Annotated in this window: 55 protein-coding genes, 3 tRNA genes and 2 riboswitches (2 of these 60 only partly in view); of the genes, 22 read left to right on the forward strand and 36 right to left on the reverse strand. The window is 60.5% G+C overall.

The genetic code is table 11. The features are described from left to right. The 5 genes from nusB to rlmB all read right to left on the reverse strand — a co-directional run. On the reverse strand, window positions 1–285 hold the 5' portion of the coding sequence (nusB, locus tag ACG74X_RS09605; protein WP_411234383.1) for a transcription antitermination factor NusB. The gene continues 201 nt to the left of window position 1, outside the view; the window shows 285 of its 486 coding nt (coding positions 1–285); its start codon is at window positions 283–285; its stop codon lies beyond the left edge, outside the window. Then, entirely contained in the window at window positions 282–833 is a 552-nt protein-coding gene (locus ACG74X_RS09610) for a 6,7-dimethyl-8-ribityllumazine synthase (protein ID WP_411234384.1), read from the reverse strand. The genes nusB and ACG74X_RS09610 overlap by 4 nt, the downstream gene beginning before the upstream one ends. Beyond that, complete coding sequence (ribB, locus tag ACG74X_RS09615) at window positions 833–1,960, reverse strand: 3,4-dihydroxy-2-butanone-4-phosphate synthase (RefSeq protein WP_411234385.1); 1,128 nt, start codon at window positions 1,958–1,960, stop codon at window positions 833–835. The genes ACG74X_RS09610 and ribB overlap by 1 nt, the downstream gene beginning before the upstream one ends. A 109-nt stretch (window positions 1,961–2,069) precedes the next feature. Next, on the reverse strand, window positions 2,070–2,408 hold the full coding sequence (locus ACG74X_RS09620; RefSeq protein ID WP_411234387.1) for a hypothetical protein: 339 nt from the start codon (window positions 2,406–2,408) through the stop codon (window positions 2,070–2,072). 49 nt (window positions 2,409–2,457) lie between these two features. After that, window positions 2,458–3,237 (reverse strand): 23S rRNA (guanosine(2251)-2'-O)-methyltransferase RlmB, encoded by a 780-nt coding sequence (rlmB, locus tag ACG74X_RS09625; protein ID WP_411234389.1) that lies wholly within the window; start codon window positions 3,235–3,237, stop codon window positions 2,458–2,460. A 121-nt stretch (window positions 3,238–3,358) separates the two neighbouring features. Between rlmB and ACG74X_RS09630 the strand changes: the two genes are divergently transcribed. Together ACG74X_RS09630 and ACG74X_RS09635 are read left to right on the forward strand one after the other, a co-directional pair. Then, window positions 3,359–3,442 (forward strand) — tRNA-Tyr (locus ACG74X_RS09630). 71 nt (window positions 3,443–3,513) lie between these two features. Further along, window positions 3,514–4,779 (forward strand): glycerate kinase, encoded by a 1,266-nt coding sequence (locus ACG74X_RS09635; protein WP_411234391.1) that lies wholly within the window; start codon window positions 3,514–3,516, stop codon window positions 4,777–4,779. Here the strand turns inward: ACG74X_RS09635 and ACG74X_RS09640 are convergent. The 20 genes from ACG74X_RS09640 to mraZ form a co-directional block, all read right to left on the reverse strand. Beyond that, complete coding sequence (locus ACG74X_RS09640; RefSeq protein ID WP_411234393.1) at window positions 4,755–5,537, reverse strand: LamB/YcsF family protein; 783 nt, start codon at window positions 5,535–5,537, stop codon at window positions 4,755–4,757. The two genes, ACG74X_RS09635 and ACG74X_RS09640, sit on opposite strands and share 25 nt — an antisense overlap. 2 nt (window positions 5,538–5,539) lie before the next feature. Then, window positions 5,540–6,562: a biotin-dependent carboxyltransferase family protein gene (locus ACG74X_RS09645; RefSeq protein ID WP_411234394.1), complete on the reverse strand. Its 1,023-nt coding sequence runs from the start codon at window positions 6,560–6,562 to the stop codon at window positions 5,540–5,542. Continuing rightward, window positions 6,559–7,305: a 5-oxoprolinase subunit B family protein gene (locus ACG74X_RS09650; RefSeq protein ID WP_411234396.1), complete on the reverse strand. Its 747-nt coding sequence runs from the start codon at window positions 7,303–7,305 to the stop codon at window positions 6,559–6,561. The genes ACG74X_RS09645 and ACG74X_RS09650 overlap by 4 nt, the downstream gene beginning before the upstream one ends. 103 nt (window positions 7,306–7,408) lie before the next feature. Then, complete coding sequence (locus ACG74X_RS09655; protein ID WP_411234398.1) at window positions 7,409–7,600, reverse strand: DNA gyrase inhibitor YacG; 192 nt, start codon at window positions 7,598–7,600, stop codon at window positions 7,409–7,411. Then, the gene (locus tag ACG74X_RS09660) at window positions 7,597–8,637 is read right to left on the reverse strand and encodes a ribonuclease E/G (RefSeq protein WP_411234400.1); all 1,041 of its coding nucleotides are present in this window, start codon (window positions 8,635–8,637) and stop codon (window positions 7,597–7,599) included. The genes ACG74X_RS09655 and ACG74X_RS09660 overlap by 4 nt, the downstream gene beginning before the upstream one ends. Next, window positions 8,634–9,221, reverse strand: coding sequence for a Maf family protein (locus tag ACG74X_RS09665; RefSeq protein WP_411234402.1), 588 nt, complete (start codon window positions 9,219–9,221; stop codon window positions 8,634–8,636). The genes ACG74X_RS09660 and ACG74X_RS09665 overlap by 4 nt, the downstream gene beginning before the upstream one ends. Window positions 9,222–9,275: 54 nt before the next feature. After that, window positions 9,276–9,494, reverse strand: a complete 219-nt coding sequence (infA, locus tag ACG74X_RS09670; protein WP_005978431.1) for a translation initiation factor IF-1 — start codon at window positions 9,492–9,494, stop codon at window positions 9,276–9,278. A gap of 82 nt (window positions 9,495–9,576) precedes the next feature. After that, window positions 9,577–10,461, reverse strand: coding sequence for a carbon-nitrogen hydrolase family protein (locus ACG74X_RS09675; protein WP_411234406.1), 885 nt, complete (start codon window positions 10,459–10,461; stop codon window positions 9,577–9,579). Beyond that, on the reverse strand, window positions 10,458–11,054 hold the full coding sequence (locus ACG74X_RS09680; protein ID WP_411234989.1) for a GNAT family N-acetyltransferase: 597 nt from the start codon (window positions 11,052–11,054) through the stop codon (window positions 10,458–10,460). The genes ACG74X_RS09675 and ACG74X_RS09680 overlap by 4 nt, the downstream gene beginning before the upstream one ends. Further along, the gene (locus tag ACG74X_RS09685) at window positions 11,054–11,449 is read right to left on the reverse strand and encodes a ketosteroid isomerase-related protein (RefSeq protein WP_411234407.1); all 396 of its coding nucleotides are present in this window, start codon (window positions 11,447–11,449) and stop codon (window positions 11,054–11,056) included. Before ACG74X_RS09685 ends, ACG74X_RS09680 begins: the two co-directional genes overlap by 1 nt. Next, the gene (locus ACG74X_RS09690) at window positions 11,446–11,895 is read right to left on the reverse strand and encodes a low molecular weight phosphatase family protein (protein ID WP_411234408.1); all 450 of its coding nucleotides are present in this window, start codon (window positions 11,893–11,895) and stop codon (window positions 11,446–11,448) included. Before ACG74X_RS09690 ends, ACG74X_RS09685 begins: the two co-directional genes overlap by 4 nt. Before the next feature lie 2 nt (window positions 11,896–11,897). Next, window positions 11,898–12,377 (reverse strand): UPF0262 family protein, encoded by a 480-nt coding sequence (locus ACG74X_RS09695; protein ID WP_411234409.1) that lies wholly within the window; start codon window positions 12,375–12,377, stop codon window positions 11,898–11,900. 62 nt (window positions 12,378–12,439) lie between these two features. Then, window positions 12,440–13,666 carry a Coenzyme F420 hydrogenase/dehydrogenase, beta subunit C-terminal domain gene (locus tag ACG74X_RS09700; protein ID WP_411234410.1) on the reverse strand — a complete coding sequence of 409 codons (1,227 nt, stop codon included), beginning with the start codon at window positions 13,664–13,666 and terminating at the stop codon, window positions 12,440–12,442. Between the two features lie 134 nt (window positions 13,667–13,800). After that, window positions 13,801–14,883 carry a phospho-N-acetylmuramoyl-pentapeptide-transferase gene (mraY, locus tag ACG74X_RS09705; protein WP_411234412.1) on the reverse strand — a complete coding sequence of 361 codons (1,083 nt, stop codon included), beginning with the start codon at window positions 14,881–14,883 and terminating at the stop codon, window positions 13,801–13,803. Window positions 14,884–14,887: 4 nt separating this feature from the next. Beyond that, on the reverse strand, window positions 14,888–16,333 hold the full coding sequence (locus tag ACG74X_RS09710; RefSeq protein ID WP_411234413.1) for a UDP-N-acetylmuramoyl-tripeptide--D-alanyl-D-alanine ligase: 1,446 nt from the start codon (window positions 16,331–16,333) through the stop codon (window positions 14,888–14,890). After that, window positions 16,330–17,814, reverse strand: a complete 1,485-nt coding sequence (locus ACG74X_RS09715; protein ID WP_411234414.1) for a UDP-N-acetylmuramoyl-L-alanyl-D-glutamate--2,6-diaminopimelate ligase — start codon at window positions 17,812–17,814, stop codon at window positions 16,330–16,332. The genes ACG74X_RS09710 and ACG74X_RS09715 overlap by 4 nt, the downstream gene beginning before the upstream one ends. A 44-nt stretch (window positions 17,815–17,858) precedes the next feature. Beyond that, window positions 17,859–19,646, reverse strand: coding sequence for a peptidoglycan D,D-transpeptidase FtsI family protein (locus ACG74X_RS09720; RefSeq protein ID WP_411234416.1), 1,788 nt, complete (start codon window positions 19,644–19,646; stop codon window positions 17,859–17,861). Next, window positions 19,643–19,987 carry a cell division protein FtsL gene (locus ACG74X_RS09725; protein WP_411234417.1) on the reverse strand — a complete coding sequence of 115 codons (345 nt, stop codon included), beginning with the start codon at window positions 19,985–19,987 and terminating at the stop codon, window positions 19,643–19,645. Before ACG74X_RS09725 ends, ACG74X_RS09720 begins: the two co-directional genes overlap by 4 nt. Next, complete coding sequence (gene rsmH / locus ACG74X_RS09730) at window positions 19,987–20,979, reverse strand: 16S rRNA (cytosine(1402)-N(4))-methyltransferase RsmH (RefSeq protein WP_411234418.1); 993 nt, start codon at window positions 20,977–20,979, stop codon at window positions 19,987–19,989. The genes ACG74X_RS09725 and rsmH overlap by 1 nt, the downstream gene beginning before the upstream one ends. 3 nt (window positions 20,980–20,982) lie before the next feature. Continuing rightward, window positions 20,983–21,492 carry a division/cell wall cluster transcriptional repressor MraZ gene (gene mraZ, locus ACG74X_RS09735; protein WP_411234419.1) on the reverse strand — a complete coding sequence of 170 codons (510 nt, stop codon included), beginning with the start codon at window positions 21,490–21,492 and terminating at the stop codon, window positions 20,983–20,985. Window positions 21,493–22,167: 675 nt separating this feature from the next. Then, window positions 22,168–22,352: riboswitch (cobalamin riboswitch) on the forward strand. A gap of 139 nt (window positions 22,353–22,491) precedes the next feature. On the opposite strand from mraZ, the gene ACG74X_RS09740 reads away from it, so the two are divergent. The 9 genes from ACG74X_RS09740 to ACG74X_RS09780 all read left to right on the forward strand — a co-directional run bounded on the left by ACG74X_RS09740 (window position 22,492) and on the right by ACG74X_RS09780 (window position 31,320). Next, window positions 22,492–23,433, forward strand: a complete 942-nt coding sequence (locus tag ACG74X_RS09740) for a FecCD family ABC transporter permease (protein WP_411234991.1) — start codon at window positions 22,492–22,494, stop codon at window positions 23,431–23,433. Beyond that, complete coding sequence (locus ACG74X_RS09745) at window positions 23,430–24,188, forward strand: ABC transporter ATP-binding protein (RefSeq protein WP_411234420.1); 759 nt, start codon at window positions 23,430–23,432, stop codon at window positions 24,186–24,188. The genes ACG74X_RS09740 and ACG74X_RS09745 overlap by 4 nt, the downstream gene beginning before the upstream one ends. After that, entirely contained in the window at window positions 24,185–24,970 is a 786-nt protein-coding gene (locus tag ACG74X_RS09750) for a cobalamin-binding protein (protein ID WP_411234421.1), read from the forward strand. The genes ACG74X_RS09745 and ACG74X_RS09750 overlap by 4 nt, the downstream gene beginning before the upstream one ends. After that, on the forward strand, window positions 24,970–25,596 hold the full coding sequence (locus tag ACG74X_RS09755) for a MotA/TolQ/ExbB proton channel family protein (protein WP_411234422.1): 627 nt from the start codon (window positions 24,970–24,972) through the stop codon (window positions 25,594–25,596). The genes ACG74X_RS09750 and ACG74X_RS09755 overlap by 1 nt, the downstream gene beginning before the upstream one ends. Continuing rightward, the gene (locus ACG74X_RS09760) at window positions 25,586–25,963 is read left to right on the forward strand and encodes an ExbD/TolR family protein (protein WP_411234423.1); all 378 of its coding nucleotides are present in this window, start codon (window positions 25,586–25,588) and stop codon (window positions 25,961–25,963) included. The genes ACG74X_RS09755 and ACG74X_RS09760 overlap by 11 nt, the downstream gene beginning before the upstream one ends. Continuing rightward, window positions 25,960–26,349 (forward strand): ExbD/TolR family protein, encoded by a 390-nt coding sequence (locus ACG74X_RS09765; protein ID WP_411234425.1) that lies wholly within the window; start codon window positions 25,960–25,962, stop codon window positions 26,347–26,349. Before ACG74X_RS09760 ends, ACG74X_RS09765 begins: the two co-directional genes overlap by 4 nt. Beyond that, a complete protein-coding gene (locus ACG74X_RS09770; protein WP_411234426.1) occupies window positions 26,349–27,338 on the forward strand; it encodes a TonB family protein in 990 nt (329 codons plus the stop codon). Before ACG74X_RS09765 ends, ACG74X_RS09770 begins: the two co-directional genes overlap by 1 nt. Window positions 27,339–27,608: 270 nt before the next feature. Beyond that, on the forward strand, window positions 27,609–27,827 hold the full coding sequence (locus ACG74X_RS09775; RefSeq protein ID WP_411234428.1) for a DUF1127 domain-containing protein: 219 nt from the start codon (window positions 27,609–27,611) through the stop codon (window positions 27,825–27,827). Between the two features lie 355 nt (window positions 27,828–28,182). Then, window positions 28,183–31,320, forward strand: coding sequence for a valine--tRNA ligase (locus ACG74X_RS09780; RefSeq protein ID WP_411234429.1), 3,138 nt, complete (start codon window positions 28,183–28,185; stop codon window positions 31,318–31,320). Between the two features lie 206 nt (window positions 31,321–31,526). Here the strand turns inward: ACG74X_RS09780 and ACG74X_RS09785 are convergent, their stop codons facing one another. The 7 genes from ACG74X_RS09785 to ACG74X_RS09815 all read right to left on the reverse strand — a co-directional run bounded on the left by ACG74X_RS09785 (window position 31,527) and on the right by ACG74X_RS09815 (window position 42,578). Continuing rightward, the gene (locus ACG74X_RS09785) at window positions 31,527–32,714 is read right to left on the reverse strand and encodes an LLM class flavin-dependent oxidoreductase (protein ID WP_411234431.1); all 1,188 of its coding nucleotides are present in this window, start codon (window positions 32,712–32,714) and stop codon (window positions 31,527–31,529) included. A 451-nt stretch (window positions 32,715–33,165) separates the two neighbouring features. Continuing rightward, on the reverse strand, window positions 33,166–34,761 hold the full coding sequence (locus ACG74X_RS09790) for a 5-guanidino-2-oxopentanoate decarboxylase (protein WP_411234433.1): 1,596 nt from the start codon (window positions 34,759–34,761) through the stop codon (window positions 33,166–33,168). Then, window positions 34,761–36,212 carry a TrkH family potassium uptake protein gene (locus ACG74X_RS09795; protein WP_411234434.1) on the reverse strand — a complete coding sequence of 484 codons (1,452 nt, stop codon included), beginning with the start codon at window positions 36,210–36,212 and terminating at the stop codon, window positions 34,761–34,763. The genes ACG74X_RS09790 and ACG74X_RS09795 overlap by 1 nt, the downstream gene beginning before the upstream one ends. A 58-nt stretch (window positions 36,213–36,270) precedes the next feature. Beyond that, entirely contained in the window at window positions 36,271–37,440 is a 1,170-nt protein-coding gene (locus ACG74X_RS09800) for a benzoate/H(+) symporter BenE family transporter (protein WP_411234436.1), read from the reverse strand. A gap of 101 nt (window positions 37,441–37,541) precedes the next feature. Beyond that, a complete protein-coding gene (gene folE2 / locus ACG74X_RS09805; protein ID WP_411234437.1) occupies window positions 37,542–38,639 on the reverse strand; it encodes a GTP cyclohydrolase FolE2 in 1,098 nt (365 codons plus the stop codon). Between the two features lie 121 nt (window positions 38,640–38,760). Then, a complete protein-coding gene (gene metZ / locus ACG74X_RS09810) occupies window positions 38,761–39,942 on the reverse strand; it encodes an O-succinylhomoserine sulfhydrylase (RefSeq protein WP_411234438.1) in 1,182 nt (393 codons plus the stop codon). Window positions 39,943–39,998: 56 nt separating this feature from the next. Next, window positions 39,999–40,075, reverse strand: a riboswitch (SAM riboswitch). Window positions 40,076–40,208: 133 nt separating this feature from the next. Next, a complete protein-coding gene (locus ACG74X_RS09815) occupies window positions 40,209–42,578 on the reverse strand; it encodes an ATP-dependent helicase (RefSeq protein WP_411234440.1) in 2,370 nt (789 codons plus the stop codon). Window positions 42,579–42,730: 152 nt separating this feature from the next. Here ACG74X_RS09815 and ACG74X_RS09820 point away from each other — a divergent pair, with 152 nt between their 5' ends. Then, window positions 42,731–43,903 (forward strand): alpha-hydroxy acid oxidase, encoded by a 1,173-nt coding sequence (locus tag ACG74X_RS09820; RefSeq protein WP_411234442.1) that lies wholly within the window; start codon window positions 42,731–42,733, stop codon window positions 43,901–43,903. A 56-nt stretch (window positions 43,904–43,959) separates the two neighbouring features. Continuing rightward, window positions 43,960–47,403 (forward strand): pyruvate carboxylase, encoded by a 3,444-nt coding sequence (locus tag ACG74X_RS09825; protein WP_411234443.1) that lies wholly within the window; start codon window positions 43,960–43,962, stop codon window positions 47,401–47,403. Window positions 47,404–47,492: 89 nt separating this feature from the next. Here ACG74X_RS09825 and ACG74X_RS09830 read toward each other — a convergent pair whose 3' ends face one another. Next, window positions 47,493–48,815 carry an acetamidase/formamidase family protein gene (locus tag ACG74X_RS09830; protein WP_411234444.1) on the reverse strand — a complete coding sequence of 441 codons (1,323 nt, stop codon included), beginning with the start codon at window positions 48,813–48,815 and terminating at the stop codon, window positions 47,493–47,495. Window positions 48,816–49,026: 211 nt separating this feature from the next. Here ACG74X_RS09830 and ACG74X_RS09835 point away from each other — a divergent pair. The 4 genes from ACG74X_RS09835 to hisH all read left to right on the forward strand — a co-directional run bounded on the left by ACG74X_RS09835 (window position 49,027) and on the right by hisH (window position 50,528). Then, window positions 49,027–49,101: transfer RNA gene (locus ACG74X_RS09835), tRNA-Gly, on the forward strand. Between the two features lie 22 nt (window positions 49,102–49,123). Continuing rightward, window positions 49,124–49,198, forward strand: a tRNA-Gly gene (locus ACG74X_RS09840). 103 nt (window positions 49,199–49,301) lie between these two features. Further along, window positions 49,302–49,889 carry an imidazoleglycerol-phosphate dehydratase HisB gene (hisB, locus tag ACG74X_RS09845; protein ID WP_411234446.1) on the forward strand — a complete coding sequence of 196 codons (588 nt, stop codon included), beginning with the start codon at window positions 49,302–49,304 and terminating at the stop codon, window positions 49,887–49,889. Window positions 49,890–49,892: 3 nt separating this feature from the next. Beyond that, window positions 49,893–50,528 carry an imidazole glycerol phosphate synthase subunit HisH gene (hisH, locus tag ACG74X_RS09850; RefSeq protein WP_411234448.1) on the forward strand — a complete coding sequence of 212 codons (636 nt, stop codon included), beginning with the start codon at window positions 49,893–49,895 and terminating at the stop codon, window positions 50,526–50,528. 111 nt (window positions 50,529–50,639) lie between these two features. On the opposite strand, the gene ACG74X_RS09855 is transcribed toward hisH, so the two are convergent. Continuing rightward, entirely contained in the window at window positions 50,640–51,026 is a 387-nt protein-coding gene (locus ACG74X_RS09855) for a DUF2147 domain-containing protein (RefSeq protein WP_411234449.1), read from the reverse strand. Between the two features lie 136 nt (window positions 51,027–51,162). Between ACG74X_RS09855 and hisA the strand changes: the two genes are divergently transcribed. The 5 genes from hisA (at window position 51,163) to ACG74X_RS09880 (ending at window position 55,083) form a co-directional block, all read left to right on the forward strand. Continuing rightward, window positions 51,163–51,885, forward strand: coding sequence for a 1-(5-phosphoribosyl)-5-[(5-phosphoribosylamino)methylideneamino]imidazole-4-carboxamide isomerase (gene hisA, locus ACG74X_RS09860; RefSeq protein ID WP_411234992.1), 723 nt, complete (start codon window positions 51,163–51,165; stop codon window positions 51,883–51,885). Between the two features lie 68 nt (window positions 51,886–51,953). Then, complete coding sequence (gene hisF / locus ACG74X_RS09865; RefSeq protein ID WP_411234450.1) at window positions 51,954–52,715, forward strand: imidazole glycerol phosphate synthase subunit HisF; 762 nt, start codon at window positions 51,954–51,956, stop codon at window positions 52,713–52,715. Next, complete coding sequence (locus tag ACG74X_RS09870) at window positions 52,712–53,020, forward strand: phosphoribosyl-ATP diphosphatase (RefSeq protein ID WP_411234452.1); 309 nt, start codon at window positions 52,712–52,714, stop codon at window positions 53,018–53,020. Before hisF ends, ACG74X_RS09870 begins: the two co-directional genes overlap by 4 nt. A 199-nt stretch (window positions 53,021–53,219) precedes the next feature. Continuing rightward, complete coding sequence (locus ACG74X_RS09875; RefSeq protein ID WP_411234453.1) at window positions 53,220–53,642, forward strand: hypothetical protein; 423 nt, start codon at window positions 53,220–53,222, stop codon at window positions 53,640–53,642. Between the two features lie 10 nt (window positions 53,643–53,652). Continuing rightward, window positions 53,653–55,083, forward strand: a complete 1,431-nt coding sequence (locus ACG74X_RS09880; protein ID WP_411234454.1) for a DUF692 family multinuclear iron-containing protein — start codon at window positions 53,653–53,655, stop codon at window positions 55,081–55,083. 18 nt (window positions 55,084–55,101) lie between these two features. Here the strand turns inward: ACG74X_RS09880 and ACG74X_RS09885 are convergent, their stop codons facing one another. Both ACG74X_RS09885 and ACG74X_RS09890 read right to left on the reverse strand, forming a co-directional pair. Beyond that, on the reverse strand, window positions 55,102–55,569 hold the full coding sequence (locus tag ACG74X_RS09885; RefSeq protein WP_411234456.1) for a CoA-binding protein: 468 nt from the start codon (window positions 55,567–55,569) through the stop codon (window positions 55,102–55,104). Between the two features lie 206 nt (window positions 55,570–55,775). Next, window positions 55,776–55,834, reverse strand: the final stretch of a protein-coding gene (locus ACG74X_RS09890) for a DUF2235 domain-containing protein (RefSeq protein WP_411234457.1). 1,006 nt of this gene lie beyond the right edge of the window; 59 of the gene's 1,065 nt are visible here — the last part of the coding sequence; its start codon lies beyond the right edge, outside the window; the stop codon is at window positions 55,776–55,778.

Below are 55,834 nucleotides of genomic sequence, written 5' to 3' on the forward strand. Positions count from 1 at the left end.
CGGCCATTTGGCAACCAAACCGCGATCGGTCATCTGGTCAATTTTGGCTTGATAATTCACCGCTTCATCGGTGATCCGACGAAACAGGTCCACGTCCCCTTCGACCAAATCACCGCTATCGCCCTGCGCCACGCCAAAACGGTGATCCAGAAATTCAACTGCAACCTTATCGACGGATTGACCGGATTGCTCCATCTGGAACAGCGCCTGCACCGCATAAAGACGCGATGCGGATCGCATTTGGCGTTTTTGATCAACCTTGGTTTTCTTGCGAGCAGAGGTCATGCGGTGTCCGGTGTCCTTGGGCCGCCGGCGACTTTGTAGTCGTCGCTATGGGGAACAAACCCCACACCTTTGCGCGCGCCACCCCATTTACGGCCAAGCGCAATAAGGTGCAACGCGGCGGCCGCCGCTCCGCCGCCTTTGTTTTGCCCATCGACATCCGCACGGGCCTGCGCCTGATCCATGGTTTCGACTGTCAGAATCCCGTTGCCAATGCACAGCCCCTGCAAGCCCAGCAGGGTGATCCCCCGCGAACTGTCATTGCACACGGTTTCGTAATGCGTTGTTTCCCCACGGATCACACAGCCCAGCGCGACATAGCCGTCAAAATTCGACATCCGCTCGGCAATGCCAATCGCGGTGGGCACTTCCAGCGCCCCTGGCACCTCCACCAGCTCATGGATCGCCCCGCACGCCTCGATCTCGGCCTTGGCACCGGCAATCATCTGATCTGCGATATCCTTGTAATAGGGGGCCACGACGATCAAAATCTTGACTGGCTTGTCAAAGCTCGGCCTGTCCAGTGTGTAATGCTCAACCGCTGCCGCCATCAGCCCAACTCCGAAATCTTACGTGTGCCAACAATTTCAAGCCCATAGGCATCCAACCCGACCACTTTGGGGGTCGGCGAATTGGTCAACAGGATCAATTTCGACAATCCAAGCGAGGACAGGATCTGGGCACCAAGCCCATATTGCCGAAGCGTTTTGGGCGAGACATCATCCCCCACGTCAAGCTTCATCGACGTGTCGCGCAGCAACACAACCACGCCGCGCCCTTCTTTGCCCACAACCTCCATCGCATGCTGAAATTCGCTCGCCCGCCCGTGCGGGCCGGTTCCAACCACATCCAGCATCGGGTCCAGCGCGTGCATACGGACAAGCACCGGATCATCCCCGGACAGGTCGCCTTTGGTCAGCACGATATGTTCGTCGCCATGGGTTTCATCAGTATAGATCCGCATGTCCCATTCGCCGCCATATTCAGACGCGATGGTTTCCTGTTTGCACACCCGCACAAGGTTGTCGTTCCGACGCCGATAGGCAATCAGATCACTGATCGTGCCAATCTTCAGCCCGTGCAATTGCGCAAAGGCAACCAGCTCAGGCAGGCGCGACATCGACCCGTCTTCATTCATGATTTCGCAGATCACGCCCGCAGGGTTAAGCCCGGCAAGACGGCTGATATCCACCGCCGCCTCGGTGTGCCCGGCCCGCACCAGAACGCCACCCGCTTTGGCGCGCAATGGAAACACATGCCCCGGCGTCGCAATATCCTGAGACCCTTTGGTGCCATCAATCGCAACCGCCACCGTCCGAGCCCGGTCCGCTGCAGAAATCCCGGTGGTCACACCTTCGCGTGCCTCGATGGAAATCGTGAACGCGGTTTCATGGCGCGATGAATTGTTGGTCGACATCAATTCCAGCCCAAGCTCTTCGATACGCTGCGTTGTCATGGCAAGACAGATCAATCCCCGGCCATGCTTGGCCATAAAGTTGATCGCATCCGGCGTCGCCCATTGTGCCGGGATCACCAGATCGCCCTCGTTTTCACGATCCTCGTGATCGACAAGGACGAACATCTTGCCATTGCGCGCGTCTTCGATGATTTCCTCCACCGAAGAAATCGCATCTTTCCAGTTTTCTTCAACCGGACCGGGGTTTTCAAATGTCGTCACGCTGGTCTCCATCTTTGTAAAACGGCACTTAAATCACCCTGCCCCGCTTGACCAGCGCAACGTCGCAGTTTGCGGTGCAACACCGCATCCCGGCACCGGTTCGGGCACGCTAGTCGAAAATATCCTCAAGAACGTCAAACGCTTCTTCAAAGAACCGTTTGGCCAGCGTTTTGCGCTTTTTCTTTTTCTTCTTTTTGTAGCCATAGCTCCGATCCCGCACAGGCACCGGCATTGCGCCGGTTTTTTTCTGTTTTTTCTTGGGCCGGTTCGGATTGAACGATTGCGTTGACACCGGCCTGTCCACCACATCGGCGCGCAGCATTTTCATATCATGCAAAGGCGCGCCGCAGGCCGCACAGCTCAGTTCGTGACGGTCCCTGCCCCGCAAGACCAGCGCGGCGCGGGTTCCGCAATAACAGCAGGTTGCAATTTTTGTGCCTTGGGGCATAGCGTCTCCTTTGGTCCGGATATTGGCACGCACGCGCCCAATCGCAAGTTCAGCCGCGTGTGGCGTAAAGCGCAACCGCAGCCGCGTTTGAAACGTTCAACGATCCAAACGCCCGCGCATAAGGGATTTTCACCAACGCATCGCACGTGTCCTTGGTCTTGGGCCGCAGCCCCGGCCCTTCGGCCCCCAGCACCAATGCGATGGGGCGGTCACGGACATCGGCAATGGTGTCCTCAAGCGTCCGCTCTGCCTCCCCATCAAGCCCGTAAATCAGATACCCCATCGCCCGCAGCCGCTCCACCGCGTCTGCCAGATTGCGTTCCCGCAGATAAGGCTGTCGCTCCAGCGCGCCTGACGCAGTTTTGGCCAACGCCCCGGTTTCAGGGGCCGAATGGTGCAAGGTGCCAACAACAGCCGACGCCCCAAACACCTCGGCAGATCGCAAAATCGCGCCCACATTATGCGGGTCGGTCACACGGTCGAGCAAGATCACCCGCGGCGGGCCCTCGCCTTCGCCCAATGCGACATCCTCCAGACGCCCCCAGTTCAGCGGCTTGACCTCCATCGCGGCCCCTTGATGCACCGATTGCGGATCAATCGGCGCTGCAAATTTGCGCGGGTCACTCATCTCGGGCGCGATCCCGGCCTCGGCAATGGCATCCGCCAGCTTGTCCATAGCGTTTCGCGTCACGACAAGGCGCAGGCGTTCACGCCTTGGGTTCATCAGCGCATCGCGCACCGCATGCAAACCAAACAGCCAGACGGTCTCTGCCGCAGCCGCCTTCTTTGATTGCTCCTTGGCCACCACCCATTTCGGTTTTTTGACCATGTCAGCCCTCTCAATTCATGCGCGAATTGCGCTGCCTGCTTGATGGGATTTTCCGGTTGACGCCGCAAGGGGGCAATTGTAATCACCCGCCAACGCCAAGGGCCTGTCCTTTGACGTCAGTGGGCGACAGGCCGCAAGGTGTGGCAGGGGACTGTAACTCCCTCGCGGAGACGCACGCTAGGTTCGATTCCTAGGTCGCCCACCACTTTCTTGTCCGGACAGAATTTTGGCACGACCTGTTTGACTTCGGGGCAAGCGGGGTCTCTTTATGACGCCATGACAGAGACCGCCCTTCTGCGCACCTATGCGCGCCAGCTTTTTGATGCCGCCGTCAAAGCCGCAGATCCCGCCCGTGCCGTGCAGCGCGGGTTTGCCCAGGCACCGGTGCCGCCACCCGGGCCGAATGGCCGCACATTCGTGATCGCAATCGGCAAGGCCGCCCCGGCAATGCTGCGCGAAGCGCTTGTTCAAATTCCCGACGCGCATGGCGCTTTTGCAGTGACGCACCACGAAAACACCGACACAGTGCCCAAGGCGCAAGTGTTGCGCGCCGGGCATCCCGTCCCTGACGAAGCCGGCCGACGCGCCGCCCAGACGGTGATCAGCACATTGTCGGAGACAACCGAACACGACCGGGTGATCGCATTGATCTCGGGCGGTGGATCGGCGCTTTTGCCTGCGCCACCCGCCCCGGTCAGCCTGTCTGACAAAGCACGCCTGAACGATCTGCTGCTGTCTGCCGGGCTGGACATTGTCCAGATGAACATGATTCGCCAGCAAGTCAGCCTGCTCAAAGGCGGTGGCCTCTTGCGGCTGGCGGCCCCGGCACCGGTGCATGCCTATCTGCTGTCGGATGTCATCGGTGACGATCTTCGCGCAATTGCCTCTGGCCCAACGGTCAGCCCGATTGGAACCGCAGAAGACGCCATCTCAGTGCTGATGTCCGCCGGTCTATGGGATGCGCTGCCCGCATCAATCCGGGCGCATTTGCAACAGAAATCCACCCGCCCGGCGGACCCCGCCCCCGTGGCACAGAACACCTTGATAGGCTCCAATCGCCAGTCCCTGGACGCAATGGCCGAAAAGGCCCAAGCGCTTGGTCTGGAACCCAAAATTGTCAACGCCGCCTTAGTGGGCGATGTCGCAGACGCCGCCAAAGAAGTGCTGGCGTGCCTGCACCCAACATCCAGAAAAACGGCGTTTTTGTTTGGCGGGGAAACCACGGTCAAACTGACCGGTGACGGGCGCGGCGGTCGCAATCAAGAACTGGCATTGCGGGTGGCCAGGGGCGCACCCGGCACCGATGCCACTTGGGTGTTTTTGTCCGGCGGCACCGATGGGAGGGACGGCCCGACCGATGCCGCGGGCGGCGTTGTCGATGCCGGAACCCGAAGCCGCGCGGCAGCCGCAGGTGTCGATCTGGACGCTTTGCTGGCCAATAATGACAGCTTTGCCGCACTGGCGGCGGCGGGTGATCTGTTGATCACCGATGCGACCGGGACCAATGTTGCGGATGTTCAGGCGCTGCTGATCGCGCCCTGACGGCCCTCGAACCGTCTCAGCGACACGCCCGCCTCTGCCAGAGTTGTACGAACGGTACGGGCGATCTGTACGGCCGTTGCGCCATCGCCATGCAGACAGATCGTGTCCACCGCTGCGGGAATGTGTTTGCCGCTTTCGGTGATGATCGCCCCGGCTTTCACCATCTCAAGCATCCGTTGCCCGGCCATGTCCGCGTCATGGATCACCGCGCCGGGCTGGCTTCGATCAACCAAAGTGGCATCGTCATTATAGGCCCGGTCGGCGAAAATCTCGCCCGCCCATGTGCAGCCCAACGCCTCGACCGCCGTTTGCTGCGCCGTGGCCGCCAGCACCATGATCACGATGTCCGGATCAACCGACAGCGCGGCGTCGTAACATGCCATCGCCATATCCGGGTCTTCAGAGGCCATATTGGACAAGGCACCGTGCAATTTCAGATGCCGCACCTTGCCACCCACAGCACCGGCCATCGCTTGCGCCGCACCCAACTGATAGCGCACCAGATTGCGCAAACTGTCATGGCTCAACTGCATCCGGCGCCGGCCAAAACCCTGAAGGTCGGAAAAGCCGGGATGCGCGCCGATGCCCACATCATTCTGGACCGCCAACGCCATCGTTGCCGACATCACGTCCCAGTCGCCTGCATGAAACCCGCAAGCCACATTGGCCGAGGTGATGATCTTCAACAGATCCGCATCCGACCCCATGGGCCAGGGCCCAAAGCTTTCGCCCATATCGGCGTTCAGATCGACATGCATGCTTATGGCTCCTTTAATTCCAACTGGCCCGATGTCGCCCCACTGATCAACTGGTGACGCAACAAATCGCGCATCTGTGCCGGATCACGGATCAGCGGCCTGACCCGGTTGGGCAATTGCGTCAGATAAGTTTGCATCCGGTCCTGGGCGCGCAGCGCCTCATCGCGGGTCACAAATTCAAACGTCATCCGGCCGCCCAGCGGCGTTTGCGCGGCCTGCGGCAGATCGGCGGGAATGACGGTGCCGATGCGGGGATATCCGCCTGTCGTCTGGCTTTCGGCAAACAGAAGATAGGGCGCGCCGTCACCGGTGATCTGGATGTCGCCCGGAACGATGGTTTCGGACAGGATGTTCAGCCCGCCTTTGGCAAAAAACCCGTCTCCCTGTGATGTCAGCCGCATCCCCATGCGATTGGCTCGCGCATCCCGCTGAAATCGGGTCCGGGTGAACCGCGCACGGGTGTCGGCATCGAACAGGCCGGACTGAAAACTGTCCACAAGCCGCAATGCCCCGCCGTCAAAACGCGGCTCTGTCGGCAGGGTCAACCCCACGTCTGACGCGCGGTCCATGCCAACCGCAAGATGATCCCCTGCGGTGATCACGCGCCCCACCCCTGCGGCAAGATGCGCGGATTGCGCGCCCAGCACATGCTGCGTGGCAAAGCCGCCTCCGACATGCAGATAACCATAGCTGCCCGATCTGGCCGCGCCGATCTCAAGCTGTGCCCCCTGCGCCAGCAGATAAGACGCGTTCCAGACAATCGGACGCCCCTCAAGCCGCGCCTGCATCGGTGCTCCGGTCAGTGCAATGCGCAGGGGTTCCGTGGCTTCAAACACCCCCCCGGCCCCCGGAAGCTCCAACGCGGCGCAGGACGTGGATTGGCCCAAAAGCGCGGCCCCTTCGGCCAGCGCCAATAAATCGGCCGCGCCGCCCCGGGACAGGCCAAACGCCAGAAACCCGGTGCGCCCCCTATCCTGAAGCGTGGCCCCCGGCACAATGCGGCGCACGATCAACGCGCGGATCATCGGATCACCTGAATGTCAGCGCCGCCATTGGGATCAGATCGCACATGATCCAGCACCTCTGGACCCACTGGAACAAACTGAACCTCGTCGCCCGGCCTCAGGAAAAACGGCTCTGTGCTGTCCGGGCGAAAAAGCTTTAACGCGGTTTGGCCCACATGACGCCAGCCAGTCGGATTGGAGACCGAAAACAGAACCAACTGCCGCAACGCCACAACCAAGGCCCCTTCCGGCACCGCCTGGGTCAGATTGGTCTGGCGCGGGAGATTCCAAGGCGCAGGCAGAAGCCCAAGATAGGGCTGGCCCGGCGCAAAGCCGATGGTCTGCACCCGCAAACGCGCCTCTGACAGATCTTGGCGCGCCTCTTGGACGGTGCGCCCGGCCACCATTGCCGCCTCATCCAACTGCGGGGCAAGCGTGCCGCCAAACACCGTGGGCACCCGGATGAACCTGCGCCCCTCTGGCAAGGCTGCGGCGTGCCAGTCCTGCTGGGCCAGCAGCGTGGACAGCTGGCCGATGATGACATCCAGAGGCACCGCCAAGGGATCAAACCTGATAAAAACCGACACCAGCGACGGCGCGCATTCCTCGATTCCGGCGATACCTGCCCGTTCCACCGCAGCGGCATAAGCCAGCGCTGCGCGATTGGCCGGTTCGGTCAACCCGTCGCCAAAGCTCACCAACACACCGCACAGCCCCGCTGGCCGGATCACCGGTTGAAACACTGTGGAATGCTGCGCGTCCATGTCCATGCCCTAACACGCATATCGACCAAGGCAAGACAGCCGCGCGTGACGCCGCCCTTGGACACAGGGGCCATGCAACGCGCACAGCATCGCCACACGGGCGTCAGTGCAGTTTGTCATCCGGACGCGGCCTGGATTGGGCCGCCTCCAGCGCCGCTTCGATATCGTCGGGATCGTCTGAGGGAACGGCATAATGCCCGGTCAACCACCGCCCCAGATCGACATCTGAACAGCGTTTGGAACAAAAGGGCCGAACCTCGGCGCGTGTGTCTTTTCCACAGATTGGACAGCTCATTTCAACACCTCCGTCAGGGGAAGCCGGTCGCGTTTGCGTTGAAGTTCAATATGGCCCAGCGGTGTCCAACCGACAAACACCGTTTCGACCGTGTCGCGCTTTAACGCGGCGCGCAACGTGCTTTCGATCTGGCGGCGGTCTTTCTTTGCGGTGGGCGCGGGGTCGATCACAATCTGCCCGCCCAGCCCCCGCAGGCGCAATTGGCGCGGCAGATCCTTGACCGCGGCCAGGTTCGCCTTCAGACCCGCCGCAGGGCTGGTATCGCCGCCGGTGTTGACATCCACGGCCACCAGCGCGCGGGTGGGTTCAATGGCCATCGACGCCTTGCCGTCCAGCGCCACATCCCGCCGCGTCAACTGGTCAATAGCATCCAGCACACCGTGACGGGCAAAACTGCCACCGGCGTTGTCGATATCAGCTTGATCCGTCCATTCGCGCCACGCCATCAGATGGGGTCCGTCGCCTTCGATCAGGGTTTCGGCATCGCCGGTCCGGTCAGACATGACCTGCACCGCCAGATCGGCCATCGCGGCGATATCCTCTGAAATCTCGGCCGGGTCAGCCCCGTGGCAGGACGAGCGCAGAATCAGGCCGAACCCGTCAACATCCCCAAAATCGCCTGCATCCATCGTGTCATGCGCAATCGACAACAGCGATTCGCGTGCGTCGTCATCCTTGATCCGGCGCGATACGTTGATGCCCGGCGCATCGGGTGTGACAATCGCATATCGGCTTTTGAACAACACCTTGGTGGTGACGGGAATCGCCTTGCCGGGTTCGGCATAGCCCGTGACCTGAACCAGCAGCGTCTGTCCCGGCGACAACCCCTTGACCTGACGCACAAAGGCAGAGCCATCCGGCGTGCGCAGGAACATGCCCCCCTGCCCTTTCATCGGACGTTCGACACTGGCGCGGTAAATCGTGCCGGGGGTCGGCAGATCAGCCGCGAGAAAAAAATCCTCAAGCCGCCCATCGACAATCAGCGCCGCCGCCTCGCGGGTGTCGATATGGTCCAAGGCAATGGTCCGGCCCTTCATGATGCATCCTTATACAGAGGATATCCCGCAGCCATCAAAAGCTGCGCGGTTTCCGCCAATGGCAGGCCGACCACAGCGCTGAAGCTGCCGTTGATCCAGGGCACAAACGCACCGGCGGGGCCCTGAATCGCATAGCCGCCCGCTTTGCCCTGCCAATCATTGCTCGACAGATAGGCGTTCACTTCCACATCGCTGAGCGATTTCATCTTGACCTGCGTGACAACATCCCGTTCCCAAAGCCGTTCCCCGCGCCGCACTGCAATTGCCGTGACCACGCGGTGCCGTCTACCAGACAAAGCGTAAAGAAACCGTGCAGCTTCGGCCGCGGTCTCTGGCTTGCCCAGAATACGGCGGCCCAGTGCAACGGTGGTATCGGCAGACAGCACAATGTCATCCGCCTCTGCCGGTATCGCCAGCGCCTTTTCGCGCGCCAGACGGATACAATAGGGGCGCGGCTGTTCCTGCGGATGGGGATCTTCGTTGATGTCAGGCGGGCGGATATCGTCCGCCTCAATCCCGATCTGCGCCAACAATTCGCGCCTGCGCGGGCTGCCAGAGCCGAGAATCAGGCGCGGTTTGGTCATATCTGTCCGAATCGTATTCGAAAGCCGGCACCCCGTTAGCGGGATACGCGCCTGTTACTTAAAGCGGTAATTGATCCGACCCTTGGTCAGATCATACGGCGTCATCTCGACCTGCACTTTGTCTCCGGCAAGAACGCGGATGCGGTTCTTACGCATTTTTCCTGCCGTGTGCGCGATGATCTCATGGCCGTTTTCAAGCTCGACCCGAAACGTCGCGTTAGGCAGGAGTTCCTTAACGACACCGGGAAATTCGAGCGTATCTTCCTTGGCCATGGTCTCTCCTTTGTTCATCGTCTCGTAAAACATCGAGACGCGACCCTAAATGGGGGCAAACGCCCAATTTATCAAGGGCAATTCAGCCCAGTTGTCGTGTTGCGACAATACCGTCACGTCCATTTTGGTCGGCCCAGTGCTGGCGGTTCAACACAACCCCGTCCCGCCGGACATGGGCCAGCTTGGCAATATCCACATCCGCATAGGTCCAGCCGGGCTCGTTCAAGCTGCCTTCGGCAAGCACACCGGTCGCCGGGAATCCGGTATCGGGCGGGCCAAAGACCCCGCCCCGTCCGGTGTTTTCATCAACCGCCTGTGACCAGTCACACGCCCCAACGGTCGAGGCCATGACGGTCACACACTGGTTTTCCAGCGCCCGCGCCATTGCCCCGATTCGAACGCGGGAATAGCCCGCCATCGCTTCTGTGCAGGACGGAACCAGAATCAGCTCAGCCTCGGACATCGCGCGCGCCAAAAGCGGGAATTCGCTGTCATAACAGATCAGGATGCCGATCTTGCCAAGCGCCGTCTCGAATAGACGCAACGGACCACCGGCCTGCACGCCCCAGTCTTCACGTTCAAACCGGGTCATGATCTGTTTGTCCTGATACCCCACACTGCCATCCGGGGCAAAGAACCGCGCCCGGTTCACCGGCCGATCCCCGAACGCCGGATCAAACACCGGGGCCGACGCGGCAAGGATATGGACACCGAACTCCCGCGCCAGATGCGCATGGGCCGCATCAGCCTGGGGAATGCGCTGTGACACGGCGTGCAATGACTGCTCAAGATCATGCGCCACATCGCGCCCTTCCAGCGTGGCCAGCTCCATCGCACCATATTCGGGAAACACCAAAAGCTGCGCACCATTGCCGGCAGCCTCTTTCACCCAATGCCGCAACTTTTCTTCATAGGCACCGAAGGACGGTAGAAACGCCATCGGATACGCAGCTGTTGCAATCTTCATGCGGGCTCCTTTTGCAGATGTCGTGTCCAGACCTGCAGGGGTTTAACCGTCTCTTCGGACTGGTCCACGTCCTTCCAGCTGAACTCTGCGATGGCACCGGGCAAAGGCCTGTATCCCCGTTTGCGCCAAAACCCATCCAGCGGGCGGTAATCAGGCGGTTTTAGCGGATGATCGTCAGGACGGATCACCCGACAGAACGCTGATATCTCCGCCCCCAGCGCGCTGGCATGCGCCTCTCGCAGATCAAAGAACCGGTTTCCGATCCCCTGACCGCGATACGCGGGCAGCAACACGGATTCGGCACAGTAAAAAATCTTCTCCAGACACAGATCGGTGCCGGAAAAGGCGGCCGCGAAATCATCGGCATGGTCGGTCATCGGCGTGCCCGTCGCCGCCCCGACAAGCCGCGCGCCGTCAAACGCCCCGACCAGAATCGCCCCGGAACTGTTGCGATAGGTGTCCAGATACCGGCGTTCATAGGCCAAATCGCCATCATACAGATACGGCCAGTCCCGAAACACCGCGATGCGCAGCCGGGCGACGTCATCAAGAACCGCATCCAGATCTGCGCCCGTCAGCGCCGCAACCCGCATCACGACACCTGTTTCATCCAGTCCCCAAGATTGTAATAGGTCACAACCCGGCTGATTTTGTCAGCTGACAACGAAAAAAATGACCCGGCAGGAAGACGATAGCCCTGCCCGGTCGCTTCAGGCAAACCGGCATCCGTTTCCAGATAGGTGCCGTTCACCATGTATTCGGCCGCCGCCCGCGCGCCGTCTTCGGCGGTAAACACCACCAACTCTGTCAGCGTTTCATCGTAACAGCGCGCCATATGATCACAAAAGCTCGCAAACGCCTCTTTGCCGACCCGGACCTCGCCTTCATTAACGTGATGGGCCACGTCGTCTGACAGACAATCCAGCATCCCGGCGATGTCCTTGCGGTTGAAGGCATCAAAATACCGCTCGATGGTTGCTTTGGTCATTGGGGCTGTCTCCATTTGGTGCTCAGGCGATCCATCAGCTGGTCGCGGGTTTGGCGGTAGGCATTCAATTTCTGTTCCCGGGTCTCGCCCAACCCGGTGGGGTCCATGATGGGCCAGTATTCAACCGTCAGGTGGTACAATCGCGTGAGATCCAGCGCGCGCCGCTGCGACGCCGGCGACAGCGCGACAATCAGATCAAATCCCGACAACGCTTCGCCGGTCTGCTCCATTTCGTCAAAACTGCGCGACCGATGCCGACTGAGCGCAACGCCGATCTCGTTACAGACCGCAATCGCAAAGCCGTCGATTTCAAGATCATTCACCACGCCAACAGATTGCACATAGGTTTCAAAGCCATACAGCTTTTTCATAATACCTTCGGCCATCGGAGAGCGCACGGCGTTGTGATCACAGCAAAACAGAATCGATTGCGGCAAAGCCCCCACGCTTAGGCTCCGAAATGCAGCACGCAGATCAACGTGAACAGGCGGCGCGCGGTGTCATCGTCAACCGCAACCTTGCCGTCCAGACGGTCCTGCAAAATGCGCGCCCCTTCGTTGTGAATGCCGCGCCGCGCCATGTCGATTGTCTCGATCTGGCTGGGCGGCAGGGTTTTGACCGCATCGAAATAAGATTTGCAGATCTGAAAGTAATCTTTGACCACCTGTCGAAATGGCGTCAGCGACAAATGGAATTCCGCCGCCTTTTCGTGTTTTTCCGTTGTGACATCAAACACCAGCCGTTTGTCCCGGATCGAAAGACCCACAACATAGGGACCAGGCGGCACCGGTCGCCCGTCGCGGTCAGGCAGTTCAAAGGTGTTGTGCTCCATAAGATCAAACATCGCGACACGGCGTTCCTGTTCGATCTCGGGGGTCGGCGGCGGCAGGTTGCCGTCATCCAGTTCAATATGGGCAATGCGGGTCATGGATCGTCGTCCTCAGGCTGCGCACCTCCCTAACGCGCGGTTTCAAATCACGCAATCAAAGCCTATCCCTCGTCGCGTGTCTCGGTGGTGGTTTGTGTCAAACCATATCTTTCGGCAATAGCCCAGACATGACGCGGCACCATGTTCTTGATCTTTGCCGGATGGGCGCGTCTGAGGTGCAGAATTGTCTCGATTGCCTTCATTTCAACCCGCGCGCGGGCAAATTCCAGCCCCCTCGGCCCAGTGCGCGGTTGAAGCCAGGCCACAATCGGGCGCACCCAATTCGGCATCCTGCGCAAAGGCAGCCCACCCGCCGCGCGTTCGGTATTGGCCAAAAACCCCTTGACTGCCGCCGTGCGCTTGCCCCGGTCGGTCAGCGGCGTGGTCACGACGCGGTCTGCCAGGCGATCCAGAACCGCAGCCCCCCGCGCATTGCGCACGATCAGCCACTGATCCCCGTCGCCGCCCATATACCCCACCGTGATATCCGCCAGCCGGTTGGTGTAATCCACACATGTCTTGCAGGTCATCGGGAAAAAATCCGCCGGCAAATCCGACAAGGGCAGCTTCAAAAACGGCACAAACCGGGGTTTGCGGCCATCGTCATAGCGCAGCTCGACCCGGTAATCGGCGCGGAATTCCAGATAGGACACAGTCTCGGGCCGGTCCTCCAGCAAGCCCAGAAAGCGATGAAAATTCTCGGTGGTCGTGTTGTCCGAACAGGGTGTGCCAATGACCGTGATCTCGTCAAAACCCAGCTCTGCCTCCAGCGCGCGCAGGGCATAGACCTGACAGGGCACTCCGATCACGGCAATCCGCCGCAAACCCATGTCCCGCGCCGGCTCCAGCAGCGCCAGAAGCGGGCCATACCCCATCCGCATGCCCCGGCACTGCGCCATATCCGCCGGATCGGTCACGATCACCGGCATCGGCTTCCACCGGTCGTTGGGATCAGGTGCCGTCGCAAGCACCCCGTCCACCGCCCCTGCGCGCAACAGCTCGGCGGCAAGCCCAGTGGTCAACCCGGTCCACTGCGCGCCTTCGGCCGCAGGCTGCAAACGGGCGCGGTACATCGCTTGGGTCACACCGAAAAACACCTCGTCGGCGGCCCCTGCGATGCGTCCGTGAACGGTCTGTTCCAGACTGTCGTAATCGGGCTGGATGAACTGACAGGCTTTGCCGCAGGCGCGTCCGTCACCGATCCGCGAAACGCCGCAATCGGTACACAGCCCGGCACGCGGCGCGCCTCCGACCTTGGGTATGACCAAACCGATGCGCTCGCCATCCATGCGCGACTCTCCAAACAGACCAATGTGTCAACTTAACCTGACACGTCAGACCGCAGACAGTCCAGCATTTCTTCTTTTTGCAAATATGCAAATCCGCCAATGCCACAAGCAAACCGCCAGGCAAACAGCGTGCGTCAGCGCACCTTGAGCGTGGCCAGACCGATCAGCGCCAGAATGAGCGAAATGATCCAGAACCGGATCACGATCTGCGGCTCGGCCCAGCCCTTCTTTTCGTAATGGTGATGGATCGGGGCCATCAGGAACACGCGTTTGCCCGTGCGCTTGAAATACAACACCTGAATGATCACCGACAACGCCTCAAGCACAAAAAGCCCGCCCACAATCGCCAGCACGATCTCGTGTTTGGTGGCCACGGCGATGGCCCCCAAAGCGCCCCCCAGCGCCAAAGACCCGGTGTCGCCCATAAACACCGCTGCGGGCGGGGCGTTGTACCACAAAAAGCCAAGGCCACCGCCAAAGATGCCAGCGGTAAAGATCAGGATTTCGCCGGTGCCGGGCACATAATGCACATCCAGATAGTCGGTAAAATCAACCCGGCCCACCGCATAGGCAATCACCCCCAGCGTGCCTGCCGCGATCATCACCGGCATAATCGCCAGACCATCAAGCCCATCCGTCAGGTTCACCGCATTGGCCGCGCCAACGATGACGATCACGGCAAAGGGCACAAACAGATAGCCAAGGTTCAACAGCGTGTCCTTGAACACCGGAAAGGCCAGTTTGTTGGTCAGCGCCTCGGGATGGTATTGCGCGGCCCAGTATCCGGCAATTGCAGCAATCACAAACCCCAGCAAAAGCCGCACCTTGCCGGACACACCAGCGGTGTTTTGTTTTTTAACCTTTGCGTAATCATCCGCAAATCCGATCAGCGCGAAACTGATGGTGACAAACAGCACCATCCAGACAAAGGGATTGTCCAGTCGCGCCCATAGCAGGGTTGAGGTCAGCAACGCGCCCACAATCAGCAAGCCCCCCATCGTCGGGGTGCCCGCCTTTGAGACATGGCCTTCGGGCCCATCTTCGCGGATCGGTTGGCCCTTGCCCTGACGTTTGCGCAGCACGTTGATCAAGGGCTTGCCAAACAGGAACCCGAACAACAATGCGGTGAGAAAAGCCCCACCTGCGCGAAAGGTAATATAGCGAAACAGGTTAAAGACATCGCCACCATCCGACAGGGCGGTCAACCAAAACAACATATTCTCAGGATCCTTCCACGGGCGCGTGCGGGCCGCCTTCGCCCATATTCTGAATGGCGTCAACCACACGGGCCAACCCCATGGACAAAGATCCCTTGACCATCACAACATCCCCGGCATCCAGATGCCGGGGCAGCTGTGCGGCCATGTCCTGCGCGGTTTCGGTCCAGAGACCGCGTCGCTCTTTCGGCAGGGCCGCATGCAAACTGCGCATCAAGGGGCCCACGCAATGCACTTTATCCAGCCGCGATGTCGCCGCGAGATCCGCAAGCGCTGCGTGCAGTTCCGGGCCTGTCGGGCCAAGTTCTTTCATATCGCCCAATACCGCAATCCGCCGGCCCCGACTGACGCGCCCGATGTCGTTCTGAACCGGGGCGTCCGCCAGCACGGTCAGGGATGCCGCCATCGAAGCGGGATTCGCGTTATAGGCATCGTCAAACAGCGCAAGCGTCGCGGCGGGGTCTGCACCGTCCAGCATCACCGTTACATGCGCGCCGCGCCCCGCACCGGGATGCCAACGCCCGATGGCGGCAAGCGATAGCGCACGATCCAATCCCAGAACCTCGCAGGTGGCCAGCACAGCGGCCCCGTTCAGCGCAAAGTGACGTCCCGGCGCGTCAATCTTGTAAAGCATCTCCGCCCCGGCATACCGGGCCTGCGCGACACTGACCCCGTTTTCGTCGCGGATCGAAACGACCCGCATGTCACAGCTGTCCGACAGTCCGAAAGACAGATGCATGGCCGCGCGTTTTTCGGCGTTTGCCTGCAAGATCCCGCATGTCGGCACATCGCCATTCCAGATCGCCGTGCCACCTGTTTCCAGCCCGTCAAAGATCGACGCCTTTTCATGGGCAATGCCGTCGATGCTCTCGAACGCCTCCAGATGTGCCGGGGCCACGATGGTCACAAGGGCCACATGGGGCCGGGCCATTTTGCTGAGCGGTGCGATTTCACCGGGCTGGTTCATACCGATTTCAATCACCGCGAACTCGGTTTCCCTGGGCATTCGCGCCAGGGTCAGCGGCACCCCCCAGTGATTGTTGTAGCTGGCCTCTGCCGCATGCACTGCCCCATGCGCCGCAAGCACGGTGCGCATCATTTCCTTGGTCGAGGTTTTGCCGACCGAGCCGGTGATCCCGATGACTTTGGCGCTGGTGCGCGCCCGCGCCGCACGGCCCAACGCCTCCAGGCCGGTTTGCACATCGGGCACGATCAACAGCGGTGCATCGGCGCTGATGCCATCAGGAACCCGGCTGACCAATGCGGCGGCGGCCCCGTTTTCCAGCGCCTGCGCCACAAAGTCATGACCATCGCGCGCCGCCGTGAGCGCAACAAACAAATCACCGGCGCGCAGCGTTCTTGTGTCGATAGATACCCCTTCGGCGACCCAGTCTGTTGTGGCCCGGCCCCCGGTGGCGGCGGCCGCCTCTGCGCTTGTCCAAAGGGTCATGCCAGTTTCCCATCCAAAGCGGCCACTGCAACGCTGGCCTGTTCGGCGTCGTCGAACGGATAGACCGTGTCGCCGATGGTCTGCCCGGTTTCGTGGCCCTTGCCACAGATCAACAGCGCATCACCCGGCCCGACAGCATCGACGCCACGCAAAATGGCTTCGGCGCGATCACCCACCTCCACAGCCTCGGGCGCGCCTTCAAGAACCGCCTGACGGATCGCTGCGGGATCTTCGCTGCGCGGGTTGTCATCGGTCACAAAGACACTGTCGGCATGTTCGGCAGCGGCGGCCCCCATCAACGGGCGCTTGCCGGGATCACGATCCCCGCCTGCACCGATGATGGCCACCAAACGGCCCATCACATGCGGGCGCAGCGCCTGACAGGCGGTGGCGATGGCGTCGGGCGTGTGGGAATAATCCACATAGATCGCCGCCCCGTTGGTGCGTGTTGCGGCCAGTTGCATGCGTCCCCGCACGGTTTCCAGTTCGGGCAACACCGCGAAAACCCGATCCGGGGCCGCGCCGCTGGCAATCACAAGCCCTGCGGCCACCATGACGTTTTCGGCCTGAAAACCGCCCATCAGATTAAGCCGGGTCTGAAAGGTCTCGCCGCCGAATTTGATCCGGACATCCTGCCCGGTGGCGTCAAAGCGTTGGCCCAGCAACACCATATCGGCCCCGGTGTCTCGGCCCACGGTCATCACCTCTTGACCGCGCGCGCGGGCAATCGCCAGCATGTCAACGCCGCGCGCATCGTCGATATTGATCACCGCGATGCCGTCTTCGGGCAGGACGCGGGCAAAAAGACCGGCCTTGGCATCGAAATACGCCTCAAAGCTGTCATGATAATCCAGATGGTCCTGGGTAAAGTTGGTAAAGCCCGCAGCGCGCAGGTTGACCCCATCAAGACGCCGCTGGGCCAGCCCGTGCGAGGACGCCTCCATCGCGGCGTGCTGTATCCCTGCGGCTTCGGCCCCGGCCAAGGCGCGGTGCAGCGTGATGGGCTCCGGGGTTGTGTGCGCAAGCGGCGCTTGCCAGTCGCCCTCGACCCCGGTGGTGCCCAGGTTGATGGCCGGATCGCCCAGCAATTGCCAAATCCGGCGCACAAAGCTGGCCACGCTGGTTTTGCCATTGGTCCCGGTGACCGCCACAACGGTTTCGGGTTGCCGTTCAAACCAAAGCGCTGCGGTAAAAGCCAGCGTCTGTCTGGGGTCTGCGGCGACAACCACGGCTGCGGTCGACCCTGCCAAGTCCTGTTCGGCGATGTCGACGCCATCCAGATCGGTCAGGATCGCCGACGCCCCCATGCGAAGCGCGTATTGGATGAACTCTGCGCCATGCATGCGCGTGCCCGGAAGGGCGGCAAACAGATAACCCTCTTTCACATCGCGGCTGTCAACAGCCAGACCAGTGACAATCGCGTCTGCGCCGCCGCGTGCGGTCAATCCCAGATCAGCCAGACTTTTGGCACCTGCCCCCATAACGCACCCCTTGTTCAGTGGCTCTCGTGACGGGTGGTGTCCCGTCAGTTCGAGGTGTTGATGATGCTGCTGAGATGCCTTGTTTCGACCTGCGGACGCAAGCCCAGAAGCGGCGCAACGCGGCGGATCATTTCAGCCGCAACCGGAACAGCGGTCCATCCAGCGGTGCGGCGGGGCTTTTTGCCGCTCGTTTCAACAGGTTCATCCAGCGTGACAATCAGGACGTATTTCGGATCATGGGCCGGAAATACAGAGGCGAAGGTGTTGATCACCTTGTCCGTATAATACCCGCCCCCGCGACGGCGCGGCTTGTCCGCCGTGCCGGTTTTGCCGCCCACGGAATAGCCCGGCACGTCCCCAAAGCTGGCGGTGCCTTCGGTGACAACCTTGCGCAGCATGTCAAGCGATTGCGCGGCGGTGCGTTCGGACATCACCCGCCGCCCCAGCTTTGGTCCGGCTTGTTTCAAAAGCGTCGGGGCCACGTAATGACCGCCATTGGCAATCGCCGCATAGCCTGCCGCAAGATGCAGGGGTGTGGTGCTGATGCCATGCCCGTAAGAAATGGTCACGGTCGAGATATCCGCCCAGCGCTGCGGCAAAAGCGGCTGGCCGCCGGTGGCCTCGACAATTTCAAGCGGGGTCGGCTTGAACAAGCCCAGACTTTCAAGAAACTCTTTTTGCCGTTTGGCACCGATCTGCAAGGCAAGCTTGCCCGTGCCGCGGTTGGAGCTTTTGACAATGATGTCGGACACCGAAAGCGGGCCGTAATTCTTGTTGTTGAATTCACCGATCCGGTGCCCGTTCACCCGCATCGGCGGCGACGTGTCGATGATGGTGTTGGGATTGACCAGACCAAGCTCCAGCGCCTGCGCCGACGTAAAGACCTTGAAGGTCGATCCAAGCTCGTAGACGCCCTGCACCGCGCGGTTGAACAACGGGCTGTCAGAGGCATCACCGTCGGTCAGGGGGCGTGGCCGGTCATTGGGATCAAAATCCGGCAGGGACGCGATCGAGATCACCTCACCGGTATAGGCGTCCATCAGAACGCTGGCGGCCCCTTTGGCATTCAACAGCTTCATCCCACCCAAAAGCACCCGCTCGGCGGCAGCCTGAATCGTCAGGTCCAGCGACAGCTCCAGTGGCGCGCCTTCGCGGGCCGGGTCGCGCAGCTCTGCGTCGAAGAACTTCTCGATACCGGCGGTGCCGATCACCTCGGCGGAATGTACGCCTTCGCGACCAAAACTTGCGCCGCCCAGAATATGGGCCGCCAGCGCGCCATTGGGATAAAGCCGCATTTCGCGCGGGCCAAACAAAAGCCCCGGCTCGCCGATATCATGCACCTGCTGTTTCTGCTCCGGGCTTAACTTCTTGCGCACCCACATGAATTTGCGCTTGCCGGTAAAATCCTTGATCAACCGCTCTTCGTTGAGTTCGGGAAAGATCTTCACCAATTCCTGCGCGGTGCGCAGCGGATCAATCATCTGTTGCGGATGCGCATAAAGCGAGAACGTCTCCATGTTCGTCGCCATGATCCGGCCCTTGCGATCCACGATATCGGCACGGCTGGCAATGATAGACGCCCCTGTTGCCTGGGCGCGGGGTTCGGCCGGTTCCGACGCCGCCAGCGTGCCCATGCGCGCCCCGATGACGCCAAACGCACAGAAAAACATCACCGCCATGACCAGCAATCGGCCCTCTGCCCGCGACCGGGACATATCGCGCATCTGTTCGTGACGGATGCGCAGGTTTTCCTTTTCGATGGCGTCGGGGTTTTCGCCTTTCTTGCGCGCGTCCAGGATACGCGCCAGCGGGCGCAGCGGTGTGCGGATCATGGATTGGCTCCGGCGCTGGAAATTTCAACCGACTCGGTGATGGGCAGTTCTGGCGGTGTGGGATAGGCCACCTGATCCACGCGACCGAATTGATCGGGTTGCAGAGGCATCAGGCCCAGCCTTTCAAAATTGATTTCCGCCAGATCGCGCAGCCTGTCGGGGCGGTTCAGATACGCCCATTCCGCCTTGAGAACCGCCAGACGCGCCCGCGCATCGCGGATTTCGGCGCGGGTGTTTTGCGCCTCGGCCAACGCGGCCTGGGTTTTGTAGTTTTCGTGATAGGCCCAAAAAGCGGCGGCAATCACTGTCAAGAACGTCAGAACATACATTAACGACCGCATCAGCGTTTATCCTTCAACTGGGGCAGCGCAATCTGGCCTGCATCAATCGCACCGGCGGGGGCATCCGTGCGTCGGGCCACCCGAAGCTTTGCCGACCGCGCGCGCGGGTTCACATCCACTTCACCCGCATCCGGGCCGACCGCCTTGCGGGTCACCATTTCGAATGCCGGTGTGTCTGTTTCGATCTCGGGGGCATAGCGGTTGGCCCGCCCGGTTTGCCCGGCGCGCGCCTGAATAAAGCGTTTGACCATCCGGTCCTCGACCGAATGAAAGCTGACCACCGCCAGCAATCCCCCCGGTTTCAGCGCCCGTTCCGCCGCCATCAGACCCTGCATCAGCGCGCCATATTCGTCATTCACAGCAATGCGCAACGCCTGAAAGCTGCGGGTGGCCGGGTGCGATTGGTTGGGCTTGGGGCGCGGCAGGCAGGTTTCGATGATCCCGGCCAGCGCCAGCGTGCGGGTGATCGGGCTGATCTTGCGCGCGGCAACAATTGCTTTGGCGATCCGCCGTGACGCGCGCTCTTCGCCGTAGGTATAAAGGATGTCAGCAATATCGACTTCGTCAGCCTCGTTCACGATATCCGCCGCCGACGGCCCATCCTGGCCCATTCGCATGTCAAGCGGCCCGTCCCGCATAAACGAAAATCCGCGCTCGGCCTGATCAAGCTGCATCGACGACACGCCCAGATCCAACACCACACCGTCCACGTTTGAGGCAATCTGGTCCATCTCGGCAAAATTCGCCTGATGCAGTTGGATGCGCCCGTCATACTCGGGCAGCCAGGCAGCTGCCATCTCATGCGCCAGCGGATCACGGTCGATGCCGATCACGGTGTCGGCACCTGCCTCGATCAAACCACGTGCATACCCGCCCGCGCCAAAGGTTCCGTCGATCCAGACCCCCGAAACCGGCGCGACCGCCCGCAAAAGCGGGGCAAGCAAAACCGGAATATGTGGATCATGTGGCGGCGAGGCAGCGGCAGCAGACATGTTTTAGCCTCCTGATGGCCCATCAAGGAAGATCAGCGGGTCAACATTGTCGGGCAGATCGTCCAGCCACTCTTCGGTCGCCGCCAGCTCTTCGGATTCGTAGGTCTCGGGCTCCCAGATCTGGAAGGTGTCACCGGCACCGGTGAACAGCGCCTCAGAGGACAGGCCGATCTTTTCGCGCAGCTTGGCCGGCAAAACCAGACGCCCGGTGTCATCCACGCTGGTTGCATGGGATTGGGTGTTGAACAAGCGTTGCAGCATCCGGCGCTCGACCGATCCGCGGGGAAGCGCCTCGATCTTGTCGTCCACCTCTTCGATGGCTTCGACCGTATAACATTCAAGATATTTGCGCCGCTTGTCGCCGTAGACAATGACCAATTCGGGGTTCAGACCTTCGGTGTAGTTCGGATCGCCCGCCTCCAGCACACGGCGAAACGAGGCCGGGATAGACACCCGACCCTTGCCATCAACCTTGTGATGACTTTCGCCTCTGAACCTTAGCTTGCGGGTCACTGCCCTACTGGTCCTTTCACGCCTTGGGTCCGGAAACGGAAACGGCGGGTTGATCTGCTGCCACTGATCAACCCGCCGCCCGTGTCCCGTCTCCGGGAAAGTCCGACTGCGCGCGCCACCTGGGGGGATGTCTGCTCGCCCGCGCGCCGGATCTCTGTGTTAGATGAAAGCGGGGGCCTGTATGAAACCTGCTTTTTTTATTGTTTGGATACCGCGTTGAGGTCTTTGTCGCCTCGTTTGCTGTTCCTGCTCTCATCTTGTGCATTAGGGATGCCATGGGAAAGCATGGGTCGCAACAGTTTTTTATGGGAAAAAACACAAACCTTTGTTTTACACATACCCCAAACACAGCATCTGGTAGGCAATCAGGGGCTAAAAATAGCAAATGATCCGAGCAATTCATCATTAACCACAAGATATTGTGCCGGCATTTTCTGACCATCGAGACCCATAATTTCCCGAAAGCATATAAAACAAAAGTGGAACATTATGTCTTATCGCAGCTATTTTACGAAAAAAGCATAACGGATCACGCAAAAAACCTGGAAATTCGGCGTCGATTCGCGGAATCACCCCCGCCTGGCCCAGCGCGTCCCATATCTGTCCCATCGTTTCCCATGCCGCTCCCGTCACACCCCGGGCGGCCCCGGTGCTTGCAATGGTCGGTTCCGCAGAGTACGCCAGAGCTGTCACGGTCCGGGCAAAACCCGGTGAAAAGGGAACGCGGTGCAACCCCGCGACTGCCCCCGCAACTGTAAGCGGACAGCGTGATCGGACAATGCCACTGGGACCGCCCGGGAAGGCCCGATCCACGCCATGACCCGCAAGTCAGGAGACCTGCCGTGGCCGATCACCCTACATCCGCGCGGGGTGCGCAGGGTGTAACGGTTCTCCGGTGTGGTGGCGGTCGCCGTTCGGGGCTTTGGCCCCGAACATGTAACACGCGCGGGAGGTCGAAGAGTGAAGCTCTTTGTTGCGCTACTGGCTCTTGTTGCGGCGATGTCCTTGATATCGCTTTTTGTGGGCTATGCCGCCATCCCCGCGGGGACGGGCCTTGCCGCGCTTTTCGGGAGCGGCGATCCGCTGATCGTGACGGTCATGCAGGACATCCGCCTGCCCCGCACGCTTCTGGCCGCCATGGTGGGCGCGTCTCTGGGGCTGGCCGGTGCGGCGATGCAAGGCTTTCTGCGCAATCCCCTGGCCGAACCCGGTCTGATCGGCGTCTCCGGATCGGCGGCACTTGGCGCGGTGATCGCGCTTCAGACCGGTCTTGCGGTGACCTTTGCCCTGGCGCTGCCCTTGACCGCGCTGACCTTTGCGGCGGTGGCTGTGGGGATGATCCTGCTGCTGGCCGGTCCGCGCGGGTCGTCCTTGACGCTGATCCTGGCAGGCATCGCCGTATCGGCCTTTGCGGCCGCACTCACATCGCTTGCGCTGAACCTGTCGCCCAACCCCTATGCCGCCTCCGAGATCGTGTTCTGGATGATGGGCAGTGTGGCCGATCGCGCCATGAGCCATGTCTGGCTGGCGCTGCCGATCATGGCACTGGGCTGGCTGGCGCTGGCGACGCTGGGGCGGGGCCTTGATGCGCTGACATTGGGCGAAGACGCGGCCGAAGCGCTTGGCGTGTCGCTGACATCGCTGCGGCTTCGGTTGTTGTTCGGCACCGCGGCCGCAGTGGGGGCTGCAACAGCAGTGGCCGGTGCCGTCGGGTTTGTCGGGCTGGTCGTGCCGCATATCCTGCGCCGGGTGGCGCAGGGTCGCCCCTCGACATTGCTTTGGGCCTCTACCCTTGGCGGGGCCGCGATGGTGCTTGCCGCCGATCTTGCGGTGCGGCTGATCCTGCCGGAACGCGACCTGAAACTGGGGGTTGTGATGGCCCTGATCGGCGCGCCGCTGTTTCTGCATCTGATTTACAAAACCCGAAGGGAAATCGCATGACCCTTCTGGCTTTGGATGCGTTGACCGTGCGCCGGGGCGAATGCCCGGTTGTTGACGCGGCCTCGCTTCGCCTTCGGGCCGGGGAATGTGTGGGACTGATAGGTCCAAACGGCGCGGGCAAAACATCTTTGCTGCGCGGCGCGCTTGGGCTGTTGCCCTTTGAAGGCACAAGCAGCCTGGCACAGTTGCGCCCGAAAGACCGCGCAGCACAGGCCGCCTGGCTGCCGCAAAAGCGCGAGATTGCCTGGCCCATGACCGTGGAACGGGTGGTTGCGCTGGGCCGTCTGCCCTATCTGGCCCGTGGCGCGTCGCTGTCGGCCACCGATCAGGCCAGCGTCAACGCCGCACTCACGCGGATGGGGCTGGACAGCTTTCGCTCGCGCATTGCCACACATCTGTCCGGTGGAGAGCAGGCACGCGTACTGATTGCCCGCACATTGGCGCAGGAAACGCCGCTTCTGATTGCCGACGAACCGATTGCCGGTCTTGATCCTGCCGCGCAAATCGCCACGCTTGAGGTGTTTCAATCGCTCGCCAAAGACGGCCGCACCGTGTTCACGTCGCTGCACGATCTGTCGTTGGCTGCGCGGTATTGTTCGCGCATCATTGTGATCCACGCCGGGCGCATTGCCGGAGACGGCCCGCCCGAGGACGTCTTGACCAGCGATATGCTGGCGCGGGTGTTTCGCCTGAACGCAAACATCGTGCACACGCGCCACGGGCTGTTGATTGAACCTCTGGGGGTGCTGCCATGACCGCCCCGACCCGCATTGTCTGTCTGACCGAGGAAACCGTCGAAACCCTGTATCTGCTGGGCCAAGAGCACCGCATCGCAGGTGTCACAGGCTATGCTGTCCGGCCCAAACGGGTCCGGGCCGAAAAGCCGCGCGTGGGCGCGTTTACCTCTGCTGACATTCCCAAAATCCTGGCCCTGTCGCCCGATCTTGTGCTGACATTTTCGGATTTGCAGGCCGATATCGCCGCCGACCTGATCCGCGCGGGTGTCGAGGTGATGGCCTTTAACCAGCGCGACATTGCCGGAATCTTGCGCATGATCCGCCTGCTGGGCAGGCTGGTCGACTGCACGGACGCCGCCGACGCGTTGGCGCAGGGCTATGAATCGCGGATCGCCGATTTGACAGCACGCCCGCCTGCCCACCGCCCCCGGGTCTATTTCGAGGAATGGGACAGCCCCATGATCACCAGCATTGGCTGGGTTTCGGAATTGATCGACATTGCGGGCGGCATGGATTGCTTTGCGCATCTGCGGACCGAACAGGCCGCGCAGAACAGGATTGTGACATCCGATCAGGTGATTGCCGCACAGCCAGACATTATAGTGGCCTCGTGGTGCGGCAAGAAAGTGCGGCCCGAGAAAATTGCCGCACGCCCCGGCTGGGCAGACATACCTGCGGTGCGTTCGGGGCGCATCATCGAGATCAAATCGCCGTTGATCCTGCAACCCGGACCGGCGGCACTTGGCGATGGGCTGGACGCATTGATCGCCGCCATCGCCGTCAAGGAGACCCAAGCATAATGACCGATACGATTGACTTTCTGAACCGTGGCGGACCGGCGCTTTGGGTCATTGCAGGGCTGAGCGTGGTCACACTTGGCCTGATCCTATGGAAGATCTGGAGCCTGTCGCGTCAGGGCGCGTGGCGCAGGCAGGCCACGGAAACGGCGGTGACGCTTTGGCAAAGCGGCCATATCGACACTGCGCTGCAGGGGCTGGCCGCGCGCACCGGTGTGCGGGCACAAGTTGTCAGAACGGCCATGCAGACGCATCAATCGCTTGCCGCCGAGGCCGCCCTCGCGGAAACGTCCCGCGTGGCCAGACGCGTTCTGATGGACACCGGAAGCGGCTTGCGGGCGCTTGATCTGATTGCCACCATCGCACCGCTGGTTGGGCTTTTGGGCACCGTTCTGGGCATGATCGACGCGTTTCAGGCCTTGCAGGATAGTGGCGCACGGGCCGATCCGGCCGCTTTGGCCGGGGGCATCTGGCAGGCCTTGCTGACCACGGCCGCAGGCATGGCTGTCGCAATCCCGGCATCAATGGCGCTAAGCTGGTTCGACAGCGTCAATGACCGTCTGGCGCATGATTTCGAAGATCTGACCACGCGGGTGTTCAGCCATTCACAGGCCACGCATGATGCTTGATCTTGGACGCAGACCGCACAGACGGCGTATCGGGCTGACCCCGATGATCGACGTGGTGTTTTTGCTGCTGGTCTTTTTCATGCTTGCGGCCCGGTTCGGGACAACCGATGCCCTACCCCTGTCCCTGGCCGGTGCGGGCGCGTCTGACTATGACGGGCCGCCCCGTTTGCTGACGGTTTTGCCGGATGCGCTCTGGTTGAACGGGATCGAGGTCACCGACCCCGTCAGCGCGCTTGCGCCGCTGATGCCGTCTGATGACGCGATTGTCGTGCTGCGCGCCGCAGAGGCCGCCAAGGTGCAGCGGCTTCTTGACGTTATGACCCAGCTGCGCGCAGCGGGGCTGACACATATGGTGGTGCTGGAATGACGCACCGCCTGTCCCTTTCCACGCGCGCGCGTCGCAGGGCGCGCGAACCAGTGGTTCCGATGATCAACGTGGTCTTTTTGTTGCTGATCTTCTTTCTGATGACCGCTCAGATCGTCCCGCCCGCACCTTTTGACATGCAGCTTGCAACTGCCGTCGGGGACGAGGACATGGGCCAGGACGGGCTTTATCTGAATGCACAGGGCGACATGGCGTTTGCCGATCTGCGCGGGGAGGCCGCAATGCGGGCTGCAGTCGAGGCCAGTGCAGACGCACCGCTGCGGATCTTTGCCGATGCCAGCCTTCGCGCCGCGACCCTTGCGGGTGTCCTGGCAGACGTGTCCGCGCTTGGGATGCGCCGTGTCGAGCTGGTGACGGACGGTGGCTGATGCGGGTTGTTGAGGTCGCGATCTTTGTCACACTGTCCGGCGCATTGCATGTGGCGGCGCTCACGCTTGCGCCGCCTCTGAGTGGTGGCAGCGGCGGTGGTGACGGGGGATCGGCGGATGTGACGCTGCGCGCCGCCAGTCCGACGCTTGCCGCGATGGTCGAATCCTGGACCGCGCCGCCCGAGACCGGCACCGCACCCGCGCTGTCCACCCCGGCCCCGTTATCCGCCCCGCCCAAACCGCAAGCGGACGCTGCTGTTGCGCCGCTGCCGCGTCCGGACAGCCTGCAGATGCCGTCCGCCATGGCGAATTTGCCACAGATTGAACCGCCGCCTCCGACACCGCCCGCGCCGCCTGCGCAGACAACGCCCGGTGCGTTCACCGCGCCGCAGGTCGACGCGGCGGTCGCTTTGCCAAGCCCCACACCAGTACAACGCCCCGATCTTGCGCCGCCGAAACCGGATTTACCCGTTCCGACACCGCAGGCCGCCCCAGAGATCGACACCGCTCCGGCTGACGAAAGGGCTGCGCCCCGCGCGTCGCTACGGCCAGAGATGCGGCCAAAGGCACTGGTCCGCCAGACCGTTACCGAGACAGCGCGCCCGGCCCGTCCAGCGCAAAGAGCGCGAGGCGGCGGCGCGCAGAGCCCGACAAGCCAGCCCGCCGCACGCCCGGCCCCGCCCGCCGCTGGCCCGTCTGCCGCGCAGGTGGCTCAGGCCAAGGCGCAATGGGGCGCAAGGATCAGGGCGGCCATCGCGCGCGCACAACGCTACCCCACTGGCACACGCGCCCAGGGCACCGTCAAGGTGCAGGTCCGCGTCAGTCCGGCAGGACGGGTCGCTGCGGTGTCGATCCTGCAAGGATCGGGGGATCGCAGGCTGGATCAGGCCGCTGTCAGAGCGGTTCAGCGCGCACGGTTGCCGCGCGCCCCGCAAAGCCTGACCGCCGCCAGCTATCGCTTTAACCTGCCGCTGTCGTTCAGCCGCTAGACCGTGCCGATCAACCCGCCCAACGCGGCGTTTCGCTGCGTCACTTGTGCGTGTTCCTCTTGACTGTTGTATTCAAGGCCCACCCCGGAACAGGACCGGCAGATTTGCGCCTGAATATTGGCCCATGCTTAGGAAGAATGCCCAAAAATCAACCATTTCGCCTATGCATTTGCTGCATAGCAGCATTGAACCTAAAGGTATTGTGCAAGCGCAGCATTTGCCTATCTTTGTCTCAACGAAACGAACACAACATCCGAGACCGAGACGGCAATGGCATATCAGAGCAACATCACATCGACATCGACGCAGGGCGTGACAGAGCAGGTCTTTGCGTATTTTGCGGAGCTGCGCAGCAAAGCGGCCCGTCGCAAAATCTATCGTGAAACTCTTTCCGAGCTGCGCGCGTTGAGCTCGCGTGAACTTGACGATCTTGGACTGAACAGAAGCATGCTCAAGCGCGTTGCGTATCAGGCGGCTTACGAAAACTAAGGCATTCGGCGGACAGGCGCGACAACCGCGCCCCGCCAACATGATCGGGCACCCTCTCCTCCTCCCTGGGTGTTCCGAATATGACGGTGGCATCTCTCCTCCTCCCTGATGCCACCGTCACGAAATTCCGGGTCATATGGCCCGACCGAAATCGACACCCTCTCCTCCTCCCTGGGTGTCGTGAACTGGAACGGTGATGCCTCTCCTCCCTTGGCATCACCGTTTTTTTCTGCTTAATCCGCATCACACCCGTTTTCCCGCCTGCTCTGGGTTTTCCTTTGCCCGCCCATTCGCTAGATGAGGCGCAACAGAAGACATGCGGCCGCAACTGCGGCACAAGATCGGGATGTGACCCATGGCGATGGAAAAGAAATTCGACGCAGGCGAAGCCGAGGCACGGCTTTATCAAGCGTGGGAAGATAGCGGAGCGTTCAAGGCAGGCGCGAACAAGTCGCGCGACGACACGTTCTGCGTGATGATCCCCCCGCCCAACGTCACCGGATCGCTGCACATGGGCCACGCGTTCAACAACACGCTGCAGGATATTCTGGTCCGTTGGCATCGCATGCGGGGCTTTGACACACTGTGGCAGCCCGGCACGGACCACGCAGGGATTGCGACCCAGATGGTTGTCGAACGCGAATTGCAAAAGACAAACCGCCGTCGCACCGATATGAGCCGCGAGGACTTCATGTCACTGGTGTGGGAGCAAAAGAAGAAAAGCCGGGGCAACATCGTGGGCCAGTTGAAACGTCTGGGCGCGTCCTGCGACTGGTCTCGTGAGGCGTTTACCATGTCCGGCGGCCCCGGAGCGCCCGAGGGTGAGGACGGCAATTTTCATGACGCCGTGATCAAGGTCTTTGTCGATATGTACGAAAAGGGCCTGATCTATCGCGGCAAGCGGTTGGTGAACTGGGACCCGCATTTTGAGACCGCCATTTCCGATCTTGAGGTCGAAAACGTCGAAGTGGCGGGCCATATGTGGCACTTCAAATACCCGCTCGCGGGCGGCGCGACCTATACCTATGTCGAAAAGGACGAGGACGGGAATGTCACGCTGGAAGAAGAGCGAAACTATATCTCGATTGCGACCACCCGCCCCGAAACCATGCTGGGCGACGGCGCGGTTGCGGTTCACCCGTCAGATGAACGCTATGCACCAATTGTCGGGAAACTCTGTGAAATTCCTGTTGGCCCGAAAGAGCATCGCCGTCTGATCCCGATCATTACCGACGAATACCCCGACCCCAATTTTGGCTCGGGCGCGGTCAAGATCACCGGCGCGCATGACTTCAACGACTACCAGGTCGCCAAGCGCGGCGGCATCCCCTGTTACCGTCTCATGGACACCAAAGGCCACATGCGCGACGACGGTGCGCCCTATGCCGAAGTGGCCGAGGTTGCCGGAGCCGTGGCACGTAGGGAGCGTGAACTGGGCGAGGCCGAGACCGATACGCTGAACCTGGTTCCCGATCACCTGCGCGGGCTGGACCGGTTCGAGGCGCGCAAGCGCGTTGTCGAAGAAATCACGGCGGATGGACTGGCCGTCATGACCCGCGCGGACAACCCGGTTCTGGGGCGCAAGCTGGGCGAGGATGATGATCCTGCGGCCTTGGTCCCGCTGGTCGAGGCCAAGCCGATCATGCAGCCCTTCGGCGACCGCTCCAAGGTGGTGATTGAACCGATGCTCACCGACCAATGGTTCGTGGACGCCGAACAGATCGTCGACCCCGCGCTGGATGCGGTGCGCAAGGGCGATGTGACCATCGTGCCGGAGTCGGGTGAGAAGACCTATTACCACTGGCTTGAGAACATCGAGCCTTGGTGCATCTCGCGCCAGTTGTGGTGGGGGCATCAGATCCCGGTCTGGTATGGCTTTGACCTTGCCCGCGAGGGGTTCCGCGATGATGAGGGCGACGGAGCACTTGATCTGGTCGAGATGGCGCGACTGCTTGATGCCCAAAGCCTGATGAAAGGCAATGAACGCCACCACGCCGCATCGGCCTTTGAGGACGTTCAGGCGCAGTTCGCGGATGTCTTGTCCGGTCTGCCAACGCCCCTGAACCACGCCCGCGTGGTTGAGGTCCAAGACCGCGCAGCAGCGGCGCATGCGCTTGCAACAAGTCTTGCAGAGTATGAGGCGCATGATCAGGACCCGACGAAACTGGTCTACCCCGTTTGGCGCGATCCTGACGTCCTCGACACATGGTTCTCCTCCGGTCTCTGGCCCATCGGCACGCTGGGCTGGCCCGAGGACACACCGGAACTGAAGCGCTATTTCCCGACCAGCGTTCTTGTCACAGGGCAGGACATCCTGTTCTTCTGGGTCGCGCGGATGATGATGATGCAGCTTGCCGTGGTCGATGACATCCCGTTCAAGGATGTCTACCTGCACGGGCTTGTGCGCGATGCGAAGGGCAAGAAGATGTCCAAGTCGCTGGGCAACGTGGTCGATCCGCTTGAGATCATTGACGAATACGGCGCAGACGCAATGCGCTTTACCAATGCGGCGATGGCGTCTCTTGGTGGTGTGCTGAAGCTCGATATGCAACGCATCGCGGGCTACCGGAACTTCGGCACGAAGTTGTGGAACGCCACGCGCTTTGCCGAGATGAATGGCGTGTTCGAGGGCCGGACGCCCTCCGCCGACATTCCCAAAGCGATAGCGACCGTGAACACCTGGATCATCGGCGAAACCGCCCGCGTGCGGGCCGAGGTGGACGCCGCACTTGACGCCTACCGCTTTGACGACGCGGCGGCGGCGCTTTATCGTTTTGTCTGGGGCAAGGTTTGCGACTGGTACGTCGAATTCGCCAAGCCCCTGCTGGCCGAAGATGCCCCCGAACGGGCGGAAACGCAGGCGGTCATGGGCTGGGTCATCGACCAATGTCTGATCCTGCTGCACCCGATTATGCCCTTCATCACGGAAGAACTGTGGTCCGTCACCGGCGAACGCGACAAGATGCTTGTCCACGCCGACTGGCCCACCTACGGGACCGACCTGATCAACGCCGCGGCGGATGCCGAGATGAACTGGGTGATCAGCCTGATCGAAGGCATCCGGTCGGCCCGTCAGCAAATGCATGTGCCTGCGGGCATGCACCTGCCGCTGGTGGTCAAGGATTTCAGCGAGATGGCCAAGGGAGCGTGGGACCGCAACGAGGTGCTGATCAAACGCCTTGCGCGGATCGACAGCCTTGAGGCGGTCGACGCCTTTCCCAAGGGCTGCGCCACGGTTCCGGCCGAGGGCGCGACCTTTGGCATTCCGCTGGCCGACATCATTGATGTCAGTGCCGAAAAGGAGCGATTGGAGAAATCGCTGCAGAAGCTGGCCAAGGAAATCGGCGGGCTGAAGGGACGGTTGAACAATCCGAACTTTGTCGCCTCTGCCCCGGACGAGGTGGTGACCGAAGCCCGCGGCAATCTCGAAGCGCGGGAGGGCGAAGAGGCCAAACTCAAAGACGCTTTGGCGCGGTTGGCCGAGATCGGGTGAACCGCTCTGCGTTGCGGGAGGCTGTCGGGCTGGTCTGAGGATGATGGCGTGTCATATTGGCGTCATTGTCGGGCGCAGCCCAGCGATCTCTTTTGGCGGGTCATCCTCGGGGCAGGCCCGAGGATGACGGTGCTTTTGTTCGCGTCATTGCCGGGCGTGACCCGGCAATCTTTGCGGTCCGAAGGGCCGAACCGGGATCATGCTGCTTACTCTGCGGGTTCCGAGACGTGGCTGCGGCCCTCTTTTTCGGCGGCGTAGTTTTCCTGCGCTGTCTCGACCGCTTTGGCATGAATCGCTGCCAGTTCCGGCCGCATCTTCTGTGCCCGGACAGCCGCGTTCATCGTCGACATGTGCTGGCCCTGGAAATGCGGGAAGACCTCGCGCGCGATCAACTCATAGCTTTTCTTTGTCGCCTCGAAATTGGCCCAGTTATGCGCCAGCATCAGATAGGCACCGAAGCCGCCATTGGACTGCTTCCACAGACGGTCAATCTGGGCGCGGCACATCTCGGGGGTGCCGATGGCACCGAAACCTGAATCGTTGATGAAGTCGATCATTTCCTTGGCGTTCTGCCCCGGCATCGACATCTGCGGGAAGGCGGCGATTTCCTGGAAATAGTTGAACCAGTGTTCGATCCCGTATTCCACATCTCGCCGCGCCTGTTCGGCGGTTTCGGCAATGTGGCACAGGCCCACCAAGCGCCATTTCGCGCGGTCCACGGCCTGCTTGTAATGCTTGGCCTCTTCCTCGATCACGTCCCAATGCAGCGCCAGCGCATCGAACCCGGCAGCGGTGGTGGCCCCAATGGAGATCAGGCCAGTGCCATATTTGCCCGCCAGTTTCGGACCTGTCGGAGAGGCGACAGCGGCGGTCGCCAGATCAAAGTTGGAATAGGGGCGCAAATGCAGGCGCGCATCCTTGAGCGTCCAGCGGTCGTTTTCGAAAGTCACCGGCTCATCGCTGCGCAGAAGCCGAGTGATGATATCAAGCCCATCGGCCAGCAAACCACGCGTGTCTTTCTGGCTCAGGCCAATCATCGCGGCATCGGTGGGCAAAGATCCCGGCCCAAGGCCCAGCATCACGCGGCCCCGGGTGAGGTGATCGAGTTGCACCATGCGTTCGGCAACCCAAAGCGGGTTGTGATAGCTGACCGAGGTCACGCCGGTGCCCAGTTTGATATGACGCGTGCGCGGAGCGGCGGTGGCGATCATGATCTCGGGGCTGGCGGAAATCTCGGACCCGGCAGAGTGATGTTCCCCAAACCAGACTTCGTCGTAATCACAGCGGTCAAGCCACTGAACCAGCTCAAGATCCTGTTCCAAAGCCAATGTCGGGTTAATGCCCGGTTTGTGGAACGGTGCCAGAAATATTCCGAAACGCATGCGGTTGTTCATTCATAATCCTCCCTTAGCGCGCCTGCGCGTTTTGCACATGACGCTGGGGAACCTTAAAAGAGGATTTCAGATTCACCTAATCAACTTTGGTCGTATCTTGCGCAATTTGTTGCACAACGCCAGTCAGCCCGTTCCGGGATGTATCCCGTCGGGCTGTCTGAGATCATGTGAAAAGAAGCGGCGCCGCCCCGAAGGTGTGACATCTGCTTTTCGCTGCCGGGTCTGTGACCCGAACCCTGTGCCCGTTTCCGGGCCTGTTGACCGGTCTTTCACGGATGTCCGCGCGTGGCGGCATGAAAGCAATCTGTCAGCTGTGTCGCGGTGTGGGAGTGACCCTGTCCGCTCGATGCGCATCGTGGGCAGGGTTTTGCGGCAAAGCGGTTAACGCCTTGCCAATCATGCGCGCGCCGAAGGCGTTGCCGTGCCTTCAGCTGGTCTTTGGACACAACCGTTATCCTGCCATGTGTTGCGTCATCCGGATGACCGTGGGTCCGTCTGCTGTCAGCGCGGCGCGCAGGGCGGTTTGCAGATCATCCAGCGATTTGGGCTCGACCGCACCGGCCCCATAGGCTTTGGCCAGGGCAAGGAAATCCGGATTGCGGGCGACAACCGCGTTGGGCGCAATCTGGCTGCGCACCATGCTGTCCTCGATTTCACCAAGTTTGCCATTGTCCCAGACAAGGATCGGCAATGGCAGGCCAAGCTCGACGGCGGTGCCCAATTCCTGAATGGTGTATTGCAAGCCGTAATCCCCGGCCAGCGCAACGGTCGGCTGCCCCGGTCGTGCCACAGCACCCCCGATGGCGGCGGGCAATGCATAGCCCAGCGTTCCGAACCCGAACGGATGGTGCCAATGACCGGGTTTGGGCATGTCCCACACCTCTTTTGCGGCATAGGCGAATTGCGTCATGTCGGAATAGATCATCGTGTCCTCTGGCAGCGCCACTTTGAGCGCGTCGCAGACCGGCAGGATGCCGGGCCGCTCGGCCTCGATTTCGGCATGCCACAGCGCGCGGTGTTGCGCCACCTCGGAGGCCTGCCATTTGGGCGGCAGGTCTTCGGTGCGGGCAGAGATGGCAATCGCCATGGCATGCAGAACCTCTGCTGCGTCTGCCAGAATGGCGGTGTCCGCCGGGCCAAGGTCAGTGAAACAGGCAGGGTCAATATCCACCCGGATCATCGGCGCGGTGTGCCCCAGCGTCGGACGCCACAGGTCGACTTCGGACAAGGTGGTGCCAACCGCAATGACCAGATCCGCCTCGGCGGCGATGCGGGCGCTGTCGGGCCGGGCAAGGCTGCTGCCAAAGTATAGCGGAGTGTCCGCAGGTACCACGCCCCGGCCCGCATAGGTCACGATCGAGGCAGCACCGGTTTGCTGCAACAGCTGCGGGATGGCAGCGGCCCCCCCTTTTGCACCGCCGCCAAACACGAAAAGCGGCTTTTGCGCTTTGAGAACCGCATCGACAAGGGCGTAAACATCGGCATGACGCGCCGCAGGCCGGCCAGGACGCCGCTCAGGCGGCAATGGGGCGGCGCTGGCCTGCGCGCCCAGAGTGTCAATCGACACCTGCAGATGAACTGGCCTGGCGCGCGTGCTTGCAAATTCATCAAACGCCCGGTCGATCAGCGTATAGGCGGCCTGCGCGCTGCGGGCCTCTTCGGACCAGGCACAGACGGTTTCAGCAGCCGCGCGCTGATCGCGCATCTGGTGCAACTGGCCCCGGCGTGCGGATGTTTCATCCAGACAGGATGAGATCGCAAGCACCGGCACGCTGTCGGAATAGGCCTGCCCCAGCGGTGTCAGGAGATTGGTCAGACCGGGGCCTGTGATGACATAAGCGACCCCCGGTTTGCCCGATGCCCGCGCATACCCATCTGCCATAAAGCCCGCCCCCTGTTCGTGCCGAGCCAGCACATGGGTGATCCCCGCCTGCTCGATGCCGCGATAGAGTTCGACGTTATGCACGCCGGGGATGCCGAAAATCGTGTCAACGCCCCGCTCTTTCAACATTTGCGAGATTTGGGCTCCAAGCGGTTGTGTGGTCATCAGGCTCTCCAGAAAGTCGTGGTGAAAAGGGCGTATACCGCCAAAAGTTCAAGTCTGCCCAGCAGCATTCCAATAGACAGCATCCATTTCGCAGTGTCATTCAAGCCGCCAAAATTGCCGGAGGGGCCGATTTCGGAACCAAGACCGGGGCCGATATTCGCCAAGGCCGCTGCGGCACCGGACACGGATGTCGTAAGGTCGAGACCGGTCATGCCCAGCCCGACCGACAACACCCCAAGCGTCACGATGAAGAACACAAAAAACGAAATCACCGAGTTGAGCACTTCGTCGCTGACCGGGCGTCCCTCGTAGCGCGGCACAAACACACCATGCGGCGACCGCACCTTGCGCAATTGTACCGAAATCGAGGCGAACAGCAATTGATAGCGGAATATCTTGATCGAACAGGCGGTTGATCCCGCACAGCCGCCAATCAGACCGATGAAAAAGAAACTGGCCACCGCCATCGGGCCCCAAAGCCCGTAATCCTGCGACGCGTATCCCGTGCCGGTGATGATCGAGACCACATTGAACAGCGTCTTGCGCACCGCCTCTTCGTCGCTGGCGCCCATGACAAGGACGCGCCAGACCAGCAAGAACGCCACAATCACGATCACCGTTCCCAGAAATGCGCGGATTTGGCTGTCGCGCAGCAAAGGCGATAGGCTGCGCCCGGTGGTCAGCTGCACGTAGCGCACAAATGGCAACGCGGCGAGCAACATGAACACGGTGGCCACGTATTCGGTGGCCGGATTAAAGGCCCCGAACGACGCGTCGTAATTGGCGAACCCGCCGGTGGCGACAGTTGTCATGGCGTGGACCGTGGCGTCAAACACCCCCATGCCCGCCACCACATAAGAGGTGGCGCAAGCCAGCGTCAGACCCACATAGATGCTAGAGATCGAGGCCGAAATCTCGGTCGCGCGGGGCAGGATTTTCCCCATGGTATCAAAGCTTTCCGTCCGAAAGATCTGCATACCGCCGACGCGCAGTTCCGGCAGGAACACCATGGCCACAACAATGATACCGATGCCGCCAAGCCATTGCAGCAAACCACGCCACAGCAGCAGGCCCTTTGGCAGGTCTTCCAATCCCGAAAACACGGTCGAGCCGGTGGTGGTCAGACCGGACATCGCTTCAAAGAACGCATCCACAAAGCGCGCCTCGGTCGCGCCCAGAACAAACGGGATCGCGCCGAAAATCGGCAGCGCCACCCAGACACCGGTGGTCAACAGAAATGTTTGTTGGATCGACAGCCCTTCGCGCACCCCATTGGCACAGGCAAGCGCGATCAGCCCGCCGGAAAATGTTGTTAAAACAGCACTTTGCAGAAAGACCGGCCATTCGCCCCGCCCTTCTGCAAGATCAACCAAAAGCGGCAGCAGCATGGTCGCCCCAAGCACAGCCACAAGCAGACCGATCACATATGCAACGGGACGGATATCGAACATAACCGTTAGCGTTGGACCCGGAGGATCAAGGTGTCAAGCATCTGCATGGCCCGAAGCATTATACACGGCGCAAGCGCGTTTTCAGGACATGCACCCCCCCGCCCAGGACCAATCCCCAGACCGGCGCGCTTAGCCCGAAAAGTGCCATGCCGGACGCCGTGGTCAAAAACGTCACTGCCGCAGCTTCGCGGTGATCCGTATCCGACAGTGCAGCCGTGGCCGAGCTGGTAAAGACACCGATCAATGCCACCCCGGCCAGTGTCCCCAAAAGCAACTCTGGCGCGGCAGAGGCAATGGCCGTGATGACCGCCGCAAACAACCCGAACAGACAGTAAAACACGCCCGTGGAAACCGAGGACCAGTAGCGCAGTTTCGGATCTGGATGAGAGTCTTCGTTGGCGCAGATGGCAGCTGTGATCGCCGCAAGGCAGGTTGCCGCCGATCCGAAAACGGCGCTGGCTACGCTTGCCGTGCCAACCGTTGTCAGTAAAGGCCCCGGCTCCGGGCGATAGCCATAGCTGCGCAGAACCGCGATGCCGGGTATGTTCTGGGTTGCCATCGTCACGATAAACAGCGGGATGGCGATGCTCAAAACAGCCTCTATTCCGATCCGGGGCGCAATCAAGACCGGCTGCGTCAGAACATGGTCCGGCCACGCAATGTCAAACCCGGTCGCCCAGCCCACCACCCCCAACGCCGCCACAACTGCGGCAGGTACGGCGTACAGCCGGTTGATCAAGCTTACGACAAACCACGTCAGAACAACCGGCAGGGCAATCGCCGGCGCGTCTGCCATCGCCTGAAAGGGCACAAGACACAGCGAAATCAGCACTCCGGCCAACATGGCCTGTGCCAGTGGTCCCGGAATAAGCGTGATCAGACGCCCCAATGGCCGCCAAAGCCCCGCCAGCACCGTCAACGCGCCCGCGATCAAGAACCCGAAAACCGCTTCGTTGAACCCGCCGCTGGTTGCCGGAGTGATCGCCAGCAGCGCCACACCCGGTGTCGACCAGGCCACGCTGATCGGCATTTTCTTCCATAAGGACAGAAAGATACCGGCCAGCCCCATGGCCAGGGCGGCAAACAACAATCCCGACGCTGCCTGTTCGGCCGTGGCTCCGACCGATGTCAGGCCTTGCAACAGGATGGGGAACGAACTGAAAAAACCGACAATCGCTGCAACGAAGCCGGTGGATATGGTTTGTAAAGGAGGACCAGAGGAAGCCACAGGCGAATAAACGGCCTTTGAGTAAATGCAATCGCGCCTTGGTAGGCCGCACATTCATCAGAGGCAAGCGCGACGATGCCAGCACCGTCGCGCGCCGGTGTTTAACCGACGTGGAACAAGGTCGAAAACAGCTTTGGGTCAAGACTATCTGCGGCAAACAGATCGCCTTCGGTCAGGACCGACACGGCATCATGGCTGTGCAGGCTTTCCTGATGACTGGCCAGAACGCGGTAATCGCCGATGCGGGGATCTGCCTGAAGTTGTTCGGCAAACAGCCGGGCCGCATCCTCGACAAAAATCGGGTTCGCCGCGTTCAATTCCGCAAAAGCTTGTTCATCCTCGCGCTTGACCATGACCTGCGTTTCGGTCGGGACGGCCCGGCGGCACATGTCGATCAGATCCTCGAACCACAGGCACTTGCCCTTGTTCACCTCGACCGAAATCCGCGCCACAGAGCGTTGCGAATGCGGCGTCGCCAACTGGCCCCGCTCTCTGCGGGCATGTTCGGACAGTTCCAGAGAACACGGGCAGGTCGAGCTGTAGACGTAATCAAGATGCATGACGCTTCGGCGCACACCGTCGGTGTCCACCAGTTCGAGCGCGATGTCGTAATACTGGTATCCGGACAGGCCAGAGCGCAGGCTCTCCACCTTCATCGGGAAAGACACACGCATGTTGATACGTGCATCAAACGACTCAAGGTCAGACTTGTAATCGTCAAGGGCCGCTTCGATCACGCCAAAACTGAAGGTCTTGTCGGCATGCAGATAAAAGGACCGCATGATGCGGCTCATGTTGATGCCCTTTTTGTCGGCATCAAGGCTGACCGTGCCGGTGACGCTGGTCTCCAGCATCAAATCGCCATTGTCGCGTGTGTGATAGCTGATCGGGAGGCGGAAATTGGAAATGCCCACATGCTGAATGCTGCGGTTCGCCCCGCGAATAAGTGCAGATGGACCGTTCTGAAGATCGGGAAGCGTGTCTTTATAGACTGGATCGACCAGAAATTCTGCCGGATAGTCCCGTGTCAGAACCGGATAGGGTGTGTCACCCTGCTCTATCAGGCTGCGCAACACCGGATCGACAAGGTCGATCTCGGCATCATGAGATTTCCCGGCCCATTGCCGCAAAAGCGCCAATGCGTTCTCAGCTTCTTCGCGGCTTGGTTTGCGATCAATCTCAGGCGTATGAACATTCATGTGCAGGCCCCCTCGCCTGTTGGTCACCTTCCGAACATAAGGATGGGACACAACTTTTCAACTCAATAGATATACGGGTGCCGGGCCTGTCCGGATCAGTCTGTGCGTGAATAAAAAAGCCCTAGCCGGCCCCATCCAGCGCCGACATCAGATCCTCGACAAGATCGTCCACATCCTCGATGCCGACAGACAACCGGACCAACCCATCGGTGATGCCCAATAGCGCCCTTTGGTCTGCATTCAGGCGTTGATGCGTTGTGGTTGCGGGATGGGTGACAATGCTTTTTGCGTCGCCCAGATTGTTGGAAATGATGATCACCTCCAGCGCGTTCAGAAACCGGAACGCCGCGTCTTTGCCACCATTCAGTTCAAGCGCCAGCATCGTTCCCCCCGACCCCAATTGGCGCTGCGCCAATGCCGATTGCGGATGAGACTCAAGGCCCGGATAAATCACCTGTTTCAAAGCAGCATGGCCCGAAAGTGCCTCTGCGATGGTTTGCGCCGATTGCGCCTGGGCGCGCACCCGCAGATCCAGCGTCTCCAGACCTTTGAGCTGCACCCAGGCCGTGAACGGCGACATGGAACCGCCGGTATGTTTCATGTACGGTTCAACCGTTTTGCGGATATGGTCCTGCGTTCCAAGGATCACGCCCCCAAGCGTGCGTCCCTGCCCGTCGATATGTTTGGTCGATGAATAAATCACGACATCCGCACCTTGCGCAATCGCATCGGAAAACACCGGCGTGGAAAAGACGTTGTCCACCACAACCAGCGCGCCCTGGGCATGAGCGATCTCGGCCACGGCCTCGATATCGACCAGCTCCAGCGTCGGGTTCGACATCGATTCGAAAAAGACCGCTTTGGTGTCCGGGCGCACCGCGCTGCGCCATTGATCAAGGTCGGCACCGTCCACCAACGTCACCTCTACCCCAAAGCGTGGCAGAATATCTTCGACAATATAAAGACATGACCCAAACAAGGCCCGCGCCGACACAAGATGATCGCCCGCCTTCAGCATCGACATCAGCGCGCCATTGACCGCCGCCATTCCGCTGGCCGTGGCAAAGGCATCCTCGGCCCCTTCCAGCAGCGCAATGCGTTCTTCGAACATGGCAACCGTCGGATTGCCATAGCGTGCATAGATATACTCATCCGGGCCACATTGGATAAAGCGCTGCTCGGCCTGTTCGGCACTGTCATAGACAAAGCCCTGGGTCAGAAAAACGGCTTCGCTGACCTCGTTCCACTGAGACCGCTTGGTGCCGCCATGAACCATGCGCGTGCGTGGTTTCTTGTTCTTCATGTCATCATCACTCCGGGCCGCAACCCACAAAAAAAGCCCCGTTTCGGCCAAGCGAAAGGGGCTTTCGTCGGGCCTTTTAGCAGAATGTTTAACGTGGCCCGCAATCCGGTAACAAATCGCCACGGCGTCGCGTTAGGCACAAAACACCGTGACGTCAACTCGGGCAGATGGGCATCTTTGGGCCCCAAATACCTCGGCGGGTCGTTCATTTGGCACCATTGGCTCAAGCCCAATGGACGGACGACAGGCAACGCCTCCCGCCTGGCTTAAAAAGGCACGTCATCCGCCGCGCAGATAAAGCGCGCGACCACCTTTTTGATACCGGCTTTCTCAAACTCGATTTCCAGCTTGTCGCCTTCAATCCCAACCACCGCGCCATAGCCGAATTTCTGATGGAACACCCGTTCGCCCAGCGCATAAGACGAAATCGCAGTGGCGTCGATCACCGTATTGCGCGCCTCGCTCGGTTGGCTGATGGGCCGCTCCGAGGACCGCGCCTGAAGCCGTTTCCAGCCCGGCGAATTATACACATTCGCCTGAGAGGCTTTCTCGTGCAGGTCCGACCCGGCCATTGTCTGCATCGCCGGAGACGCCATGCCCGCAGCACCATACCCGCCACCATATAGGCCGGGCGGTGTCAGCACCTCGACATGGGTTTCATCAAGCTCGTCGATAAAGCGCGATGGCAGCGCCGACTGCCATTGCCCGAACACACGGCGGTTGGCGGCAAAAGAAATCGTACAGACCTCCTCGGCCCGAGTGATGCCGACATAGGCCAGACGGCGTTCCTCTTCCAACCCCTTGAGCCCGCTTTCGTCCATGCTGCGCTGTGACGGGAACAGCCCGTCTTCCCAACCGGGCAGGAACACGGCGGGAAATTCGAGACCCTTGGCCGCGTGCAGCGTCATGATCGACACTTTTTCACCATCGCCGCCTTTGTCATTGTCCATGATCAGGCTCACATGTTCCAGAAAGCCCTGCAAATTCTCGAATTCCTCCAACGCCTTGACCAGTTCTTTGAGGTTTTCAAGCCGCCCCGGCGCTTCGGGGGTTTTGTCGTTTTGCCACATGCCGGTGTAGCCGGATTCGTCCAGAACAATGCCGGCAAGTTCGGGATGGGCCATATCGGCATCCCCGGCCATGCGGCCCCAGCGTGCAAGATCGGCGACAAGCTGCGCCAGTTGCGTGCCGCCTTTGCCTTTGATCAAACCCTGCTCGACCGCCAGTCGTGCGCCCTCGACCAAGGACACACCGTTGGCCCGCGCAACGGTCTGGATCGTCTGCTGCGCCTTGTCGCCAAGGCCGCGTTTGGGGGTGTTCACCACCCGCTCAAAGGCCAGATCGTCTTCGGGGGATACGACCAGCCGGAAATAGGCCATCGCGTCGCGGATCTCCATCCGTTCATAGAAACGCGGCCCGCCGATCACGCGATAAGGCAGCCCGATGGTCAAAAACCGGTCCTCAAAGGCGCGCATCTGGTGGCTGGCACGCACGAGGATCGCCATGTCATCCAGCGACATCGCGCGCATCCCGCGCGTGCCGGTCTGCATCGCTTCGATTTCCTCGCCGATCCAGCGGGCCTCTTCTTCGCCGTCCCAATGGCCGATCAGGCGCACTTTCTCGCCCTCTTGCGCTTCGGTCCAAAGGGTTTTGCCCAGACGCCCCTGATTGCCCGCAATCACCGACGAGGCCGCTGCCAGAATATGCGGTGTCGAGCGGTAATTCTGCTCCAGACGCACCACATGCGCGCCTTCAAAGTCTTTCTCAAAGCGCAGGATATTGCCCACCTCGGCCCCGCGCCAGCCATAGATCGACTGATCATCATCGCCCACACAACAGATGTTCTTGTGCCCCGACGCCAAAAGGCGCAGCCACAGGTACTGTGCGACATTGGTGTCCTGATATTCGTCCACAAGGATGTAGCGGAACCAGCGCTGATACTGGTCGAGCACATCGGGATGCGCCTGAAAGATCGCCACCACATGCAGCAACAGGTCGCCGAAATCCACCGCGTTCAGCTCTTTCAGACGCGCCTGATATTGCGCGTAAAGCTTCGGGCCCTGATGGTTATAGGCTCCCGCATCCGCTGCCGGCACCTTGTCCGGCGTGATCGCGCGGTTTTTCCAAGTGTCGATGATCCCGGCCAATTGCCGCGCGGGCCAGCGTTTGTCGTCGATCCCGGCGGCCTGAACAAGCTGCTTGAGCAGGCGCAGCTGATCATCGGTGTCCAGAATAGTGAAATTCGATTTCAACCCGACCAGTTCCGCATGACGGCGCAGCAGTTTGACGCAGATCGAATGAAAAGTGCCCAGCCACGGCATGCCTTCAACCGTCTGGCCCAGCAGCCGGCCCACCCGATCCTTCATCTCGCGCGCCGCTTTGTTGGTAAAGGTGACGGCCAGAATTTCGTTCGGACGCGCGCGACCGGTGTTCAACAAATGCACGATTCGCGTCGTCAGCGCCTTGGTCTTGCCGGTCCCGGCCCCGGCCAGCATGAGGACAGGGCCATCCAGCGTCTCGACCGCCTGCCGTTGTGCAGGGTTGAGATCCTCCAGATAGGGCTGCGGGCGCGCACCCATGGCGCGGGCGGAGAGTGAGGCGTTCTCGAACGCTTCCATTTCATCGAAACTGCTCATGCCGGGCAAGATAGCGGCCCATCCACCAGAGTTAAAGATGTTCTGATAATGTTCACATCACCACGCGGGCATTTCCTTGCAAGGAAATGCCCGGATTTTTACAAAAATCCGCTGCTGGACAAATTCGACCCGCTGCGCACAAATGCAACCCTATGGATTTTCACAGCAATTACCCAGCCCTTTACGATCTGAAAACGCGGGCGCGTGCCCGCATTCCCCGATTTGTCTGGGAATACCTGGATAGCGCCACCGGAACCGAAGCCACGTTGCGGCGAAACCGGGCAGCGCTGGACCGGGTTTTGTTCATGCCGTCGGTTCTGCATGGTGAACTGGATGTGGATCTGACCACCGAACTGTGCGGCTCTCGCTACAGCCTTCCTGTCGGCATCAGCCCGGTGGGCATGTCGGGTCTGATCTGGCCGGACGCAGAGCGCAAGCTGGCGCGGGCGGCAACCAAGGCGCAGATCCCCTACAGCATCTCCACCGTGGCCACCCGCACCCCCGAAGAGGTCGCACCATATCTGGATGGCAATGGATGGTTCCAGATGTACCCGCCCCGGGATGAGGGCATTCGAACGGACATGCTGAACCGGGCCAAAGACGCGGGGTTTTCAACGCTGATCCTGACCGTCGATGTGCCGGTGCCGTCGCGCCGGGAACGGCAGGTGCGCTCGGGGCTGACCACGCCGCCCAAGCTGACGCCCCGACTGTTGACGCAAATTGCCCGATGTCCGGCATGGGCACTGGGCACCGCGCGTCAGGGGATGCCGCGGATGCGCTTGATTGATGATTACGCCGGCAAGGTTACGGGCCTCAGCTCGACCCAGCACGCTGGATATCTGCTGCGCACCTCGCCGGATTGGGCCTATGTCACTTGGCTGCGCGATGCCTGGGATGGCGCGTTTTTTGTCAAAGGCGTGCTGAACCCCGCCGATGCGGCGCGGCTGGAGGCGACGGGCGTCGATGCCATTTGGGTGTCGAATCACGCCGGTCGCCAGTTTGATGCCGCCCCCGCCCCGATCGAGATCCTGCCAGAGATGCGTGCTGCCACATCCTTGCCGCTGATCATGGATAGCGGCATCGAAGGCGGGCTGGATGTTTTGCGCGCGATTGCCCTTGGGGCTGATTTTGTGATGTTGGGGCGGGCATGGCATTATGCGCTTGGCGCGCTGGGTCAGGCCGGGCCTGCCCATTTGGCCGATATTCTAAGCAAAGACATAGCGTCCAACCTTGGCCAATTGGGCGCGACCACGCCAAAGCAGGTGCGCGGCAAAACCTGGGACGGGGCAGAAAACAAATCTGATTTATCGAACACGGCCCGTTGAGATTGTAACAAAACCTTACTAAGCATCGCTCATCATTCGTAGGTCAGGACAGTAAAATGCAGGAATTCAAGAAAATTCTCGTCGCCAATCGCGGCGAAATCGCCATCCGCATCATGCGCGCCGCCAACGAAATGGGCAAAGCCACGGTTGCGGTTTTCGCCGAAGAGGACAAGCTGGGCCTGCACCGTTTCAAGGCGGATGAAGCCTACCGGATCGGCAAAGACCTGGGCCCGGTTGCGGCCTATCTCAGCATTGACGAGATCATTCGCGTGGCCAAACAATCCGGGGCCGATGCCATCCATCCCGGCTATGGTCTGTTGTCTGAAAATCCTGACCTGGTGGATGCCTGTAACGCCAATGGCATCACCTTTATCGGCCCCCGGGCCGAAACCATGCGCGCGCTTGGTGACAAGGCGTCGGCACGCAAGGTGGCGATCGCAGCGGGTGTGCCGGTTATTCCCGCCACCGAGGTTTTGGGCGATGATTTCAAAGCCATCGCCAAAGAGGCCGACGAGATTGGCTATCCGCTGATGCTCAAGGCGTCGTGGGGCGGGGGCGGCCGCGGGATGCGGCCGATCAATGGGCCCGATGAGCTTCGGGAAAAGGTGCTTGAAGGACGCCGCGAGGCAGAAGCGGCGTTTGGCAATGGCGAAGGCTATCTTGAAAAGATGATCCTGCGCGCGCGCCATGTCGAAGTGCAGATCCTTGGGGACACGCAGGGCAACATTTACCACCTGTATGAGCGCGATTGTTCAGTGCAGCGCCGCAACCAAAAAGTGGTCGAACGCGCGCCCGCCCCCTATCTGAGCGAAGCGCAGCGCGAAGAAATCTGCGAGCTGGGCCGGAAGATTTGTGCCCATGTGAATTATGAATGCGCGGGCACGGTCGAATTCCTGATGGATATGGAGACCGGCAAATTCTACTTCATCGAAGTGAACCCCCGCGTGCAGGTCGAACACACCGTGACCGAAGAGGTCACTGGCATCGACATCGTCCAGGCACAGATCATGATCGCGGAAGGCAAATCGCTGGCCGAAGCCACCGGCAAAGCGTCGCAATACGATATCAAGCTGAACGGCCACGCACTGCAAACCCGGATCACCACCGAAGACCCGCAGAACAATTTTATTCCCGATTATGGCCGGATCGCAGCCTATCGCGTGGCGACAGGCAATGGTGTGCGACTGGACGGCGGGACCGCCTATTCCGGCGCGGTGATCACGCGCTATTACGATTCGCTTTTGGAAAAAGTGACCACCTGGGCGCAAACTCCTGAAAAGGCCATTTCCCGGATGGACCGCGCGTTGCGGGAATTCCGTATTCGCGGCGTGTCGACCAATATCGCCTTTGTCGAAAACCTGCTAAAGCATCCGACCTTTCTGAACAATCAGTACCACACAAAGTTCATCGACGAGACGCCAGAGCTGTTTCAATTCAAGAAACGCCGCGACCGCGCCACCAAGGTTCTGACCTATATCGCCGATATTACCGTGAACGGGCATCCCGAGGTTGCCGGACGTCCAAAACCGGCGGATGACCTGAAACCGGCGCGCCTTCCGAAATTGCGACGCGATCACCCACCCGCCGGCACCAAGACGTTGCTGGATGAAAAAGGCCCGCAGGCGGTTGCTGACTGGATGCTTGCGCAAAAAGAAGTGCTGATCACCGACACCACCATGCGCGATGCGCATCAGTCGCTGCTGGCCACGCGGATGCGGTCGATTGACATGGTCAAGGTGGCCCCGGCCTATGCGGCCAACCTGCCTCAGTTGTTCAGTGTCGAATGTTGGGGCGGGGCGACGTTTGACGTGGCCTACCGGTTCTTGCAGGAATGCCCCTGGCAGCGCTTGCGCGACCTGCGCGCGGCGATGCCGAACCTGATGACGCAGATGCTTTTGCGGGGGGCCAATGGGGTTGGCTACACCAATTATCCAGACAATGTGGTGCAGTTTTTCGTCAAACAGGCCGCCGAAACCGGCGTTGACGTGTTCCGCGTTTTTGACAGCCTGAACTGGGTGGAAAACATGCGCGTCGCGATGGATGCGGTGCGTGACACCGACCGGATTCTGGAAGGCACGATCTGTTACACCGGAGATCTACATGATCCGGATCGGTCCAAATACAACCTGAAATACTATGTCCAGATGGGGCAAGATCTCAAGGCGGCGGGATCGCATGTTTTGGGGCTGAAAGACATGGCCGGTCTGATGAAACCGGCGGCCGCCACGGCGTTGGTCAAAGCCTTGAAAGAAGAGGTTGGCCTGCCGGTGCATTACCACACGCATGACACGTCCGGGGCGGCAATCGCGTCGATCATGGCAGCGGCTGAGGCGGGCGTGGATGCGGTGGATGCCGCGATGGACGCGTTGTCAGGCAACACGTCCCAGCCGACGCTGGGTTCGGTTGTCGAGGCGCTGCGCCACACCGAACGGGCGACACAGCTTGATATCAGTGCCATCCGCGAGATCAGCAATTACTGGGAAGGTGTGCGCGCACAATACGCCGCATTTGAAACCGGCCAGCAGGCCCCGGCCTCCGAAGTGTATCTGCACGAAATGCCCGGCGGTCAGTTTACCAACCTCAAGGCGCAGGCGCGGTCCATGGGGCTTGAGGACCGCTGGCATGAGGTTGCGCAGACCTATGCGGATGTGAACCAGATGTTCGGCGACATCGTGAAGGTCACGCCGTCGTCGAAAGTGGTCGGTGACATGGCGCTGATGATGGTCAGCCAGGGCCTGACCCGGGCGGATGTGGAAAACCCGGATGTCGATCTGTCATTCCCCGACAGTGTGGTTGACATGATGCGCGGCAATCTCGGGCAGCCTCCGGGCGGATGGCCCTCGGCGGTTCAGAAAAAGATCCTGAAAGGGGAAAAGCCCTTTACCGACCGCCCCGGAAATTACGCCGATCCGGTGGATATCGAGGCAACCCGCACGTCCCTGATCAAAGAGCTTGAGGGCAAGGCGGTGGATGATGAGGATCTCAACGGCTATCTGATGTATCCCAAGGTTTTCCTTGATTACATGGGCCGCCACCGCATCTATGGGCCGGTGCGTGTCTTGCCGACCAAGACGTTCTTTTACGGAATGGAACCCGGCGAGGAAATCAGCCCCGAGATCGACCCCGGCAAAACGCTTGAGGTGCGTCTGCAGACGGTGGGCGAAACCACCGATGACGGCGAGGTGAAGGTGTTCTTCGAACTCAACGGCCAGCCCCGCACGATCCGTGTCCCCAATCGCAGCGTCAAAGCCAAAACCATCGCCCGCCCCAAGGTCGAGCCCGGCAACCCGAACCACATCGGTGCCCCCATGCCTGGCGTCGTCGCCTCGATTGCGGTGACGGTGGGGCAGAAGATCAAGGAAGGCGACCTTCTGTTGACCATCGAAGCGATGAAGATGGAAACCGGCCTGCACGCCGAACGCACCGCCGTGGTCAAGGCCGTACATGTCCAGGCGGGCGGACAGATCGATGCCAAGGATCTGTTGATCGAACTGGAGTGATCCGGCCAGGCACCACGTCAAACCAGACTTCAGAAAACTCACCGCAAAAGACCACGGGCACCGATATGGTGCCCGTGCATTATGTTGTTTTACAGGCCGTATTGCTCGCGGGCGTAGTCGCCCAGACCGACCGCATCAAGCTTGCTCAATGGTGCAAGGAACGTGACCTGGATAACGCCGGGTGCCCGTCCAATCTCAATCGCGCCATTCACGGTGGCCCGGTTTCTGACCTCGGCCACTGTCACATCAAGCAGTTTCGCTGCCCGCGCCAATCCGTTTTCGATCGCGTCATTGAGATTTGCGGCAGTGCCGATCACGGAAATCGGCGCAAGCTCTTCCAGATCGGACACGGCCCATTTCGCCGCAAGACGCGCACCCTTGGCCTTTTCCGCTTCGGTAAACGGCTTTGCGAGGGGCGGCAGGTCGTCCTCAAGCGGGAAAAGAACAGGCCCGTCGAGCGGATAGTCCTTCACCACTTCCACTTGCAGCGTCACACTGCCCGAGACATCCATCGTGTGTCCCGCAATTTCGCCGTCACCTTGGCCTGCATGCATGTCCCCGGTATAGACACCGCCGCCTTTCACCTTGACGGGGCAGACAAGGATTGTGCCCGCACGGACCGCGTCGATGTCCATGTGACCATCGGTTTTATGCTCGGCCAATTGTTCCTGGGTTATGGCGTAGTCGTGCGGCGCCCCAACAAGAAACGCGCCGAAATCACCCGCATTGTGGCTGTCTGGCATCGGCATGGAGGGGCATGTGCCAAGTTGCCCCATGAAAGGACGCATCCGGACCAGAACGCCCGGCATGTCGGACGGCGCGTAGTTCAGGATAGAATGTTGTTTGCTTGCATCGGGTAAGGCGGCGTAATGATTGGCCTCTTTGGCAATGCGTTCAGCCGCGGATTTCGGCAGGGTCAGCCCGACGGTGCGGGTGTCGTCAAAAGTGACAGTGTAGCCGTGCACGACTTCAAACGGCTTCACAGCATTGCCGCAAGTATCGCATTTGACGGAATCCTGCCCCACACCCTCGATATGAGTTTCCGGCCAGACCGTGTCGCAAACCGGGCACCGCGCAGCCACATAGGGATCGCCAAGGCAGAACCCCTCGGGGGAACTGTCATGCCCGGATGCGGTCGCAATCGACGTCACAGTGATATCCCTGATGCGAATAGCGATTCCGTCGCCGATTTCAGCACCTTCGACATAAACGGGCTTGGTCACCTCATGCCCGCCGCGCAGGCTTGGCGTGATCATCGGACCCCAGCATCCCGGCGCGGTATTGGCGATGATCGTTCCACCGTTTTCGACCGGCCCTTGCATCGGTTCATTGGGATCAAGGACGCTGTTTGTGAATTCCTGAACGACGACACTCCTGCGTGACGCTGATCCTGCAGCACTTCCATCTGGCATGGCTATCTCCCTTGGCTTGATTTCGCTGTGCATGAAACACCAAGCGACTAAAGCCGCTTCGCAAAGCCTGTGCAAGCCGTCGTGCCCGTCCGGTGATGCCTTCATACGGCCGTGCCCGACCCCGCCGACAATTCTATCGGCATTTACTGCAAAATTTTCCTCTTGCACCCTGCCCGAACACACACTAAATCCGCCTCACCAGATTGGCAGCGCGGGCGTAGCTCAGGGGTAGAGCATAACCTTGCCAAGGTTAGGGTCGGGCGTTCGAATCGCCTCGCCCGCTCCAATCCGGTCTGATCGATGGCAGCGCGGGCGTAGCTCAGGGGTAGAGCATAACCTTGCCAAGGTTAGGGTCGGGCGTTCGAATCGCCTCGCCCGCTCCATCGACCGTCTTTCCTGACCGGCAGGCAACGATAGCCACAGCGCCACTTGGCGGCACGCGGCTGCCCGCCTATAAGGCCGCGACGCAATCCAAGGAGAGGCGATATGCGCAGCGCCACAGTGACCCGAACCACCGCCGAGACCAAGATCACCGTTGAGGTGGCGCTGGACGGCACCGGGCAATACGACAACCAGACCGGCGTGGGGTTTTTTGACCATATGCTCGACCAGCTTGCGCGGCATTCGCTGATGGACATGAAAGTGCGCTGTGACGGCGATCTTCATATCGACGATCACCACAGCGTTGAGGATGTGGGCATCGCGCTGGGTCAGGCGCTGACACAAGCGGTGGGCGACAAGCGCGGGATCGTGCGTTATGGCAGTTGCCTTTTGCCGATGGATGATGCGCTGGTGCGCGCGGCATTGGACCTGTCGGCGCGACCCTTCCTTGTGTGGAATGTCGATCTGCCCACTGCAAAGATCGGAACCTTCGACACAGAGCTGGTGCGCGAGTTCTTTCAGGCACTCAGCACCCATGGCGGTATCACTTTGCATGTGGATATGCTGCACGGGATCAACAGCCACCACATTGCCGAAGCGGCCTTCAAGGCGGTGGCGCGGGCGCTGCGGGGCGCGTTGGAGGTCGATCCCCGCAAATCGGATGCCATCCCGTCCACCAAAGGCGCGCTCTGAGCCATGCTGACAGCCATTATTGATTACGAAAGCGGCAATCTGCACTCGGCAGAAAAGGCGTTTCAAAGAATGGCCGCAGAGGTGGATGCCGGTGCGGTTGTGGTCACATCCGATCCCGACGTGATTGCGGGCGCGGACCGGATTGTTCTGCCAGGCGACGGGGCCTTTCCGGCCTGTGCCGCCGCGCTGCGCGCCTCTGGGGCCTTTGCCGCAATGGTCGACGCCGTGGAGGTCAAGGCCCGCCCGTTTCTGGGGATCTGCGTTGGCATGCAACTGATGGCGCGCGACGGCCTGGAATATGAAACCACCAGGGGTTTGGGCTGGATCGACGGGGTGGTCGACCGGATCACACCGGCCAATGCAGCCTTAAAAGTACCGCATATGGGATGGAACGATCTGGTCATCGACGCGCCACATCCGGTGCTGGAGGGCGTTGCAACGGGCGAGCATGCTTATTTTGTGCATTCCTACCAGATGCGGGTCGATACGCCTGCGCAGCGCATCGCGCATGTGGATTATGGCGGCGATGTCACAGCCATCGTCGCGCGCGACACCATGGTCGGATTTCAGTTCCACCCGGAAAAAAGTGCGGCAACCGGTCTCAGGATGATTGCCAACTTCCTGAAATGGTGCCCATAACGCCTTCTTCGTTTCAAAAATATCTCGGAGTGTGAGGCAGAGCCTCACTGCGCCTGCCCCACCGGGGCAGGCTGAACCGGATCGCGCAGCGACCCTTTCGATCAACGCGGCCTATTTGACCCGCGTCCAGGTCTGGCCTCGGCAAATACCCAGCACACAGCCCTCCACGGTAAGCTGGTTGCCCTTGAGCGTCATCTTGGAATTGTAGGTCTTGTCACGATCCGGAGCCCAGATTTTTCCACCTTTATAGGCCCCGCCACCTTGCGGTTTCATCGCCCAGATCATCTGGCGGCCAATATGGGGTGATGCAATTTTGGCTCCGCTGGCGTCATATCCCTGCCCCAGAACACCACAAATCTCGGTGCCACAGGTGCTGATCGTCACCAGCCCGAAATTGCCATCATCTCCGGGTTGGGTTTTCCAGGTCCCGACAACCGGGTCCGCCAGGGCCGCTGTCGCCGCCAGAACAAACCCTGCCGCAAGCGCTGTGCGTTTCATCTCACTGTCCTCCCTCAAAAGTGCCCAGTGACCCTGACGCACCCTCCTGCCTCGGATCAAGATTGACGCAGGGTCGCGTTGCATGTGTCGTTCCGTCATGTCAAAGCGCACAGGTGTTTTGATCGGAGACCCTGACATGATCCTTTACCCTGCGATTGACCTCAAAGACGGCCAGGCCGTGCGCCTGTTGCGTGGGGATATGGAGAAATCCACAGTCTTTAACGATGATCCGGCATCACAGGCGATGGACTTTGTCGAAGCCGGGTGCGAATGGCTTCATCTTGTCGATCTGAACGGCGCATTCGCGGGCGCACCTGTCAATGCCGCGGCCGTCGACTCCATTCTGGCACGAACCAAGGTTCCGGCACAGCTGGGCGGCGGCATCCGGGACATGGCGACCATCGAAGGATGGCTGGCGAAAGGCCTGCAACGGGTGATCCTTGGCACCGTCGCGGTTGAAAACCCAAAACTGGTGCGCGAGGCCGCCAAGGCGTTTCCCGGCCATGTGGCCGTCGGGATCGACGCGCGGCACGGCAAAGTGGCCACCAAGGGCTGGGCCAAGGACACCGATGTCCAGGTGACCGATCTTGCCAAGTCCTTTGAAGACGCAGGCGTGGCGGCCATTATCTATACCGACATCAATCGCGATGGCGCGATGCAGGGCCCGAATATCGAAGCAACCGCCGATCTGGCGCGCGCGGTGTCGATCCCCGTCATTGCATCCGGGGGGGTGTCGTCGCTGGACGATCTGATTGCGTTGCGCGACTGCGGGGCACAGCTGAATGGCGCGATCTCCGGACGCGCGCTGTATGACGGGGCGCTTGACCTGACAGCGGCATTAAACGCGCTGAAAGGCTGACACCGGCACCCCACATCTGCGACGAAGCCGCCCTTCCCTCGCTGCGCGTTTGGGCGTATCAGACCGGCATGTTGAAAACCCGCATCATTCCCTGTCTGGATGTCGCCGATGGCCGTGTGGTCAAAGGTGTCAATTTTGTCGACCTGCGCGACGCCGGCGATCCGGTGGATGCCGCGCGGGCCTATGATGCCGCCGGGGCGGACGAGATCTGTTTTCTTGACATCCACGCCACACACGAAAACCGGGGCACGATGTTCGATGTGGTCACGCGCACCGCCGAACAGTGCTTTATCCCGCTGACCGTTGGCGGAGGGGTCAGAACGGTTGCCGATGTGCGCGCGTTGTTGCTGGCCGGGGCCGACAAGGTGTCGTTCAATTCAGCCGCCGTCGCCAACCCGGATGTGGTGGCCGAGGCCGCTGACCAGTTTGGCAGCCAGTGCATCGTTGTGGCGATCGACGCCAAAACCGTTGCACCGGGCCGCTGGGAGATTTTCACCCATGGCGGGCGCAAACCGACCGGGATTGATGCCGTCGCGTTTGCCAGAACCGTGGTCGCCAAAGGGGCCGGAGAAATTCTGCTGACATCCATGGATCGCGATGGCACCAAGGCCGGTTTCAACCTGCCCTTGACCAAAACCATCTCAGACGCCGTGAACGTGCCCGTGATCGCTTCGGGCGGTGTGGGGACATTGGACCATCTGGTCGAAGGTGTGACCGAAGGGGGTGCCAGCGCGGTGTTGGCCGCGTCGATCTTCCATTTCGGTGAATTCACCATCGGCGAGGCCAAGGCCCATATGGCCAAGGCCGGTATTCCGGTGCGCTTGGTATGACGCTCAGCGAATTGGAACACATCATCGCGACCCGCGCGATGGCGTCGGCCGAGGACAGCTGGACCGCCAAGCTTTTGGCCAAAGGCCCCGAAAAATGCGCCGAGAAATTTGGCGAAGAGGCGATTGAAGCGGTGATCGAAGCTGTCAAAGGCGATCAAGACCGGCTCACATCAGAGGCGGCGGACGTGTTGTTCCACCTCTTGGTGATGCTGAAATCCCGCAATGTGGCGCTTGGTGATGTGATGGCAGAACTGGACCGACGTCAGGGACAATCGGGTTTGCAGGAAAAAGCCAGCCGAACGTGATCGGCGGATTTTGGCGCATGAATGCCAAAATTAAATCAGTCATTTACCTAAAGAACTGCGTCCTGGCGAAACACCAACTGGCAGAAATCAGCGCACCACATTCCCGTTAAAGCCGAGCGAATCGCAATGCGTGATATATTCCTATTACGCGATACTTTACGCGTATTTTCTAAAACGTCGATTTTTGAAAGGCCTCGCTATGAACGACATGTCCCACATTAAACCCGTTCGTGTTTCCATGCCCGCCTCTGTCGCTGCCGATCTGGGAAGGTTCAAGAAAGCAATCAGTTCCGTGCTTGACAAGCTAGGCTGTCCAAATTGTTGTTCTGGTCACGACATCCACTTCGACTCGCATCGCGACATGGTGTTTCGCGACGTCTCTGCCGAGGCCATGCCGCGCGCGGCAGCTGGTTATCAAGTCAGAGAAGCGCATAATACGGTCGCGATGAACCCGGAAATTGGTGCCAAAATTGACAATGTCTACAAAGCTATTGATAGGATAGCGCATTTTTCCGGTCACGATGCCTGCTGCTCGGGGCATAATTTGCGCCTGCTGATTGAACAGAATTTTATTCTGGACGAGAAACTGAACGTCGAAGCCCACGCGATGCGTTTTGGCTGAGATGGCCCAGATGTACCAGCCTCCAAAGCTGGGCATCGGTATGATCTTTACGGCGGCGCTTGAACCTTTCCTGCGCCGTCGTCCCGATGCTCTTGATGTCCTAGAAATCGAACCGCAAACGCTTTGGCTCGCGGAAGATCCGATAGCCGGTCCGTTTACGGAATTCCGTCCTGCGCTTGAAGCCATAGCCTCATTACCACAAACCAAACTTGTGCATTCGGTTGGCGTTCCATTGGGAGGGACACGCACGCCACATGCGGGACAGATGGCGCTGCTCAGAGAAACCGCAGTGCGTCTCGGCAGCCCTTGGGTGTCCGAACATCTGTCAGTCGCGGGCACACCGCACCGGTCAGCTGGATTTCTATTGCCCGCACTTCAAACCGATGCTGGCGTCGCAACCGCAATCAAAAACATCGCGATGTTCAAGGCAGGCGTCGGCCGTCCGGTGGCCGTCGAAACAGGTGTCGCTTATCTCAAACGCAAGCCCTTCGAACTGCCGGATGGGGTCTTTTTGAAACGGGTTAGCGAAGAGGCCGATTGCGGGCTGCTTCTCGATTTGCATAACCTTTGGTGTAATCACCGCAATGGGCGGATTGATCTCGACGAAACGCTCTCGCAAATCCCGTTCGACCGCGTTTGGGAGGTGCACCTGGCCGGCGGCGACGATCTTGGGGGTGTATGGCTGGACAGTCATTCTGGCCCGATGCCGGATGAACTGGCGGCCCGTGCGCGCGAACTGATCCCGGATTTGCCGAACCTTGGCGCGATCAATTTCGAAATTTACGACACCTTTCTTGAAGATGTATTGCCAGCACAGCTGGACGGGATTGTAGATGGACTGCGCAAATTGTGGGAGAGCGCAGGGCAAAGCCGATCAGACGCACCACCCGTCACGCAAACCCTGGCCCCGTCAGCCCCTCCGATCACGCCTGAAGACTGGGAAACGAGCTTGACCGAAGCTGTCTGGCGGGCTGATCCATCCGGTCACGCTTGGCCCGAAGATCATCCGTTGCTGACGCTTTACTCCTATCTTTCAAGGTCTTTTCGCGGGTCGATGCTGACGCGGACCCTTCCACGCACGGTACGCTATGGCCTCTTGCGTGACGGGAATGATTTTGACGCGATGATGATGGCATATTTCGACACCGTCCCACCAAAGATGTACGCGCCACTGGAAGCCGAAGCGTTTCGGGACTGGATCTTGGCGCATGGGGAAGAAGACCCGCTTATGATCGGGCTGCTGGAATATGACCTCGCATTTGTCCGGCTGATCAATAAGACCGAACCACAACTCGTCCATTTCCCCGGCGACCCCAGCCCGGTTTTCGAAGCGCTGGCAGATGGACGCCTGCCTGACAGACCGAAACCGCCAGCGTGGGAACTCGAAATCTTGCCTGATGCCGTGTCGGATCCATTCGTTCAATCGGTCAGCGCAAGCTGACCTTGCCGTTGAGAGATATCACAGCTTGGAGGACAGGATACCGGTGTTGAAACCGCCCATGCGCAATTCGCCGAACAGACGCTGGTATTCGATTTTGGGGCAGCGGTTCATCACCACGTCGACACCGCGAGCTTGGGCCTTGGCTGCGGCCTCGGCGTGTTCGACGCCGATCTGCATCCAGATTGTCTGTAGCTTGGGAAACGTGTCCAGCGCCTCGTCAACAATCGGTGGAACGGCCTCGGAGCGACGGAAGATGTCAACCATATCCACATCATCGCTGATGTCAGACAAGCGACCGACAACCGTTGTGCCAAACAGGGTTTTTCCCGCATGGCCCGGATTGACCGGGATGATCTTGAAACCCTTGAGCGACAGATAGCGCGCCACATAGTAAGACGGGCGCACGGGGTTTGCCGACACGCCGACAACCGCGATGATCTTTGTGCGCTGCAATATCGTGCGCAAGCTGGCGTCAGACGGGGTCATGCGGCAATCCTATGACACATAGTCGGAAATGCCACCCCATGGGCCTGCAAAAAAAGAAAAAGCGCCCAAGACAAGCTTGGGCGCAAGTGTTGGAACGAGGGACAGTGAAGGTGCCGCGGGTGTTCCAGTCCCGCGCGCCTGATCCATAGATAGGGGCTGTTTGCAGAGTTTAAAGGCCCGCACTTAGGCCAGTGATAACGTTTTTGTCAGGAATTCGAAGAAATGGCACCGGCAACTGCTGCGGGTTCACGGACCTCCAGCGTCT

It is taken from the genome of Marivita sp. S0852, from assembly GCF_046591575.1.
Classification (GTDB): domain Bacteria; phylum Pseudomonadota; class Alphaproteobacteria; order Rhodobacterales; family Rhodobacteraceae; genus Marivita.

What these genes read in the sequence shown, in the direction of transcription:
- ACG74X_RS09610 (WP_411234384.1), bottom strand. Translation starts at nt 833, where the DNA reads ATGGCGGCAGCGGTTGAGCATTACACACTGGACAGGCCGAGCTTTGAC.
- ACG74X_RS09620 (WP_411234387.1), bottom strand. Translation starts at nt 2,408, where the DNA reads ATGCCCCAAGGCACAAAAATTGCAACCTGCTGTTATTGCGGAACCCGC.
- rlmB (WP_411234389.1), bottom strand. Translation starts at nt 3,237, where the DNA reads ATGGTCAAAAAACCGAAATGGGTGGTGGCCAAGGAGCAATCAAAGAAG.
- ACG74X_RS09635 (WP_411234391.1), top strand. Translation starts at nt 3,514, where the DNA reads ATGACAGAGACCGCCCTTCTGCGCACCTATGCGCGCCAGCTTTTTGAT.
- ACG74X_RS09640 (WP_411234393.1), bottom strand. Translation starts at nt 5,537, where the DNA reads ATGCATGTCGATCTGAACGCCGATATGGGCGAAAGCTTTGGGCCCTGG.
- ACG74X_RS09645 (WP_411234394.1), bottom strand. Translation starts at nt 6,562, where the DNA reads ATGATCCGCGCGTTGATCGTGCGCCGCATTGTGCCGGGGGCCACGCTT.
- ACG74X_RS09650 (WP_411234396.1), bottom strand. Translation starts at nt 7,305, where the DNA reads ATGGACGCGCAGCATTCCACAGTGTTTCAACCGGTGATCCGGCCAGCG.
- ACG74X_RS09655 (WP_411234398.1), bottom strand. Translation starts at nt 7,600, where the DNA reads ATGAGCTGTCCAATCTGTGGAAAAGACACACGCGCCGAGGTTCGGCCC.
- ACG74X_RS09660 (WP_411234400.1), bottom strand. Translation starts at nt 8,637, where the DNA reads ATGAAGGGCCGGACCATTGCCTTGGACCATATCGACACCCGCGAGGCG.
- ACG74X_RS09665 (WP_411234402.1), bottom strand. Translation starts at nt 9,221, where the DNA reads ATGACCAAACCGCGCCTGATTCTCGGCTCTGGCAGCCCGCGCAGGCGC.
- infA (WP_005978431.1), bottom strand. Translation starts at nt 9,494, where the DNA reads ATGGCCAAGGAAGATACGCTCGAATTTCCCGGTGTCGTTAAGGAACTC.
- ACG74X_RS09675 (WP_411234406.1), bottom strand. Translation starts at nt 10,461, where the DNA reads ATGAAGATTGCAACAGCTGCGTATCCGATGGCGTTTCTACCGTCCTTC.
- ACG74X_RS09680 (WP_411234989.1), bottom strand. Translation starts at nt 11,054, where the DNA reads ATGCGGGTTGCGGCGCTGACGGGCGCAGATCTGGATGCGGTTCTTGAT.
- ACG74X_RS09685 (WP_411234407.1), bottom strand. Translation starts at nt 11,449, where the DNA reads ATGACCAAAGCAACCATCGAGCGGTATTTTGATGCCTTCAACCGCAAG.
- ACG74X_RS09695 (WP_411234409.1), bottom strand. Translation starts at nt 12,377, where the DNA reads ATGACCCGCATTGCCCATATTGAACTGGATGACGGCAACCTGCCGCCG.
- ACG74X_RS09700 (WP_411234410.1), bottom strand. Translation starts at nt 13,666, where the DNA reads ATGGATGGCGAGCGCATCGGTTTGGTCATACCCAAGGTCGGAGGCGCG.
- mraY (WP_411234412.1), bottom strand. Translation starts at nt 14,883, where the DNA reads ATGTTGTTTTGGTTGACCGCCCTGTCGGATGGTGGCGATGTCTTTAAC.
- ACG74X_RS09710 (WP_411234413.1), bottom strand. Translation starts at nt 16,333, where the DNA reads ATGACCCTTTGGACAAGCGCAGAGGCGGCCGCCGCCACCGGGGGCCGG.
- ACG74X_RS09715 (WP_411234414.1), bottom strand. Translation starts at nt 17,814, where the DNA reads ATGGGGGCAGGTGCCAAAAGTCTGGCTGATCTGGGATTGACCGCACGC.
- ACG74X_RS09720 (WP_411234416.1), bottom strand. Translation starts at nt 19,646, where the DNA reads ATGATCCGCACACCGCTGCGCCCGCTGGCGCGTATCCTGGACGCGCGC.
- ACG74X_RS09725 (WP_411234417.1), bottom strand. Translation starts at nt 19,987, where the DNA reads ATGCGGTCGTTAATGTATGTTCTGACGTTCTTGACAGTGATTGCCGCC.
- rsmH (WP_411234418.1), bottom strand. Translation starts at nt 20,979, where the DNA reads ATGTCTGCTGCCGCTGCCTCGCCGCCACATGATCCACATATTCCGGTT.
- ACG74X_RS09740 (WP_411234991.1), top strand. Translation starts at nt 22,492, where the DNA reads ATGTCCTTGATATCGCTTTTTGTGGGCTATGCCGCCATCCCCGCGGGG.
- ACG74X_RS09745 (WP_411234420.1), top strand. Translation starts at nt 23,430, where the DNA reads ATGACCCTTCTGGCTTTGGATGCGTTGACCGTGCGCCGGGGCGAATGC.
- ACG74X_RS09750 (WP_411234421.1), top strand. Translation starts at nt 24,185, where the DNA reads ATGACCGCCCCGACCCGCATTGTCTGTCTGACCGAGGAAACCGTCGAA.
- ACG74X_RS09755 (WP_411234422.1), top strand. Translation starts at nt 24,970, where the DNA reads ATGACCGATACGATTGACTTTCTGAACCGTGGCGGACCGGCGCTTTGG.
- ACG74X_RS09760 (WP_411234423.1), top strand. Translation starts at nt 25,586, where the DNA reads ATGATGCTTGATCTTGGACGCAGACCGCACAGACGGCGTATCGGGCTG.
- ACG74X_RS09765 (WP_411234425.1), top strand. Translation starts at nt 25,960, where the DNA reads ATGACGCACCGCCTGTCCCTTTCCACGCGCGCGCGTCGCAGGGCGCGC.
- ACG74X_RS09770 (WP_411234426.1), top strand. Translation starts at nt 26,349, where the DNA reads ATGCGGGTTGTTGAGGTCGCGATCTTTGTCACACTGTCCGGCGCATTG.
- ACG74X_RS09775 (WP_411234428.1), top strand. Translation starts at nt 27,609, where the DNA reads ATGGCATATCAGAGCAACATCACATCGACATCGACGCAGGGCGTGACA.
- ACG74X_RS09780 (WP_411234429.1), top strand. Translation starts at nt 28,183, where the DNA reads ATGGCGATGGAAAAGAAATTCGACGCAGGCGAAGCCGAGGCACGGCTT.
- ACG74X_RS09785 (WP_411234431.1), bottom strand. Translation starts at nt 32,714, where the DNA reads ATGAACAACCGCATGCGTTTCGGAATATTTCTGGCACCGTTCCACAAA.
- ACG74X_RS09790 (WP_411234433.1), bottom strand. Translation starts at nt 34,761, where the DNA reads ATGACCACACAACCGCTTGGAGCCCAAATCTCGCAAATGTTGAAAGAG.
- ACG74X_RS09795 (WP_411234434.1), bottom strand. Translation starts at nt 36,212, where the DNA reads ATGTTCGATATCCGTCCCGTTGCATATGTGATCGGTCTGCTTGTGGCT.
- folE2 (WP_411234437.1), bottom strand. Translation starts at nt 38,639, where the DNA reads ATGAATGTTCATACGCCTGAGATTGATCGCAAACCAAGCCGCGAAGAA.
- metZ (WP_411234438.1), bottom strand. Translation starts at nt 39,942, where the DNA reads ATGAAGAACAAGAAACCACGCACGCGCATGGTTCATGGCGGCACCAAG.
- ACG74X_RS09815 (WP_411234440.1), bottom strand. Translation starts at nt 42,578, where the DNA reads ATGAGCAGTTTCGATGAAATGGAAGCGTTCGAGAACGCCTCACTCTCC.
- ACG74X_RS09820 (WP_411234442.1), top strand. Translation starts at nt 42,731, where the DNA reads ATGGATTTTCACAGCAATTACCCAGCCCTTTACGATCTGAAAACGCGG.
- ACG74X_RS09825 (WP_411234443.1), top strand. Translation starts at nt 43,960, where the DNA reads ATGCAGGAATTCAAGAAAATTCTCGTCGCCAATCGCGGCGAAATCGCC.
- ACG74X_RS09830 (WP_411234444.1), bottom strand. Translation starts at nt 48,815, where the DNA reads ATGCCAGATGGAAGTGCTGCAGGATCAGCGTCACGCAGGAGTGTCGTC.
- hisB (WP_411234446.1), top strand. Translation starts at nt 49,302, where the DNA reads ATGCGCAGCGCCACAGTGACCCGAACCACCGCCGAGACCAAGATCACC.
- hisH (WP_411234448.1), top strand. Translation starts at nt 49,893, where the DNA reads ATGCTGACAGCCATTATTGATTACGAAAGCGGCAATCTGCACTCGGCA.
- ACG74X_RS09855 (WP_411234449.1), bottom strand. Translation starts at nt 51,026, where the DNA reads ATGAAACGCACAGCGCTTGCGGCAGGGTTTGTTCTGGCGGCGACAGCG.
- hisA (WP_411234992.1), top strand. Translation starts at nt 51,163, where the DNA reads ATGATCCTTTACCCTGCGATTGACCTCAAAGACGGCCAGGCCGTGCGC.
- hisF (WP_411234450.1), top strand. Translation starts at nt 51,954, where the DNA reads ATGTTGAAAACCCGCATCATTCCCTGTCTGGATGTCGCCGATGGCCGT.
- ACG74X_RS09870 (WP_411234452.1), top strand. Translation starts at nt 52,712, where the DNA reads ATGACGCTCAGCGAATTGGAACACATCATCGCGACCCGCGCGATGGCG.
- ACG74X_RS09875 (WP_411234453.1), top strand. Translation starts at nt 53,220, where the DNA reads ATGAACGACATGTCCCACATTAAACCCGTTCGTGTTTCCATGCCCGCC.
- ACG74X_RS09880 (WP_411234454.1), top strand. Translation starts at nt 53,653, where the DNA reads ATGTACCAGCCTCCAAAGCTGGGCATCGGTATGATCTTTACGGCGGCG.
- ACG74X_RS09885 (WP_411234456.1), bottom strand. Translation starts at nt 55,569, where the DNA reads ATGACCCCGTCTGACGCCAGCTTGCGCACGATATTGCAGCGCACAAAG.